This window comes from Streptomyces sp. NRRL F-525, from assembly GCF_000716605.1.
Lineage (GTDB): Bacteria > Actinomycetota > Actinomycetes > Streptomycetales > Streptomycetaceae > Streptomyces.
Genome location: NZ_JNXE01000013.1, coordinates 113,693 through 168,979, shown reverse-complemented (window position 1 = coordinate 168,979; position 55,287 = coordinate 113,693). Strand labels below are relative to the sequence as shown.

Annotated in this window: 56 protein-coding genes and 1 pseudogene (2 of these 57 only partly in view); 32 read left to right on the top strand and 25 right to left on the bottom strand. The window is 70.0% G+C overall.

Annotated features, from left to right (window positions below):
* Nucleotides 1–2,529 carry the 5' portion of a nitrate- and nitrite sensing domain-containing protein gene (locus OO69_RS20245; protein ID WP_234444485.1) on the bottom strand. 270 nt of this gene lie to the left of the window's left edge, so only the first 2,529 of its 2,799 coding nucleotides appear in the window; the start codon lies at nt 2,527–2,529; the stop codon falls past the left edge of the window.
* 341 nt (nt 2,530–2,870) lie between these two features.
* Here OO69_RS20245 and OO69_RS20240 point away from each other — a divergent pair, with 341 nt between their 5' ends.
* Complete coding sequence (locus tag OO69_RS20240; protein ID WP_033282121.1) at nt 2,871–3,659, top strand: protein phosphatase 2C domain-containing protein; 789 nt, start codon at nt 2,871–2,873, stop codon at nt 3,657–3,659.
* An 18-nt stretch (nt 3,660–3,677) separates the two neighbouring features.
* On the opposite strand, the gene OO69_RS20235 is transcribed toward OO69_RS20240, so the two are convergent.
* Nucleotides 3,678–4,223, bottom strand: coding sequence for a MarR family winged helix-turn-helix transcriptional regulator (locus OO69_RS20235; RefSeq protein WP_106971075.1), 546 nt, complete (start codon nt 4,221–4,223; stop codon nt 3,678–3,680).
* 237 nt (nt 4,224–4,460) lie between these two features.
* Between OO69_RS20235 and OO69_RS20230 the strand changes: the two genes are divergently transcribed.
* Nucleotides 4,461–5,279 carry a lysozyme gene (locus OO69_RS20230; RefSeq protein ID WP_033282159.1) on the top strand — a complete coding sequence of 273 codons (819 nt, stop codon included), beginning with the start codon at nt 4,461–4,463 and terminating at the stop codon, nt 5,277–5,279.
* A 72-nt stretch (nt 5,280–5,351) separates the two neighbouring features.
* On the opposite strand, the gene lon is transcribed toward OO69_RS20230, so the two are convergent.
* Complete coding sequence (gene lon / locus OO69_RS20225) at nt 5,352–7,769, bottom strand: endopeptidase La (RefSeq protein WP_033282120.1); 2,418 nt, start codon at nt 7,767–7,769, stop codon at nt 5,352–5,354.
* Between the two features lie 296 nt (nt 7,770–8,065).
* On the opposite strand from lon, the gene OO69_RS20220 reads away from it, so the two are divergent.
* Together OO69_RS20220 and OO69_RS20215 are read left to right on the top strand one after the other, a co-directional pair.
* Complete coding sequence (locus tag OO69_RS20220) at nt 8,066–8,542, top strand: DUF4259 domain-containing protein (RefSeq protein ID WP_051801126.1); 477 nt, start codon at nt 8,066–8,068, stop codon at nt 8,540–8,542.
* Entirely contained in the window at nt 8,539–8,949 is a 411-nt protein-coding gene (locus tag OO69_RS20215) for a hypothetical protein (protein ID WP_033282119.1), read from the top strand. The genes OO69_RS20220 and OO69_RS20215 overlap by 4 nt, the downstream gene beginning before the upstream one ends.
* Before the next feature lie 145 nt (nt 8,950–9,094).
* Here the strand turns inward: OO69_RS20215 and OO69_RS20210 are convergent, their stop codons facing one another.
* The gene (locus OO69_RS20210; protein ID WP_033282118.1) at nt 9,095–9,526 is read right to left on the bottom strand and encodes an ATP-binding protein; all 432 of its coding nucleotides are present in this window, start codon (nt 9,524–9,526) and stop codon (nt 9,095–9,097) included.
* A gap of 148 nt (nt 9,527–9,674) precedes the next feature.
* Here OO69_RS20210 and OO69_RS20205 point away from each other — a divergent pair, with 148 nt between their 5' ends.
* Genes OO69_RS20205 through OO69_RS20190 form a run of 4 tightly spaced genes read left to right on the top strand, consistent with a single transcriptional unit; the run spans nt 9,675 to nt 11,830 of the window.
* Nucleotides 9,675–10,526 (top strand): helix-turn-helix domain-containing protein, encoded by an 852-nt coding sequence (locus tag OO69_RS20205; RefSeq protein WP_033282117.1) that lies wholly within the window; start codon nt 9,675–9,677, stop codon nt 10,524–10,526.
* 10 nt (nt 10,527–10,536) lie between these two features.
* Complete coding sequence (locus tag OO69_RS20200; RefSeq protein ID WP_033282116.1) at nt 10,537–10,734, top strand: DUF397 domain-containing protein; 198 nt, start codon at nt 10,537–10,539, stop codon at nt 10,732–10,734.
* 14 nt (nt 10,735–10,748) lie between these two features.
* On the top strand, nt 10,749–10,937 hold the full coding sequence (locus OO69_RS20195; RefSeq protein ID WP_033282115.1) for a DUF397 domain-containing protein: 189 nt from the start codon (nt 10,749–10,751) through the stop codon (nt 10,935–10,937).
* Nucleotides 10,938–10,978: 41 nt separating this feature from the next.
* Nucleotides 10,979–11,830 carry an acetyltransferase gene (locus tag OO69_RS20190; RefSeq protein WP_033282114.1) on the top strand — a complete coding sequence of 284 codons (852 nt, stop codon included), beginning with the start codon at nt 10,979–10,981 and terminating at the stop codon, nt 11,828–11,830.
* Nucleotides 11,831–11,852: 22 nt separating this feature from the next.
* Here the strand turns inward: OO69_RS20190 and OO69_RS20185 are convergent, their stop codons facing one another.
* Nucleotides 11,853–12,743 carry a rhomboid-like protein gene (locus OO69_RS20185; RefSeq protein WP_033282157.1) on the bottom strand — a complete coding sequence of 297 codons (891 nt, stop codon included), beginning with the start codon at nt 12,741–12,743 and terminating at the stop codon, nt 11,853–11,855.
* Nucleotides 12,744–12,938: 195 nt separating this feature from the next.
* On the opposite strand from OO69_RS20185, the gene OO69_RS20180 reads away from it, so the two are divergent.
* The 5 genes from OO69_RS20180 to OO69_RS20160 all read left to right on the top strand — a co-directional run bounded on the left by OO69_RS20180 (nt 12,939) and on the right by OO69_RS20160 (nt 19,947).
* On the top strand, nt 12,939–13,616 hold the full coding sequence (locus tag OO69_RS20180) for a spermidine synthase (RefSeq protein WP_033282113.1): 678 nt from the start codon (nt 12,939–12,941) through the stop codon (nt 13,614–13,616).
* 113 nt (nt 13,617–13,729) lie between these two features.
* Nucleotides 13,730–14,470 carry a response regulator transcription factor gene (locus OO69_RS20175; RefSeq protein WP_033282112.1) on the top strand — a complete coding sequence of 247 codons (741 nt, stop codon included), beginning with the start codon at nt 13,730–13,732 and terminating at the stop codon, nt 14,468–14,470.
* The gene (locus OO69_RS20170; RefSeq protein ID WP_033282111.1) at nt 14,467–15,573 is read left to right on the top strand and encodes a sensor histidine kinase; all 1,107 of its coding nucleotides are present in this window, start codon (nt 14,467–14,469) and stop codon (nt 15,571–15,573) included. The genes OO69_RS20175 and OO69_RS20170 overlap by 4 nt, the downstream gene beginning before the upstream one ends.
* Before the next feature lie 281 nt (nt 15,574–15,854).
* The gene (locus OO69_RS20165) at nt 15,855–19,679 is read left to right on the top strand and encodes a multifunctional oxoglutarate decarboxylase/oxoglutarate dehydrogenase thiamine pyrophosphate-binding subunit/dihydrolipoyllysine-residue succinyltransferase subunit (protein ID WP_033282110.1); all 3,825 of its coding nucleotides are present in this window, start codon (nt 15,855–15,857) and stop codon (nt 19,677–19,679) included.
* 85 nt (nt 19,680–19,764) lie between these two features.
* Nucleotides 19,765–19,947: a DUF6104 family protein gene (locus OO69_RS20160; RefSeq protein ID WP_019075209.1), complete on the top strand. Its 183-nt coding sequence runs from the start codon at nt 19,765–19,767 to the stop codon at nt 19,945–19,947.
* Nucleotides 19,948–19,974: 27 nt separating this feature from the next.
* Here the strand turns inward: OO69_RS20160 and OO69_RS20155 are convergent, their stop codons facing one another.
* On the bottom strand, nt 19,975–20,820 hold the full coding sequence (locus tag OO69_RS20155; RefSeq protein WP_033282156.1) for a hypothetical protein: 846 nt from the start codon (nt 20,818–20,820) through the stop codon (nt 19,975–19,977).
* A gap of 163 nt (nt 20,821–20,983) precedes the next feature.
* Between OO69_RS20155 and OO69_RS20150 the strand changes: the two are divergent.
* Nucleotides 20,984–21,821, top strand: a pseudogene (locus tag OO69_RS20150) (DUF4097 family beta strand repeat-containing protein); the annotation flags it as partial.
* A gap of 423 nt (nt 21,822–22,244) precedes the next feature.
* The gene (locus OO69_RS20145) at nt 22,245–23,366 is read left to right on the top strand and encodes a PadR family transcriptional regulator (protein WP_033282109.1); all 1,122 of its coding nucleotides are present in this window, start codon (nt 22,245–22,247) and stop codon (nt 23,364–23,366) included.
* A gap of 98 nt (nt 23,367–23,464) precedes the next feature.
* Here OO69_RS20145 and OO69_RS20140 read toward each other — a convergent pair whose 3' ends face one another.
* From OO69_RS20140 to OO69_RS20125, 4 genes are all read right to left on the bottom strand, one after another.
* Nucleotides 23,465–24,037 (bottom strand): Clp protease N-terminal domain-containing protein, encoded by a 573-nt coding sequence (locus OO69_RS20140; RefSeq protein ID WP_033282108.1) that lies wholly within the window; start codon nt 24,035–24,037, stop codon nt 23,465–23,467.
* Complete coding sequence (locus OO69_RS20135) at nt 24,037–24,246, bottom strand: helix-turn-helix domain-containing protein (RefSeq protein ID WP_033282107.1); 210 nt, start codon at nt 24,244–24,246, stop codon at nt 24,037–24,039. The genes OO69_RS20140 and OO69_RS20135 overlap by 1 nt, the downstream gene beginning before the upstream one ends.
* A gap of 137 nt (nt 24,247–24,383) precedes the next feature.
* Complete coding sequence (locus tag OO69_RS20130; RefSeq protein ID WP_033282106.1) at nt 24,384–25,349, bottom strand: zinc-binding dehydrogenase; 966 nt, start codon at nt 25,347–25,349, stop codon at nt 24,384–24,386.
* A gap of 390 nt (nt 25,350–25,739) precedes the next feature.
* On the bottom strand, nt 25,740–26,963 hold the full coding sequence (locus OO69_RS20125) for an NAD(P)-dependent malic enzyme (protein ID WP_033282105.1): 1,224 nt from the start codon (nt 26,961–26,963) through the stop codon (nt 25,740–25,742).
* A gap of 501 nt (nt 26,964–27,464) precedes the next feature.
* On the opposite strand from OO69_RS20125, the gene OO69_RS20120 reads away from it, so the two are divergent.
* Genes OO69_RS20120 through OO69_RS20110 form a run of 3 tightly spaced genes read left to right on the top strand, consistent with a single transcriptional unit; the run spans nt 27,465 to nt 30,193 of the window.
* On the top strand, nt 27,465–28,415 hold the full coding sequence (locus OO69_RS20120) for an ABC transporter substrate-binding protein (protein WP_033282104.1): 951 nt from the start codon (nt 27,465–27,467) through the stop codon (nt 28,413–28,415).
* A gap of 33 nt (nt 28,416–28,448) precedes the next feature.
* Nucleotides 28,449–29,387 carry an amino acid ABC transporter permease gene (locus OO69_RS20115; protein WP_033282103.1) on the top strand — a complete coding sequence of 313 codons (939 nt, stop codon included), beginning with the start codon at nt 28,449–28,451 and terminating at the stop codon, nt 29,385–29,387.
* A 53-nt stretch (nt 29,388–29,440) separates the two neighbouring features.
* The gene (locus OO69_RS20110; RefSeq protein WP_033282154.1) at nt 29,441–30,193 is read left to right on the top strand and encodes an amino acid ABC transporter ATP-binding protein; all 753 of its coding nucleotides are present in this window, start codon (nt 29,441–29,443) and stop codon (nt 30,191–30,193) included.
* 62 nt (nt 30,194–30,255) lie between these two features.
* Here OO69_RS20110 and OO69_RS20105 read toward each other — a convergent pair whose 3' ends face one another.
* The gene (locus OO69_RS20105) at nt 30,256–30,654 is read right to left on the bottom strand and encodes a hypothetical protein (protein ID WP_158713406.1); all 399 of its coding nucleotides are present in this window, start codon (nt 30,652–30,654) and stop codon (nt 30,256–30,258) included.
* 176 nt (nt 30,655–30,830) lie between these two features.
* Nucleotides 30,831–31,589, bottom strand: coding sequence for a class I SAM-dependent methyltransferase (locus OO69_RS20100; protein ID WP_033282101.1), 759 nt, complete (start codon nt 31,587–31,589; stop codon nt 30,831–30,833).
* Between the two features lie 100 nt (nt 31,590–31,689).
* Between OO69_RS20100 and OO69_RS20095 the strand changes: the two genes are divergently transcribed.
* On the top strand, nt 31,690–32,319 hold the full coding sequence (locus tag OO69_RS20095) for a CGNR zinc finger domain-containing protein (RefSeq protein ID WP_033282100.1): 630 nt from the start codon (nt 31,690–31,692) through the stop codon (nt 32,317–32,319).
* Here OO69_RS20095 and sodX read toward each other — a convergent pair.
* Nucleotides 32,223–32,657, bottom strand: coding sequence for a nickel-type superoxide dismutase maturation protease (sodX, locus tag OO69_RS20090; RefSeq protein WP_033282099.1), 435 nt, complete (start codon nt 32,655–32,657; stop codon nt 32,223–32,225). The two genes, OO69_RS20095 and sodX, sit on opposite strands and share 97 nt — an antisense overlap.
* A 145-nt stretch (nt 32,658–32,802) precedes the next feature.
* Here sodX and sodN point away from each other — a divergent pair, with 145 nt between their 5' ends.
* The 4 genes from sodN (at nt 32,803) to OO69_RS20070 (ending at nt 34,976) form a co-directional block, all read left to right on the top strand.
* Nucleotides 32,803–33,198: a superoxide dismutase, Ni gene (gene sodN, locus OO69_RS20085; protein ID WP_019058247.1), complete on the top strand. Its 396-nt coding sequence runs from the start codon at nt 32,803–32,805 to the stop codon at nt 33,196–33,198.
* A gap of 147 nt (nt 33,199–33,345) precedes the next feature.
* The gene (locus OO69_RS20080; protein ID WP_033282098.1) at nt 33,346–33,756 is read left to right on the top strand and encodes a helix-turn-helix transcriptional regulator; all 411 of its coding nucleotides are present in this window, start codon (nt 33,346–33,348) and stop codon (nt 33,754–33,756) included.
* Between the two features lie 10 nt (nt 33,757–33,766).
* On the top strand, nt 33,767–34,183 hold the full coding sequence (locus OO69_RS20075; RefSeq protein ID WP_019072193.1) for a VOC family protein: 417 nt from the start codon (nt 33,767–33,769) through the stop codon (nt 34,181–34,183).
* 43 nt (nt 34,184–34,226) lie between these two features.
* Entirely contained in the window at nt 34,227–34,976 is a 750-nt protein-coding gene (locus OO69_RS20070; RefSeq protein ID WP_033282097.1) for a VOC family protein, read from the top strand.
* Between the two features lie 10 nt (nt 34,977–34,986).
* On the opposite strand, the gene OO69_RS20065 is transcribed toward OO69_RS20070, so the two are convergent.
* The 4 genes from OO69_RS20065 to OO69_RS20050 all read right to left on the bottom strand — a co-directional run bounded on the left by OO69_RS20065 (nt 34,987) and on the right by OO69_RS20050 (nt 38,913).
* The gene (locus OO69_RS20065) at nt 34,987–35,334 is read right to left on the bottom strand and encodes a DUF952 domain-containing protein (RefSeq protein ID WP_033282096.1); all 348 of its coding nucleotides are present in this window, start codon (nt 35,332–35,334) and stop codon (nt 34,987–34,989) included.
* Nucleotides 35,335–35,367: 33 nt separating this feature from the next.
* Nucleotides 35,368–35,964, bottom strand: coding sequence for a GNAT family N-acetyltransferase (locus OO69_RS20060; protein ID WP_033282095.1), 597 nt, complete (start codon nt 35,962–35,964; stop codon nt 35,368–35,370).
* A 292-nt stretch (nt 35,965–36,256) separates the two neighbouring features.
* Complete coding sequence (locus OO69_RS20055; RefSeq protein ID WP_033282153.1) at nt 36,257–37,369, bottom strand: family 2 encapsulin nanocompartment cargo protein polyprenyl transferase; 1,113 nt, start codon at nt 37,367–37,369, stop codon at nt 36,257–36,259.
* Nucleotides 37,370–37,506: 137 nt separating this feature from the next.
* On the bottom strand, nt 37,507–38,913 hold the full coding sequence (locus OO69_RS20050) for a family 2B encapsulin nanocompartment shell protein (RefSeq protein WP_033282094.1): 1,407 nt from the start codon (nt 38,911–38,913) through the stop codon (nt 37,507–37,509).
* Nucleotides 38,914–39,210: 297 nt separating this feature from the next.
* On the opposite strand from OO69_RS20050, the gene OO69_RS20045 reads away from it, so the two are divergent.
* Entirely contained in the window at nt 39,211–39,801 is a 591-nt protein-coding gene (locus OO69_RS20045; RefSeq protein ID WP_033282093.1) for an N-acetylmuramoyl-L-alanine amidase, read from the top strand.
* A gap of 39 nt (nt 39,802–39,840) precedes the next feature.
* Nucleotides 39,841–40,740 (top strand): 1-aminocyclopropane-1-carboxylate deaminase/D-cysteine desulfhydrase, encoded by a 900-nt coding sequence (locus OO69_RS20040; RefSeq protein WP_033282092.1) that lies wholly within the window; start codon nt 39,841–39,843, stop codon nt 40,738–40,740.
* 32 nt (nt 40,741–40,772) lie between these two features.
* Here OO69_RS20040 and OO69_RS20035 read toward each other — a convergent pair whose 3' ends face one another.
* On the bottom strand, nt 40,773–42,368 hold the full coding sequence (locus OO69_RS20035; protein ID WP_033282091.1) for a Na+/H+ antiporter: 1,596 nt from the start codon (nt 42,366–42,368) through the stop codon (nt 40,773–40,775).
* 62 nt (nt 42,369–42,430) lie between these two features.
* Here OO69_RS20035 and OO69_RS20030 point away from each other — a divergent pair, with 62 nt between their 5' ends.
* The 3 genes from OO69_RS20030 (at nt 42,431) to OO69_RS20020 (ending at nt 44,526) form a co-directional block, all read left to right on the top strand.
* Nucleotides 42,431–42,691: a UBP-type zinc finger domain-containing protein gene (locus OO69_RS20030; protein ID WP_033282090.1), complete on the top strand. Its 261-nt coding sequence runs from the start codon at nt 42,431–42,433 to the stop codon at nt 42,689–42,691.
* A gap of 291 nt (nt 42,692–42,982) precedes the next feature.
* On the top strand, nt 42,983–43,396 hold the full coding sequence (locus OO69_RS20025) for an anti-sigma regulatory factor (RefSeq protein ID WP_030784224.1): 414 nt from the start codon (nt 42,983–42,985) through the stop codon (nt 43,394–43,396).
* Between the two features lie 17 nt (nt 43,397–43,413).
* Entirely contained in the window at nt 43,414–44,526 is a 1,113-nt protein-coding gene (locus OO69_RS20020) for an RNA polymerase sigma factor SigF (protein ID WP_078652491.1), read from the top strand.
* A gap of 33 nt (nt 44,527–44,559) precedes the next feature.
* On the opposite strand, the gene OO69_RS20015 is transcribed toward OO69_RS20020, so the two are convergent.
* Complete coding sequence (locus tag OO69_RS20015; protein ID WP_033282089.1) at nt 44,560–45,018, bottom strand: hypothetical protein; 459 nt, start codon at nt 45,016–45,018, stop codon at nt 44,560–44,562.
* Between the two features lie 116 nt (nt 45,019–45,134).
* On the opposite strand from OO69_RS20015, the gene OO69_RS20010 reads away from it, so the two are divergent.
* Entirely contained in the window at nt 45,135–46,103 is a 969-nt protein-coding gene (locus OO69_RS20010; RefSeq protein WP_033282088.1) for a diacylglycerol/lipid kinase family protein, read from the top strand.
* A 320-nt stretch (nt 46,104–46,423) separates the two neighbouring features.
* A complete protein-coding gene (locus OO69_RS20005; protein ID WP_006142322.1) occupies nt 46,424–46,681 on the top strand; it encodes a WhiB family transcriptional regulator in 258 nt (85 codons plus the stop codon).
* A 245-nt stretch (nt 46,682–46,926) separates the two neighbouring features.
* On the opposite strand, the gene OO69_RS20000 is transcribed toward OO69_RS20005, so the two are convergent.
* Complete coding sequence (locus OO69_RS20000; RefSeq protein WP_033282087.1) at nt 46,927–48,393, bottom strand: sensor histidine kinase; 1,467 nt, start codon at nt 48,391–48,393, stop codon at nt 46,927–46,929.
* A 370-nt stretch (nt 48,394–48,763) separates the two neighbouring features.
* A complete protein-coding gene (locus OO69_RS19995) occupies nt 48,764–49,393 on the bottom strand; it encodes a TetR/AcrR family transcriptional regulator (protein WP_033282086.1) in 630 nt (209 codons plus the stop codon).
* 96 nt (nt 49,394–49,489) lie between these two features.
* Here OO69_RS19995 and OO69_RS19990 point away from each other — a divergent pair, with 96 nt between their 5' ends.
* Nucleotides 49,490–50,254 carry an SDR family oxidoreductase gene (locus OO69_RS19990; RefSeq protein WP_033282151.1) on the top strand — a complete coding sequence of 255 codons (765 nt, stop codon included), beginning with the start codon at nt 49,490–49,492 and terminating at the stop codon, nt 50,252–50,254.
* A 105-nt stretch (nt 50,255–50,359) separates the two neighbouring features.
* On the opposite strand, the gene OO69_RS19985 is transcribed toward OO69_RS19990, so the two are convergent.
* On the bottom strand, nt 50,360–51,430 hold the full coding sequence (locus OO69_RS19985) for an SIS domain-containing protein (protein WP_033282085.1): 1,071 nt from the start codon (nt 51,428–51,430) through the stop codon (nt 50,360–50,362).
* 214 nt (nt 51,431–51,644) lie between these two features.
* Here OO69_RS19985 and nagB point away from each other — a divergent pair, with 214 nt between their 5' ends.
* Nucleotides 51,645–52,430: a glucosamine-6-phosphate deaminase gene (gene nagB, locus OO69_RS19980; protein WP_033282084.1), complete on the top strand. Its 786-nt coding sequence runs from the start codon at nt 51,645–51,647 to the stop codon at nt 52,428–52,430.
* A gap of 187 nt (nt 52,431–52,617) precedes the next feature.
* On the opposite strand, the gene OO69_RS19975 is transcribed toward nagB, so the two are convergent.
* The 3 genes in view from OO69_RS19975 to OO69_RS19965 are tightly spaced (at most 8 nt apart) and all read right to left on the bottom strand, a layout consistent with a single transcriptional unit that may run on beyond the window.
* On the bottom strand, nt 52,618–54,114 hold the full coding sequence (locus OO69_RS19975; RefSeq protein WP_033282083.1) for a glycoside hydrolase family 3 protein: 1,497 nt from the start codon (nt 54,112–54,114) through the stop codon (nt 52,618–52,620).
* An 8-nt stretch (nt 54,115–54,122) separates the two neighbouring features.
* The gene (locus OO69_RS19970; RefSeq protein WP_033282082.1) at nt 54,123–54,986 is read right to left on the bottom strand and encodes a carbohydrate ABC transporter permease; all 864 of its coding nucleotides are present in this window, start codon (nt 54,984–54,986) and stop codon (nt 54,123–54,125) included.
* Nucleotides 54,983–55,287, bottom strand: the final stretch of a protein-coding gene (locus OO69_RS19965; protein WP_033282081.1) for a carbohydrate ABC transporter permease. It continues 679 nt past the right edge of the window; the window shows 305 of its 984 coding nt (coding positions 680–984); its start codon lies off the right edge, out of view; the stop codon is at nt 54,983–54,985. Before OO69_RS19965 ends, OO69_RS19970 begins: the two co-directional genes overlap by 4 nt.

The following is a 55,287-nucleotide window of genomic DNA, read 5'->3' as shown; positions in this document are numbered from 1 at the left end:
GTCCTGGGCTCGTTCGTGTTCTACGGCTTCGGCTTCGCCTTCAGCCGTGAATCTGTTCCCACCCGCACCGCCCGTGCGGCCATCGTTGTCGGGTGCGGGTGGCCCCTGTGGGGCGAACTCGCCGTCGGCGGCCGGCCGTTCGTCCGTGGCGGCCCGTGCGTCTGCTGCCCGCGGAAATTCCGTGGCTCCTCGGTCCTCCTGCGTCAGCGGCAGCAGGAGTTCCATCGTCATCTCCGCCGGGGATTCCGCGGGGGTTGCCGACGGAGTCTCCCGTACCGCCTGCTCCGCCAGGGCGACCAGCGGGTCCGTGTGGTCCGAACGGCCGTGCAGGACGTTGGAGTTGGCCTCTGCTGAGGCGCCGGGGAGGGAGTAGGAGTGGGTGTCGCCGGGCTGCGGGGTGGCGGAGGGGACCGCCGACGCGGGGGCCGGTGCCAGCAGCGGGCTGGGGAGGACCACCACCGCCGCGATGCCGCCCTGTTTCTGGTCGCGGAGCTGGACTCGGACGCCGTGGCGGTGGGCCAGGCGGGCCACGACGTACAGGCCGAGGCCGAGGCCCTCCTCGCCCTCCTGGTCGTAGGGGGACTCCGGGTCGAACTCGGTGAGGCGGAGGTTGAGGCGGGCCATGCGGTCGTCGGTCATGCCGATGCCCTCGTCCTGGACGGAGAGCATGACCTCGCCGTTCTCCAGGAGCCAGCCGGAGATCTCCACGGGGGCGTCCGGCGGGGAGAACGAGCTCGCGTTCTCCATCAGTTCGGCCAGGAGGTGGCTCAGGTCGTCGGCCGCGAAGCCTGCCACGTGCGCGTGCGGGGGGAGTGCCGAGATGCGGACGCGTTCGTAGCGCTCGATCTCGCTGACCGCCGCGCGGACCACGTCGACCAACGGGACGGGTCCGGCGTGCTGTTGGACGTGTTCGGTGCCGGCGAGGACGAGGAGGTTCTCGTTGTGGCGGCGCATGACCGTGGCGAAGTGGTCGAGCTTGAAGAGGGTGGCGAGGCGGTCGGGGTCCTGCTCGCGCTCCTCCAGGCCTTCGATGACGGCGAGTTGGCGCTCGACGAGGCCCAGGCTGCGCAGCGCGAGGTTGACGAAGGTGCCGCCGATGCTGGTGCGCAGGCGCTCCAACTGCGTTGCGGAGTCGGTGACTTCGGCGCGGAGTTCCTCGCGGGCGTCGGCCATCTTCTGGCGCTGGCCGACGAGGTGCTTGCGGTCGGCCTCCAGGGTGGCGATGCGCTCGTGGAGGGCGGCGGCGTGCGCGTGCAGGGCGTTGACCGAGCGGACGACCTGGGCGAACTCGTCGTTGCGGCCGGTGAACTTGATGGGCTCCTCGGCCCCCGGGTCCTCCGCCTCGGCCAGGCGCGTCGAGCCGCGGCGCAGGACGGAGAGCGGGCGGGTGAGGGTGCGGGCCATGGCGGTCGCGATGCCCACGGCGAGCAGCATGAGGGCGCCGAGGATCGCGACGCGGAGTTCCAGCGCCTTGACGTCGTCGTCGCGGAGCTGGGCGAGGTCCTTGCCTCGGTCGACGTAGAGCGCGGACTCCTCGCCGCGCATCAGGTCGACGCGGGCGGAGAGCGCCGCGTCCAGCTTCTTCGTGCTGGTGTCCAACTGGTCGTCGGACAGCGTGGGTTGGGCGGTGAGGGAGGTGAGGTACTTCTCGGCGGAGTTGACCTCGGACCCGGTGACCGTGGAGTCGTAACCCGCGACGGCGTCCTTCGTCGCGCTGTCGCGGAAGTCGGCGAGGGCCGCGTCGGAGCGCAGCCGGGCCTGCTGGGCGGCGGCGCTGAGGGCGTCGCGCTCCTTCGTCTGGGCCTTCGTGGAGGTGGTCTCGGTGACGGCGAGACCGGTGATGGGGCTGATGACCGTCTGGGTGGTCGTCGGCACGTTCAGGGCGGCGAGGAGCAGTCCCCTTGTGGCGGCGGCCTGTTGGACGGCCGCGTCGAGTTCGGCGAGCGCGTAGGCGCCGGAACCGGCCCGCGGCGGCATCTTCTCCGCCAACTGCTCGGCCAGCCGGTGCAGTTCGGTGATGGCACCGGAGTACGCGTCGTGCGCCTCCAGCGCGCTGCTCTTACCGGTGAGCGCGGCCCGTCGTACGGCGGCGACGTCGTCGAGGTCCGAGCGGAGCGCGGCGGGGATGTCGGTGTCGGCGCGGAGTTCCTCGACCTGCCGGTCCACGCGGGCGCTGCGGTCCTCGTCCGGGGCCTGGGACTTGGGGCGTCCGGCGGCGATGTACGAGGTGACCGCGTCCCGCTCGTCGGCGAGGGAGTGGGCCAGCGACAGCGCGTCCTGGGTCTGCCCGGAGAGCGTCACCAGGTCCTGGGAGTCGCTCAGTTGGCCCGAGGCGGTGATGAGGGAGGGGACACCGGCCGCGGCGATGGCGGCGGCCACGACGGCCACCGCGATGATCAGCCGGTTGCGGACGTGGGTACGGCGTCCCCTGCCCGCGGGGTCGGGCACGGCGGCACCGGTGGCGCCCCCCTGAGGGGCCGTCTGCTTGCCTGTGCGCCGCGGCCGCTTCTTCTGCACCGGTGCTCGCATTCCTGACTCGTGATACCCATGGGCCCGGGTGACGCTCCGTCATCCCGGTACGGCGACCCTCCCAGTGCCGGTAGGCAGTGGCCGCGCATCGTCCGGCCCGCCACCCGAAGGAGTGAACCCCGGACGGGAGTTGGCGGGCAAGTTCCGGCGGCCGCTCCAAAGGGCCCGCGCGCCGCGCCGGTTGGACGTGAGCGGCGTGCTTTGGCAGGATTCGCCGCCACGCATTCCCGGAGTGATCCATTCCAGCCCAAACCAGGCGTCTGACCTGCACGACTGCGCCCATTCGGCCATGAGTGCCAACGTTTTGCGGAGCCTGTGAAGAGGTCGTGCAGACTGGCCGTATGCGTACGGAACTTGTGTCGGAACCCGGCGACCCGGACCGCCCCAACGAGGACTTCGCGAGCGTCGGCCTTCCGGCCTCGGGACAGGGCGGTTCGCTGATCGTCCTGGACGGTGTGACACCGCCGAGAGGCGAGACGGGGTGTCTGCATTCGGTCCCCTGGTACACCGCGCGCCTGGGCGGCGCGCTGACCGAACTGACCGTTTCCTGCCGGGATCTGGCCCTGGCGGAGATTCTCTCCCGGGCGATCCTCCGAACAGCTGAGGCCCACGCCACCACCTGTGACCTTTCTCACCCACGCACCCCACAGGCAACCGTGGTGCTGGCCCGCTGGTCCCCCCAGGACGTCGAATACCTGGTCCTCTCGGACTCCGCGCTGCTGGCCGAATCCCCGTCCGGCGAACTGACCGTCGTCCTGGACGACCGCCTCTCCCGCCTCCCCCGCTCCGCCCTCGCGACGGACGCCATGATCGACACCACGCTCCGTAACAAGGAGGGCGGTTTCTTCACGGCCGCCGCCGATCCCTCGGTCGCGGCCCGGGCGGTCACGGGCTCACTCCCCCGCACCGACGTCCGCACCCTCGTCGCCCTGACGGACGGGGCGACGCGGTGGGTGGAGAAGTTCGACCAGGGCGACTGGGCGGACTGCTTCGCTTTCGTACGGAAGGAGGGGGCAGCGGAGTTGGTGTCCCGGGTCCGGGCGCTGGAGCGGGCCGACGCGGAGGAGCGGACGTATCTGCGGCGGAGCAAGACGCACGACGACGCGACGGTCGTGTACGCCGAGCTCTGAACGGCCGCTACGGCACTGTCACTTCTCCATGACCCCGTTCAACTGGTGGATCAGCCGGGCCAGTTCGGCGACCTCGCGGCGGTCCCAGTGGGAGAGCTGGGTGACGTAGCGGGCGCGCCGGGCCTCGCGGACGTGGGCGACGCGGCGGCGGCCCTCGTCGGTGAGGTCGACCAGCCAGGCGCGGCCGTCCGCCGGGTCGGGCTCGCGGGCGATCAGGCCGAGGTCCTCCAGGGCGCGCAGCTGGCGGGACATCGTGGCCTTGCCGACGCCGATGTAGGCGGCCAGCTCCGTGGCGCGCTGCCTGCCGTACTCGTCCAGCCGGACCAGCAGGCCGTACGCGGCGGACTCCAGGTCGGGGTGGACCTCGCGGGCCATCTCGCCCTGGTTGGCCCGGGCCCGGCGGAAGAGGAACGTCAACTCGCGCTCCAGGGACAGGTATTCGTGATCGACGGCGAGCCCGTCGGGGCCCACGGGCAGCGCGTCGCCGTCTTCGGAGAGGCCGCCGCCGTCCACGGGAAGCCCACCGCCGTTCCTGTCCTCACCCTTGTGCACGTCAGCACCCATTGGTCCGCTTTCCCGATCGTGAAAGTTTCCGCCAAACACCGTCATCGCCGCAGCTCCGCCAGTATTTCGCAGGGCTAGACCAACGGCGTCGTCCGGACCCCCTTCCCACGCGGTCTTCTCGGTGCGTAGCTTCCTTACCAGGCACTTACTGGCATGGCCACGCCATCATCACCGCACCTTCCCCCACTCCCCCACCGCGCTCGACCGCGCCCTCGGAGGCACGCCATGCCCGCGCCCATGCCTGTGCGCAGACCCCGAACACCACGCCTGCGACACCTCTCGCTCGCCCTCGCCCTCTCCGGACTCCTCCTGGCTGGCCTCACCCACCCGGCCGGCGCCGCCACGGTCCCCGCCCGCGGCTCCGCCTACCTCGGCATCGGCGTCCTGGCGCACGACGGCCAGGACGGCACCCCGACCGGCGGTGACGCCACCCAGACGGAGGGCGTCGACGTCAGCGCCTATCAGGGCAACGCCGCCTGGTCGACCCTGTGGAGCAGCGGGGTCAAGTGGGCCTACACGAAGGCGACCGAGGGGACGTACTACACGAACCCGTACTTCGCCCAGCAGTACAACGGCTCCTACGGCGTCGGCATGATCCGCGGCGCCTACCACTTCGCGACCCCGGACACCACGAGCGGCGCCACCCAGGCCAACTACTTCGTCGACCACGGCGGCGGCTGGTCCAAGGACGGCCGCACCCTCCCCGGTGTCCTCGACATCGAGTGGAACCCGTACGGCGCGTCCTGCTACGGCAAGTCGGCCGCGGCGATGGTGAGTTGGATCGCCGACTTCCTGTCCACGTACAAGTCGCGTACGGGCCGGGACGCGGTGATCTACACGGCGACGAGCTGGTGGAGCGACTGCACCGGCAACTCCAGCGCCTTCGCTTCGGCCAACCCCCTGTGGATCGCGCGGTACGCCTCGGATCCGGGGACGCTGCCGGCGGGATGGGGCTTCTACACGATGTGGCAGTACACCTCGTCCGGGACGACGGTCGGGGACCACGACAAGTTCAACGGCGCGCTGGACCGCGTGGTCGCGCTCGCCAACGGGTGAGGACCGGCTGAACGGCGAAGGCCCGGGCCCCCCTTGAAGGGACCCGGGCCTTCACCTACCGGTGGACGTCCGTCACGCCGCCACCGGAACCTCCGACGTCGCGCCGTTCGTCGCCGGCGCCAGCGCCAGTTCCAGGACCTGGCGGACGTCCGTCACCGCGTGGACGTCGAGCTTGTCCAGAACCTCGGCCGGGACGTCGTCCAGGTCGGGCTCGTTGCGCTTCGGGATGATGACGGTGGTGACCCCGGCCTGGTGCGCGGCGAGCAGCTTCTGCTTCACGCCGCCGATCGGGAGGACCCGACCGGTCAGGGAGACCTCACCCGTCATCGCCACGTCCGTGCGGACCAGGCGGCCGCTGAGCAGCGACGCCAGGGCCGTCGTCATCGTGACACCCGCGCTCGGGCCGTCCTTCGGCACCGAACCCGCCGGGAAGTGGATGTGCACGCCCCGGTCCTTCAAGTCGCCCACGGGCAGCTCCAGTTCGGCGCCGTGCGAGCGGAGGAAGGACAGGGCGATCTGCGCGCTCTCCTTCATCACGTCACCGAGCTGACCGGTCAGGGTCAGACCCGCCGCGCCCGTCTCCGGGTCGGCCAGCGACGCCTCGACGTAGAGGACGTCACCGCCCGCGCCGGTGACCGCGAGGCCGGTGGCGACACCGGGTACGGCCGTACGGCGCTCGGCCGGGTCCTGGGCGGACTCGGGCACGTGGTGCGGCCGTCCGATCAGCGCGCGCAGGTCGGCGTCGGTCACCGTGAACGGCAGCTCCCGCTGGCCCAGTTCGTGCTGGGCCGCGATCTTGCGCAGCAGCCGGGCGACGGACCGCTCCAGGGTACGGACGCCCGCCTCGCGGGTGTACTCACCGGCGAGCTTGCGCAGCGCGCTCTCGTCGATGACGACCTCGTCGTCCTTGAGCCCCGCCCGCTCCAGCTGACGCGGGAGCAGGTGGTCACGGGCGATGACGACCTTCTCGTCCTCGGTGTAACCGTCCAGCCGGACCAGTTCCATACGGTCGAGCAGTGCCTCCGGGATGGCTTCGAGCACGTTGGCCGTCGCAAGGAACACCACGTCGCTCAGGTCGAGTTCGACCTCCAGGTAGTGGTCGCGGAAGGTGTGGTTCTGCGCGGGGTCGAGCACTTCGAGGAGCGCGGCGGCCGGGTCACCCCGGTAGTCGGACCCCACCTTGTCGATCTCGTCCAGCAGGACCACCGGGTTCATGGACCCGGCTTCCTTGATCGCGCGGACGATACGACCGGGCAGCGCGCCGACGTACGTACGCCGGTGACCGCGGATCTCGGCCTCGTCCCGGACCCCGCCGAGCGCGACCCGGACGAACTTCCGCCCCATCGCGTGCGCGACGGACTCACCGAGGGAGGTCTTACCGACGCCGGGCGGCCCGACGAGGGCGAGCACGGCACCACCGCGCCGTCCACCCACAACTCCCAGTCCCCGCTCCGCGCGCCGCTTGCGCACGGCCAGGTACTCGGTGATGCGCTCCTTCACGTCGTTCAGACCGGCGTGCTCGGCATCGAGGATCGCCTTGGCACCCTGGATGTCGTACTCGTCCTGAGTCCGTTCGTTCCAAGGCAGTTCAAGAACGGTGTCCAGCCACGTCCGGATCCACGACCCCTCGGGCGACTGGTCGGAGGAGCGCTCCAGCTTCTCGACTTCCTTGAGCGCGGCCTCGCGAACCTTCTCAGGCAGATCGGCGGCCTCGACGCGGGCGCGGTAGTCATCGGACTCCTCGCCGTCGCTCGTGTCGCCGTTGAGCTCACGCAGTTCCTTACGGACGGCTTCGAGCTGGCGCCGCAGCAGGAACTCGCGCTGCTGCTTGTCGACGCCTTCCTGCACGTCCTTGGCGATGGTCTCGGCAACGTCCTGCTCGGCGAGGTGGTCGCGCAGGTGCTGGGTGGCGAGCTTCAGCCGGGCGATCGGGTCGGCGGTCTCCAGCAGCTCGATCTTCTGTTCGGTGGTGAGGAAAGGCGAGTAGCCAGAGTTATCGGCAAGCGTGGACACATCATCGATGGCCTGCACGCGGTCGACGACCTGCCAGGCCCCCCGCTTGCGCAGCCACGCGGTGGCCAACGCCTTGTATTCCTTGACCAGTTCAGCAACGGACCCGGGCAAAGGCTCGGGCAGGCTCTCGTCGAGAGCGGTGCCCTCGACCCAGAGCGCGGCACCGGGCCCGGTGGTCCCGGCCCCGATCTTCACGCGGCTACGGCCGCGGATCAGTGCACCCGGGTCACCGTCGGCCAGCCGGCCGACCTGCTCGATGGTGCCGAGCACCCCGGTGCTGGCGTAAGTCCCGTCGATGCGTGGTACCAGCAGGACCTTGGGCTTTCCGGGCTCGGACCGCGCGGCGGCCTGGGCGGCCTCCACGGCGGCGCGTACATCGGTGTCGTTCAGGTCCAGCGGAACCACCATTCCGGGCAGCACGACCTCGTCGTCGAGCGGCAGCACGGGCAGGGTGAGCGGTGTGGACGTCGAAGCCATGATCTCCCCTTAGGCAGTCAAGTTGAGCTATGCCGACTCAATGCTTGGGCGTCTTCGATTGTTCCCCACCGGGTGTTCGCCGTGAGCGATCAGGCATCGCGCCCCGGGCCCTGTGCAGGTCAACACGGAAATGGGGCGGGGGCTTCCCGGGGAACGGGGTGCGTTGGAGGGGTGCGCTGACGGGGTGGCCGGGGCTTGACGCCCGATCTCGCCGGTCGCCCTCGGCGGCCGATGTCAGTGGCGCCTGCCACGATCCCCTGACGCGACGCCATAACGATCACGATCAGGAGAGACGCATGGGCACCTGGGACACAGGCCCCTTCGACAACGACACCGCTGCGGACTGGTGCGGCGACCTCGACGACGCGTCACCGGAGGAGCGTCAGGGCTTGGCGCGGGACACGCTCACCCGGGCTGCCGACACCGTCGACCTCCTCGACGCGCGCGTCGGCGACGAAGCCGTCGCGGCAGCGGCCCTGGTCGCCGCACAATGCCCCGGCGGCGAGCCCGCCCACCCCGTCTACGGACCGGACGAGCCGCTCCCCGACCTCACCGGTCTACGTGCCCTCGCCCTCCAGGCCCTCGACCGCGTCATGACCGAGCCGTCCGAACTTCTGGAGCTCTGGGACGGACCGGACGGCACCCCCTGGCGGGCGGCCGTCAGCCGACTCCGCGGCACGCTCACACCCCAGCCGCCAGGAGAACAACTCACCCTCACCCGAACCCCCACCGACAGCGCAACCGCCCGTTCCTCATCCGGAAGGTCCACATGAGCTGGGACGTTCTCCTCCTCAACCTGCCCGACGACATCACCTCGGCGCAGGACATACCCGACGACTACTCCCCGCGCCCACTCGGCCCACGGCACGAAGTCCTCGCGGCCGTGAGCAGCGCCGAGCCCTCAGCGGACCTCACGGATCCCACCTGGGGCGATCTCACCGGACCCACCTGGTCCATCGAACTCAACATCGGCTCGGATGATCCGGTGAACTCGATCATGCTCCACGTCCGCGGCTCCGGCGACGGCGCGCTCGCCTCCGTCTTCCGTCTCGGGGACGCCTTCGGCTGCAAGGTGCTGGACTGCTCCTCAGGAGAGCTGATCACTCCGGGAGGGCCATCGGGCTGGCACGCGTTCCAGGAGTATCGCGACCGCATGTTCGACCCCTCCGAAAAGGGCTGATCATCCTCGCCGGGTCGCCAGGCGACCGATGTCTTCGCGGAGCGGTACGAAGGCTCTGCCGTGGGTGAGGCGTGAAAGTGTGACACTTTGGGGCGATGTGTAACGCTTCTACGGGGAGGGTCTCCTCCGGCGGGGGGCGGCGATCTCACGCGGCAACGCGCCCCGGCACACCTGACATCAGCTCGAACCACACGACCTTGCCCTGCGCCGGCCCCATCGCGAAGCTCCCCCAGGCATCAGCACAGAGCTCCACGAGGGCGAGCCCACGACCACCTTCGGCATACGGCTCCGGACAGCCCGTCGGGTACGGCACCAGAAAACCCGTGTCCCAGACGCTGGCCCGCAGCCGCTTGTCGGCCCACTTGAGGCTGAGGGAGGCGGGGCCGGGTGCGTGGCGCCACGTGTTGGTGAGGAGTTCGGAGGTCAACAGGACGGCGGTGTCGGCGAGTTCGGGGAGGGCGTGACGGGCGAGGACGGAGCGGACGGTGTCGCGGGCGATGGCGGGGGCGAGGGGGTCGTGGGGGACGCGGAGGGTGTAGCGCCACTCGGAGGGGGGTTCGGGCAGGCGTTCGTCCATGGCAACTCCTGGGCTACAGACGGAGATTGACGGCCCTGTGATCGGCCAGGCACTCACCGTAGGGCAGGGCGGGAAACATCTGCTACCACTTCGCGCTATTTCGTCTACGACTAGACCCGATCGTGTGGCGCGGGCAAGACTGTCGCCCATGCCACCGAGGACATCGCCGACCCTGCGACAGCTGCGACTGGGTACCGAACTGCGGCGCATGCGTGAGCAGTCGGGGCTCAGCATCAACGAAGCGGCCACCGCACTCGGCGTCAGCCGCACGCACATCACCAACGTGGAGCTGGCCCGCTTCGGAGTGAGCGAGCAGCGGGTGCGTACCCTCGCCGGGATCTATCGCACACCGGACGAGTCGTACGTCGACGCCCTGGTCGGCATGGCCCAGGACCGCAGACCCGGATGGTGGGAGGAGTATCGCGGCACCCTCGCCACGGGGGCACTGGATCTCGCCGAGCTGGAATTCCACGCGGTGAACCTGCGCATGTTCGCTCTGGTGCACGTGCCGGGCCTGCTCCAGACCGAGGAGTACGCCCGTGCCGTACTGGCAGAGCGGGTGCCGCCCTGGCCCGGCGCCGAGCTGCGCCGACGGCTCTCGTACCGGATGAAGCGGCGCGACATCCTCGACCGGGACGATCCGCCCGCGTGCACGTTCTTCCTCCACGAGGCGGCGCTACGGCTGCACTTCGGCAGCCCCGACATCATGCGCGCGCAGTTGAAGGAGCTGGTCGAAGCCTCACGCCGACGGAACGTCACCGTACGAGTCATCCCGTTCAGCGCGGGCGGCTTTCCGGTGCCCGGACTCACCATGTCGTACCTGTCCGGCCCTGTGCCCCAGCTCGACAGCGTGCAGCTCGACACCGCGATCGGCGCCGAATTCCTCGATGCGCCCACCCAGTTGGCGAACTACCGTGTGCTCGTGGAGCGCATCACCAAGGCCGCGCTTCCACAGAAGGAGTCACGCGAGTTCATCCACTCCGTGGCACAGAGCATCTGAAGGCGGGAACATGCCCAGGTTCACTTGGCAGAAGTCGTCCTACTCCGGTTCGGCGGACAACAACTGCGTCGAACTCGCGGCATCGGACACCACCCTCGCCCTCCGCGAAAGCGACAATCCCACGGTCGTGCTCCGCACCCACCGCCCCCAACTCACCGCCCTCCTTGGGCACATCAGGACCACCACGGCCCGTACCGACTCTGCGTGAAAGAGGTTGGGGACATGTCCGAGATCGCCTGGCAGAAGTCGTCCTACTCCGGCTCGGGAGAGACGAACTGCGTTGAAATCGGCGCCACTCCACACACCCTCGCCCTCCGCGAAAGCGACGCCCCCACCACCGTGCTCCACACCGACCACCCCCAACTCACCGCCCTCCTAAGGCACATCAAGACCACCACCCCCCGCCGATAACCAGTTGCCCCAGCTCGCACACCTCCCCGTACCGTCACCCCGTGACAGAACCGGAAACCGAGACGCAGACCCTCCTCTCCGCCTACGACAACCAGCTGCGCGCCACCCCACCCACCCCGCCCGCCGGAGTGACGTACGAGAAGGACGGGCCTCTGCTACGGATCGTCGGGCAGTTCCGGGGGTTCGTGAGCGGCCCGCACGACCTGGGGGTGGAGGGACCGGAACTGGACGAACTCATCGCCAGGCAGCGGGAGTTCTTCGCGGCGCGCGGGGAGGGCGTGGAGTGGAAGACCCGCTCCCATGACGTACCCGCCGACCTCACCGACCGGCTGCGCGCCGCGGGGTTCGTGCCCGAGGAACAGGAGACCGTGCTGATCGGGCTGGCCGAGGAGATGGCCGTACGGGAGCCGGTGCTGCCGGACGGGGTCACGATCCGTCGGGTCACCGCCGTGGCGGATCTGCGGCGGATCGGTGCCCTGCAGTCGGCCATCTGGGACATGGACCTGAACTGGCTGGCCACCGACCTGCTCGGCCGGATCGCCGCCGCTCCGGAGGAGATGGCCGTGTACGCCGTGGAGGCGGAGGGCGAGATGGTCTCCGCGGCCTGGCTCGCCTTCCGGCCGGGGACGGAGTTCGCGAACATGCTGGGCGGCTCGACGGTCGCCGAGTGGCGCGGCAAGGGCATCTACCGCGCCCTCGTCGCCGTACGGGCCGCTCTCGCCGTCGCCCGCGGAGTGCCGTATCTGCAGGTGGACGCCTCGGACGACAGCGCGCCGATCCTGCGTCGGCTGGGGTTCCGGGCGATCACGACGACCACGCCGTACGTGTGGTCACCCGAGCAACCGACCGGCCAGAGCGCCGACTTGGCATCCGGGGATCAGACGAGGACCTGAACGCGGGGAGCCGGCTGGGGAGTCAGGCCTCCGCGGCCTCAACCCGAGCCGCCACAGGCACCCGTGCCGTCCGGTTCACCCGCGCCGTCCGCGCCCAGCGCCGTATCAGCGGCCAGGTCGCGACGCCTATCGTCAGGGAGATCAGGTGGCCCCAGTTCGTCATGGGGTCGGTGAACGCGATCAGGTCGGTGACCAGTGACCAGCCGAACAGGGTGATCAGCGGGAGGCCGAGCCACGGTCGGAGCAGGCCGGACAGCGCTCCTATGCTCGTCGCCACGCCGAAGCTGATGCCGTAGTCGAGGCGGTGGAGGGAGCTGTCGGGGAGGTGGCCCACCAACACCGCGATTCCCACGGTCCCTTCGGTCGCCAGCGTGGCCACTATGTGCCCGAAGAGGAAGACGCCGGCCGCCCGTACCCCGCCGATCCTGCGTTCCAGCGCGGTCAGCACCAGCAGGAACAGGAACGCGTACGGCGACACCATCCCGCCGACGATCCACAGCGCGGACGCGACCAGCACGAGGAACGGGTCGCGGAGGAGGTGGGTGACGTCCGTGCTGGACGCCTGGTGCAGCTCGTTCACGAAGGTGGGATCGGCGTACTGCGCGACGAGTGAGGTGACGACGAGCAGCACGCCGTAGCAGAAGGTGAACGGTGTCCCGGTGGGTGTCGGCAGGAGGCGCCAGGGGCGGACGCGGCGCAGCGCGGTCACAACGTACGGCTCGCCAGGAACGGCGGGGGTGGACGCCGAGACGGAGACCGCCGCCGGGGTCGGAGTGCCGAACCTCAACTCCCCGGCCCCGTCCAGCACTTCCCGCTGTCTCGGCATCGCGTCCAGCAGACCGGGGTCGTCGACCAAGGGGCCGCCCGAAGGCGTGGCGGAGGCCTGGGTGTCGGCCGTCGCGATCCGTTCCACGGTGAGGCGCTCCTTCCGGTTCACACCCCACCCTTCGCCGTCCCACCAGCCGCTGTCTATGACCGACGCCACGCGAGAGCCGATTCACAGCAACCTGAAAGCCTTCTTGCGCGTCCGCAGGTACCTTGCACCCGGACGTGTTCACCCTGGGTTAATTCGGCTGCACGATCCGGTGAAACTGCCAGGATGTCGTGCATGACCACCGCGTACGACGCCCCTGTTGTCCTGGACCGTCGCGAGGGCCCTTACGGCGAGGTCGTGCTGCGCCGGCACGGGGAGTTGCTCCAGATCATCGCCAACGGGTGCTTCCTGATGGACACTTCGGACGGGCGGTCGGAGCGGCTGCTGGTCGACGCCGCACGCGACGCCCTCGACTCGCGCCCCGAACCGCACGTGTTGATCGGCGGACTCGGCGTCGGCTTCTCGCTCGCGCATGCCGCCGCCGACTCCCGCTGGGGCCACATCACGGTCGTCGAACGGGAACCCGCGATCGTCGAATGGCACCGTTCAGGGCCCCTGTCGGCGCTCTCCGCGGCCGCTCTCGCCGATCCGCGGACCGAAATTGTGAAAACGGATCTAGTCGCATTCGTCCATGAGACTTGCGCCACTTTCGACGCGCTCTGTCTCGACATCGACAACGGCCCCGGCTGGACCGTCACCGAGGGCAACGACAGCCTCTACTCACCGGCCGGACTGGCAAGCTGCGCAAGGGTGTTGAGACCGGGTGGGGTACTCGCCGTATGGTCGGCGCGGCCCTCTCCGGAATTTGAGCGAACCTTATGGAATGCCGGGTTCCAACAGGTGCGTACCGAAGAGATCCCGGTTGCCCGAGGAGTTCCCGACGTCGTGCACCTCGCCGTACGACCTGGATAGCAAAGGCGACGTCACTCCCCGTACTCTGCTTCCCTGACGCCGATCATTCAAGCGTCAAGCGCAGTCATGGGATCACCCCACTGGTTCCGGAAAGCACACTTCAGGGGCGGGCGATGGAGCAGACACACACCTCCCACAACGGTACGGCCACGGCCACGCCGGGCGCGCAGCGCCGGGTGCTGGTGGTCGAGGACGACCCGACGATCGTCGACGCCATCGCGGCCCGTCTGCGCGCCGAGGGATTTCTCGTGCAGACCGCGGGCGACGGGCCGTCGGCCGTCGACACCGCCGAGGCCTGGCAGCCCGATCTGCTGATCCTCGACATCATGCTGCCCGGCTTCGACGGACTGGAGGTCTGCCGCCGTGTGCAGGCCGCCCGTCCGGTGCCGGTGCTGATGCTCACCGCGCGCGACGACGAGACCGACATGCTGGTCGGGCTCGGGGTCGGCGCCGACGACTACATGACCAAGCCGTTCTCGATGCGGGAGCTGGCGGCGCGCGTGCACGTCCTGCTGCGCCGGGTGGAGCGTGCCGTGGTGGCCGCGTCCACCCCGCGCTCGGGCATCCTGCGCCTCGGCGAGCTGGAGATCGACCACGCGCAGCGCCGGGTACGGGTGCGCAGCGAGGACGTCCATCTCACGCCCACCGAGTTCGACCTGCTGGTCTGCCTGGCGAACACCCCGCGTGCCGTGCTCTCGCGCGAGCAGCTGCTCGCCGAGGTGTGGGACTGGGCGGACGCCTCCGGCACCCGCACGGTCGACAGCCACATCAAGGCGCTGCGCCGGAAGATCGGCGCCGAGCGGATCCGCACGGTGCACGGCGTGGGCTACGCGCTGGAGACTCCGACGCCATGAGCGACGGGCCGACGTCACGGAGGAGCCCCGGGGAGCCCTGGGGCGGCGTACGCCCGTTCTCGATCAAGACCAAGCTGGGCGCGCTGGTCGTCATCGCGGTGCTCATCACCACCGGTCTGATGATGATCGCCATGCGCACGGCGACGGAGCTGCGCTTCATCACGGTCTTCTCGATGATCGCCACACTGCTGATAACGCAGTTCGTGGCGCATTCGCTCACCGCGCCGCTGGACGAGATGAACACGGTGGCCCGGTCGATCTCGCACGGTGACTACACGCGCCGGGTGCGCGAGAACCGCCGTGACGAACTGGGCGACCTGGCCGCGACGATCAACGTCATGGCTGACGAGCTGGAGGCCCAGGAGCGCCAGCGCAAGGAACTCGTCGCGAACGTCTCGCACGAGCTGCGCACCCCCATCGCGGGCCTGCGCGCCGTCCTGGAGAACGTCGTCGACGGCGTCTCGGCCGCCGACCCGGAGACCATGCGGACGGCGCTGAAGCAGACGGAGCGGCTCGGGCGGCTCGTCGAGACGCTGCTGGACCTCTCCCGGCTGGACAACGGCGTCGTACCGCTGAAGACCCGCCGCTTCGAGGTGTGGCCGTATCTCTCGGGCGTGCTCAAGGAGGCCAACATGGTCGCCTCCGCGCGCGCGGGCATCGCGTCGGGCTCGGGGAGTCACACGCGCACCGACGTCCATCTGCACCTGGACGTGTCCCCGCCGGAGCTGACCGCGCTCGCCGACCCGGAGCGCATCCACCAGGTCGTCGCCAACCTGATCGACAACGCGGTCAAGCACAGCCCCGCGCACGGCCGGGTGACGGTGAAGGCGCGGCGCGGGTCGCTGCCGGAGTCGCTGGAGCTGGAGGTCCTGGACGAGGGGCCCGGCATCCCGAAGGCGCAGTGGGCGCACATCTTCGAGCGGTTCAACCGGGGAGCGGTCAGCTCGCCGCACGGACCGGGCAGCGACGGCGGTACGGGCCTCGGCCTGGCGATCGCCCGCTGGGCGGTGGATCTGCACGGCGGCCGGATCGGTGTGGCCGAATCCGACCGTGGCTGCCGGATCATCGTCACCCTCCCAGGACTGTCTTCCGTGCCAAGTTGACGTAAAGTTCGAACCGGAGCCCCAAGATCCACGAATGCCCGCGCTGACGGACACGTGTGATCAGGCACAGGCCCGCGCCATCGGCGCGTCCGGCCCGCATCGACGCGCCCCTTCCGTAGCGGAACCACGCTTGTTTCCCGCCATTTCAGCGCTCGAAACACACTTTCCGATGTGACTTACGCGACGATGGACCGGCCCGACCTGACCTTGGCCGTCATGGGGGCGTAGCCTTAATTCCCGCTGTCCATCACCTTGTGAAGCGGAAGAGGGCGGTTGCCGCCGTGTCGTCACAGTCCCCCAGTAACTCGACCATCTCGACCGAGTCCGACCAAGCCGCGGGTAAGAATCCCGCGGCGGCGTTCGGGCCCAACGAGTGGCTCGTCGACGAGATCTATCAGCAGTACCTCCAGGATCCGAACTCGGTAGACCGAGCCTGGTGGGACTTCTTCGCCGACTACAAGCCGGGCGCGGCTGCCGCCCCGACCTCGACTTCGGCGGGTACTGCGGCCGCGGGGGCCGTAGGAACCACCCCGGCCCCGGCGGCACCCGCCGCCCCGGCCCCGGCTCCGGCCGCTCCTGCCGCACCCGCGCCCACCGCTCCGGCGGTCCCCGCGCCGGCGCCCGCAGCCGCCGCTCCGGCGCCGGTGAAGGCCGTAGCCCCGGCTCCGGCCCCTGCGAAGGCGGCGGCCCCGGCCGCTCAGCCGAAGAAGGCGGAGCCCGCGGCCGAGGCCTCCGGTGGCCCGGAGTTCATCACGCTGCGCGGTCCCGCCGCCGCGGTCGCGAAGAACATGAACGCGTCGATCGAGGTCCCCACCGCCACGTCGGTGCGCGCGGTCCCGGTCAAGCTGCTCTTCGACAACCGCATCGTCATCAACAACCACCTGAAGCGTGCCCGGGGCGGGAAGATCTCCTTCACCCACCTCATCGGCTACGCGATGGTGCAGGCCATCAAGGCCATGCCGTCGATGAACTACTCCTTCCAGGAGAAGGACGGCAAGCCGACCCTGGTCAAGCCGGAGCACGTCAACTTCGGTCTCGCCATCGACCTGGTGAAGCCGAACGGCGACCGCCAGCTCGTCGTCGCCGGCATCAAGAAGGCCGAGACGCTGAACTTCTTCGAGTTCTGGCAGGCCTACGAGGACATCGTCCGCCGCGCCCGCGACGGCAAGTTGACGATGGATGACTTCACGGGCGTCACCGTGTCGTTGACCAACCCCGGCGGCCTCGGCACCGTCCACTCCGTGCCGCGCCTGATGCCCGGTCAGTCGGTCATCATGGGCGTCGGCTCGATGGACTACCCGGCCGAGTTCCAGGGCACGAGCCAGGACACCCTCAACAAGCTCGGCATCTCGAAGGTCATGACGCTCACGTCGACCTACGACCACCGGGTCATCCAGGGCGCCGCCTCCGGCGAGTTCCTGCGGATCGTCGCGAACCTCCTGCTCGGCGAGAGCGGCTTCTACGACGAGATCTTCGAGGCGCTGCGCATCCCGTACGAGCCGGTCCGCTGGCTCAAGGACATCGACGCGTCGCACGACAACGACGTGACGAAGGCCGCCCGCGTCTTCGAGCTGATCCACTCCTACCGGGTCCGCGGCCACGTCATGGCCGACACCGACCCGCTGGAGTACCGCCAGCGCAAGCACCCCGACCTGGACATCACCGAGCACGGCCTCACCCTGTGGGACCTGGAGCGGGAGTTCGCGGTCGGCGGCTTCGCCGGCAAGTCCCTGATGAAGCTGCGCGACATCCTCGGCGTGCTGCGCGACTCCTACTGCCGCACCACCGGCATCGAGTTCATGCACATCCAGGACCCGAAGCAGCGCAAGTGGATCCAGGACCGCATCGAGCGCTCGCACTCCAAGCCGGAGCGCGAGGAGCAGCTGCGCATCCTGCGCCGCCTGAACGCGGCGGAGGCCTTCGAGACCTTCCTGCAGACGAAGTACGTCGGCCAGAAGCGCTTCTCGCTCGAAGGCGGCGAGTCGGTCATCCCGCTGCTCGACGCGGTCATCGACAGCGCGGCCGAGTCGCGCCTCGACGAGGTCGTCATCGGCATGGCCCACCGCGGCCGCCTGAACGTGCTCGCGAACATCGTCGGCAAGTCGTACGCCCAGATCTTCCGGGAGTTCGAGGGCAACCTCGACCCGAAGTCGATGCACGGCTCCGGCGACGTGAAGTACCACCTGGGCGCCCAGGGCACCTTCACCGGCCTGGACGGCGAGCAGATCAAGGTCACCCTCGCGGCGAACCCGTCCCACCTGGAGACGGTCGACCCGATCATCGAGGGCATCGTCCGTGCCCGCCAGGACATCATCAACAAGGGCGGCACGGACTTCACGGTCCTCCCGCTCGCCCTGCACGGTGACGCGGCCTTCGCGGGCCAGGGCGTGGTCGCCGAGACGCTCAACATGTCGCAGCTGCGCGGCTACCGCACCGGCGGCACGATCCACATCGTCATCAACAACCAGGTCGGCTTCACGGCGGCTCCCGAGTCGTCGCGTTCCTCGATGTACGCCACGGACGTGGCCCGCATGATCGAGGCCCCGATCTTCCACGTGAACGGCGACGACCCCGAGGCCGTCGTCCGCGTCGCGCGCCTGGCCTTCGAGTTCCGCCAGGCGTTCAACAAGGACGTGGTGATCGACCTCATCTGCTACCGCCGCCGCGGTCACAACGAGTCGGACAACCCGGCCTTCACCCAGCCCCTGATGTACGACCTGATCGACAAGAAGCGCTCGGTGCGCAAGCTGTACACCGAGTCGCTGATCGGTCGCGGCGACATCACCCTTGAGGAAGCCGAGCAGGCGCTCCAGGACTACCAGGGCCAGCTGGAGAAGGTCTTCACGGAGGTCCGCGAGGCCACCGCGCAGCCCGGCGCCGCCCCGATGTCGGACCCGCAGGCCGAGTTCCCGGTCGCGGTCAACACGGCGATCTCCTCCGAGGTCGTCAAGCGCATCGCCGAGTCCCAGGTCAACATCCCGGACAACTTCCACGTCCACCCGCGTCTGCTGCCCCAGCTGCAGCGCCGGGCGACGATGGTCGAGGACGGGACGATCGACTGGGGCATGGGCGAGACGCTGGCGATCGGTTCGCTGCTGCTCGAAGGCACGCCTGTCAGGTTGTCCGGCCAGGACTCCCGCCGAGGCACGTTCGGCCAGCGCCACGCGGTCCTCATCGACCGGCAGACGGGCGAGGACTACACCCCGCTCCAGTACCTCTCCGAGGAGCAGGCGCGCTACAACGTCTACGACTCGCTCCTCTCCGAGTACGCGGTCATGGGCTTCGAGTACGGCTACTCGCTGGCCCGCCCCGACGCGCTCGTGATGTGGGAGGCGCAGTTCGGCGACTTCGTCAACGGCGCGCAGTCCGTGGTCGACGAGTACATCTCGGCGGCGGAGCAGAAGTGGGGCCAGACGTCCGGCGTCACGCTCCTGCTCCCGCACGGCTACGAGGGCCAGGGCCCGGACCACTCCTCCGCGAGGGTCGAGCGCTTCCTCCAGCTCTGCGCGCAGAACAACATGACGGTCGCGATGCCGACCCTCCCGTCGAACTACTTCCACCTCCTGCGGTGGCAGGTGCACAACCCGCACCACAAGCCGCTGGTGGTCTTCACCCCGAAGTCGATGCTGCGCCTCAAGGCCGCCGCGTCGAAGACGGAGGAGTTCACGACGGGCGCGTTCCGCCCGGTCATCGGCGACGCGACGGTGACGGACCCCGCGGCCGTCCGCAAGGTCGTCTTCGTCACCGGCAAGCTGTACTACGACCTCGAGGCCGAGCGCACCAAGCGCGGCACCACGGACGTGGCGATCATCCGCGTCGAGCGCCTGTACCCGCTGCCGGGTGCGGAGCTCCAGGCGGAGGTCAACAAGTACCCGAACGTCGAGAAGTACCTGTGGGCCCAGGAGGAGCCGGCGAACCAGGGCGCGTGGCCCTTCATCGCCCTCAACCTGATCGACCACCTGGACCTGGCGGTCGGCGCGGATGTTCCTCACGGGGAGCGGCTGCGGCGGATCTCGCGTCCGCACTCGTCGTCTCCGGCGGTGGGTTCGGCGAAGCGGCACCAGGCCGAGCAGGAGCAGTTGGTGCGTGAGGTGTTCGAGGCGTAAGCGCCCCGAACTGTCGTACGCGGCCGGGCCGCACCCCCACTCCAGGGGTGCGGCCCGGCCGTTTGCGCGCACTTATCCTTGACCCATGTACTTCACGGACCGTGGCATCGAGGAACTGGAGAAGCGACGCGGCGAGGAAGAGGTCACCTTCGAGTGGCTGGCCGAGCAGCTCCGCACCTTCGTCGACCTGAACCCGGACTTCGAGGTCCCGGTCGAACGCCTGGCGACCTGGCTGGCCCGCCTGGACGACGAGGACGACGACGAGTAGTTCCTACGACGGTCCCGCCGGGGCGTGTCAGTCGCGCGGGCGGGCGAAGTCGTAGGCGAGGCCCAGCGCCCCGTGGGCCAGGAGCAGCGCCCCCGCGACGATCCAGCCTCCGCTACGGCGTCGTAGGCCCCAGGTCGTGAGCGGGAGGCCAGCCGCCATCTGGGTCAGGGCCAGGGCGCGTGCTCTGGGGGTGCCGGACCAGGGCATCCAGGGACCGAGGCGGCTGCTGTCGACGGCGTCGAGTTCCGCGCGGACGGCCTCGCGCCAGCCCGCCCATTCGACCTGTCGGGCGTCGGGGCGGACGCGGGCGATCTCCCGGAGGCGGTCGGCGGGTTCGCCCGGGGTGAGGCCGGTGGGCAGGGCTACTCCCGCGCGCGTGAGGACCGCCAGGAGGCCCCGGAGGCGGGCGCGGGCGTCGGCTTCGGGGTCCGGTTTCGTGAGCTCGTCCAGGGACTGCAGGTCCAGTACGGGGTCCAGGCCGAGGCGGGCCGCGAAGGTGCGCATCGCCTCGTCCTCGCCTGCCGGGGTGCCGTCGGTGAGCCAGACGTAGCCGACGGGGCGGCGGAAACCCGAGGCCAGGGTGTAGCCCGCGCGGTCGGCGTCCCACCACAGGGCGAGTACCGGCCAGGGGGCGCCGACGGCGAGCGCGGTGGCCCAGCCGGTGAGGACGCGGTCGACCGGTTCCTCGCCATGCAGCCAGGGTTTGCCCTCGGGGACGAGCACGCTCCAGTCGTCGCCCGCGCCGGTCAGCAGCATGCGTTCGCGGAGCGGGTGGGCCGCCTGGGCGACGGAGTCGGGGTCGGCCCGGCAGAGCAGCAGGGCGCCCGGGGTGGCACCGGTCCAGTGTCTGGCCTGCGGCTTCTCCGTCGACATGGTCACACGTTAGGGCAATGCGCCCATTTCCGCCGTTTGTTCGAAGTCCCGTGATCACCTAAACGAGTGTCTTGACTTTCCCCATCCACGATATATCGTGTTTCACGGAAGACGCGATATGGCGCGTCATGTTCCGTCCGGTTCGGCCGAGGAGGTCTGCATCATGTCCGAGTGGTCCGTCGCAGAGCCCAGGAAGCTCACGTTCGACGCGCCCGTGAGCGATCTCCGTGTGCGCATCGTCAACGGAACGGTGAACGTCGTGGGGACGGACGAGGGTTCCGCCCGTCTGGAGATCTCCGAGATCGACGGGCCGCCACTGGTGGTGACCCAGGAGCACGGCACGCTGACGGTGGCGTACGAGGACCTCCCCTGGAAGGGCTTCCTCAAGTGGCTCGACCGGAAGGGCTGGCGGCGCAGCGCGGTGGTCTCCCTGGCCGTCCCCGCGAGCACCCGGGTCGAGGTCGGGGTGGTCGGCGCGGCTGCCGTCGTCTCCGGGATCAGCGGGCCTTCGGTGGTGAGGGGGGTCACCGGCGACACGACCCTCGTCAGCCTCTCCGGATCGGTCCGCGCCGAGACGGTCTCCGGGAACCTGGAGGCACAGGCCGTCACCGGCGACCTCCGCTTCAACTCCGTCTCCGGCGACCTCACCGTCGTCGAGGGCTCGGGCCCGTCCGTGCGTGCCGAGTCGGTGAGCGGCTCGATGATCGTGGACCTCGACCCGGACGGCCCGACCGACGTCCGGCTGACGAACGTCTCGGGCGAGATCGCCATCCGGCTGCCGCACCCGGCGGACGCGGACGTCGAGGCCAACACGGCGAGCGGTTCGATCTCCAACGCCTTCGACGGACTGCGGGTGCACGGCCAGTGGGGTGCCCACAAGATCACCGGTCGGCTGGGCGCGGGCACCGGGAAGCTGCGCGCGACGACCGTCTCCGGTTCGATCGCGCTGCTGCGGCGCCCGGCGACGGAGGACGAGGGCGACGGGCCGTGGGACGGGGACACGGAGGCGACCGCCACCGCGACGCGGGCCGACAAGACACCTCGGCCCGACATGAGGAAGGTGCCCGACGTTACGGCAGTGCCCGACGCTACGGCGGTGCCCGACGCTACGGCGGTCCCCGATGTGGCGACGGAGCCCGAGGACAGCGCGCCGGGCGACACGGCTGAGGATGCGGGGCCCGAGGTGAAGGGGCGGCCGGACTCGTCGGGCGCCCCTGCGGACGCGCCCGCGCCTGGCGCTGCGGACGACATCGCCGGGGAGCCGGGCCCCTGGGAGACCAGGGCTCCGGATGCTTCGGACGGCGCTTCCGGTGCCCCTGTGGACGGGGCTCAGGGCGACTCGGGGGACAATTCCGTTTCCGGCCCGGGCGGTGCTTCCGGCACCGACGCGGCCGACGGCACGACCGACAAGAAGGTGCTCTGACATGCCTCCCGTCTTCGCCCACGGCCGCCTCCGCCTCTACCTGCTGAAGCTGCTGGACGAGGCCCCCCGACACGGCTACGAGGTCATCCGCCTCCTGGAGGAGCGCTTCCAGGGGCTGTACGCACCGTCGGCGGGCACGGTCTACCCGCGGCTCTCCAAGCTGGAGGCCGAGGGCCTGGTCACCCACACCACCGAGGGCGGCCGCAAGGTGTACGCCATCACGGACGCCGGCCGCGCCGAACTGGCCGACCGCAGCGGCGAGTTGGCCGACCTGGAGCTGGAGATCCGCGAGTCGGTCGCCGAACTCGCCGCCGAGATCCGAGCCGACGTCCGGGGCGCGGCGGGCGACCTGCGCCGCGAGATGCGCGCGGCGGCCACGGAGGCCCGGCAGGGCGCCAGGACCGGGCGCGGCCGGACGGGCGAACACGACTCCCCCGCCGGGGACTTCACGGACTTCGGTGACAAGGAGTCGTGGCGCGCCGCCAAGGAGGAGATGCGCCGCGCCAAGCAGGAGTGGAAGGAACAGGCCCGCCGCGCCAAGGACGAGAGCCGACGAGCCCGCGAGGAGGCCCAGCAGGCCCGGCGCCAGGCCAAGGAGGCACAGGCGCGGGCATGGGCGCAGGCCCAGGAGGAGATGCAGCGCATCGGCCGCCAGGTCCAGGAGCACGCGCAGGACCACTTCGCACGCGGCGACTGGCCCACGGGGGTACGGGAGAGCCTGACCGAACTGGCCAAGGAATTCGGCGACTTCGGGAAGGAGTTCGGCAAGGACTTCGGGTTCGGACGACCGGGCACGGGTGCGGGTTCCGGTGCGGGGGCAGGTGCCGGTGCCGGTGCCGGTGCCGGCAAGTCGGCCTCGGGACCGGCCGCTCCGTCGGCACCCGAGTACAGCCAGACCCCGGAGGACTTCCCCGCCGAGTACGAACCGACGTGGGCCCACGAGGACTCCACCGGTGAACCGGCCCGCGATCTGGACCGGCTCCTCGACCGCTTCCGGGACGACATCCGTGACGCGGCCCGCGACCACGGCGTCACCGAGGACCAACTCCGCGACACCCGCCGCCACTTGTCCGCGGCGGCGGCACACATCGGGGCGGTACTGCGCGGCGGCCGCAAGGCCTGACCCGACGCCACGAACCGCAGGTGGTGCGCCCAGGAATCAAACCCCAGGCGCACCACCCCGCCGCGCGGGTCTCCGGACCCGGCAGGTCTCCAGACCTCTCAGCCCGCCGCCCTCGCCTCTCCCCCGCCGTACAGCACGCGCGTCACCGCCTCGTGGGTCACCCCGTGGTCGGCGAGCACCTCGCCCGGCACCCCGGGGAGGATGGTCAGGGCGAGGAGAAGGTGCTCGTCGCCGATGTGCCGGTCGCGGTGGGCGACGGCGATGCGCAGGGACTTCTCCAGGACGTTCTTGGCACCACGGCTGAAGGCACGGCGGCCCGACCACGACTCCTTGAACTTCCCGTCGCCTGACATCGCCCCGACGCCGTGCACCTCCTCGACCCGGGCGACGATCTCCGAGACGTCGATACCCAGCCCGGCGAGCGCGTCGGCCTCGGCCTGCGAGAGCCCCGCACGCCGACGCGCGTCGCCGAGAGCCTGTCGTACGGACTCCTTGCGTTCCTCGGGAGCGAGACCGAGGGCGGTCAGGGCGAAGGAGGCGCGGCTGCCCCGGCGGTCGAGGAGGGCCAGCAGCAGGTGCTCGGGGTCGACGGAACCGGGCCCCGACCGCTCGCGGTGCTCCACCGCGCCCCGCACCACGGCGCGGGCGTCCTTCGTGAACCGTTCGAACATCACTGCCTCCCGTACTTCTTGTGCACGGCCTGCCTGCTGACACCGAGTTCCGCGGCGATCTCCTGCCACGACCAGCCCTGGTTGCGCGCACTGCGCACCTGCACCGCCTCCAACTGCTCCACCAGCCTGCGCAGCGCGGAGACGGCACGCAGGCCGATCCGTGGATCACGGTCACCCGCGCGCTCGGCGAGATCCGTTGCTTCGGTCATGATGTCAACCTACGTTGACACGCCTCGCATGTCAACCAAAGTTGACAACCGGTACCGGCGAACGCGGTACCGAGGAACGCCAACGGCCGGCCCGGAGAACCGGACCGGCCGTCGAACCGAGTAACGGGAGGAAAGGGCTAGCCGTTGGTTAGGACGATCTTGCCGAACTGCCCGCCGGAGTCGAGCCGTTCGAAGCCCTCGCGGGCGCGGTCCATGGGCAGCACCTCGTCGATGACCGGCCGGACACCGGTGGTGGCGCAGAAGGCGAGCAGATCCTCCAGCTCGTCCTTGGTGCCCATGGTCGAGCCGACGACCTTGAGCTCGAGGAAGAAGATGCGGGTCAGTTCGGCGTGCGCGGGCCTGTCGCCGCTGGTGGCGCCGGAGATGACGATCGTGCCGCCGGGCTTCAGCGACTTGACCGAGTGGGACCAGGTGGCGGCGCCGACGGTCTCGATGACTGCGTCGACGCGCTGCGGCAGCCGCGCCCCCGGTTCCACCGCCTCCAGGGCACCGAGTTCCAGCGCCCGCTTCCGCTTGGCCTCGTCCCGGCTGGTCGCGAAGACGCGCAGGCCCGCCGCCTTGGCAAGCACGATGGCGGCCGTGGCGACGCCCCCGCCGGCACCCTGCACGAGCACCGAATCCCCGGGCCGTACACCGGAGTTGGTGAAGAGCATGCGGTACGCGGTGAGCCAGGCGGTGGGCAGACAGGCGGCTTCGGCGAAGGACAGTTCCTTGGGCTTAGGCAGGATGTTCCACGTCGGTACGGCGACCCGCTCGGCGAAGGTGCCCTGGTAGTGCTCGGTGAGGATGGAACGGGGTTCCTTGGGGCCGACGCCGTGACCGGTCTGGCCGATGACGGAGTGCAGGACGACCTCGTTGCCGTCCTCGTCGACACCGGCGGCGTCGCAGCCGAGGATCATCGGCAGCTTGTCCTCCGCGAGGCCGACGCCGCGCAGGGACCAGAGGTCGTGGTGGTTGAGGGAGGCGGCCCTGACGTCGACGACACTCCAGCCCGGCCGGGCCTCGGGGGCGGGACGCTCCCCCAACTCAAGGCCGGAGAGCGGCTGGTCGCGGTCGATTCGGGCGGCGTAGACGGCGAACATGCCCCCGACGATAGGCTCCGCCGGTTGACCAGGGAACTACCTCACGGTGTGACAGACGCCCTCTTGCCATCGGGTGCGGGGCATGGGGCCGCACCTCTGGGGGCTGCGCCCCCAGACCCCCGCTTCGGCCTGAACGGCCTCGTCCTCAATCGCCGGACGGGCTAGAGGACGGCAGGCACTCGCGGCCGCCGACCGACCCCACCCCCCACGGGCAACGTCCACCCCTCAGCCCCCCGCACGGGCGGGCGGGCGGGAAAGCTGTTCCCCCCACGGCCCGAGGCCGCCGACCGGCACAAGCCACCCACGGCAAACGCCCACCCTCCGAGTCACCCGAACGGGCGGGCGGGTGGGCAAAAAGCGGCCCCGCCCAAACGGACGGGGCCACCAGGGTCACCGACGGGCAACACCCTCCGCCCGCGCCGCCGCAGCAACCGCCGCCGTGACCGCAGGCGCCACCCGCTCGTCGAAGGGCGACGGGATGACATAGTCCGCGGCGAGGTCGTCCCCCACGACCCCGGCCAACGCCTCCGCCGCCGCGATCTTCATCCCCTCCGTGATCCGAGACGCCCGCACCTGCAACGCCCCCGCGAAGATCCCCGGAAACGCCAGCACGTTGTTGATCTGGTTCGGGAAGTCCGACCGCCCGGTGGCGACGACCGCCGCGTACTTGTGCGCCACATCCGGGTGCACCTCGGGATCCGGGTTGGCCATCGCGAAGACGAACGCGCCTTCGGCCATGGAAGCCACGGCGGGCTCCGGCACCGTACCCCCGGAAACCCCGATGAAGACGTCAGCACCTTCCAGCGCCGCCTCCAACGACCCCGAGATACCCGCCTTGTTGGTGAGCTCGGCGAGTTCCCGCTTGACCGGCGTGAGGTCGTCCCGGTCGCGCGAGACGACACCCTTGCGGTCGGCGACGGCGACATCGCCGAGCCCCGCCTCCAGCAGGAACTTGGCGATGGCCACGCCGGCCGCACCCGCGCCGGAGATGACGGCCCGCAGGTCGCCCAGCTCCCGCCCGGTCAGCTTCGCCGCGTTCCGCAGAGCGGCCAGCGTCACGATCGCCGTACCGTGCTGGTCGTCGTGGAAGACCGGGATGTCCAGCCGCTCCTGGAGCCGGCGCTCGATCTCGAAGCAGCGCGGCGCCGAGATGTCCTCCAGGTTGACACCCCCGAAGGAGGGCGCGAGCCGCACCACGGTCTCGATGATCTCGTCGACGCCGGTGCAAGCCAGCGCGATCGGCACCGCGTCCACGCCGCCGAACTGCTTGAACAGGATCGCCTTGCCCTCCATGACCGGGAGGGAGGCCTCGGGACCGATGTCGCCGAGTCCGAGCACGGCCGTACCGTCCGTCACGACGGCGACCACGGACGACTTCCACGTGTAGTCGTGGACGAGCTCCGGCTGCTCCGCGATCGCGGTGCACACACGCGCGACGCCGGGTGTGTACGCGAGGGACAGGTCGTCCTTGTCGCGGATCGGCACGGTGGCCTGCACGGCCATCTTGCCGCCGCGGTGCAGCGCGAACGCAGGATCGAAGGAATCGAGGGGCTCGGCCCCGCCGTCCTGATCCGTACTGCTGTCGCTGCGAGGATTGACGATCTCCGCTGCCACTTTGTCTTACCCCTTAAGTCTTCATTGATTTTGAGGGTGGCCACTCCCTGGTGAGGGGTGGGCGGGCACCGCGCAGGGCCCAGAAATTTGATGCGTACGAGCACCTGCGCGACGGGCGCGCCGCACACGCGCCCTGAGCCCCGGATGAGGGGTGTAAAGAACCTTCTTACCGGACGGACACCGCCGAGGACGAGTCCAATAGGCGCAAGGTCACATCTCGCCCGCCGAGGACGGAACGATGATCGATCACATCGTGAGACATGCCGAAGATCTTCCGGCCGGAACGAGTGATTCCAGCAGATGGTCCGTGATCAGGGCGTCTCGATGTACCGACCTGATGCGATTCGGGGTTCACCCGTTATCCGATTTTGACATGGCTACTCCCCTGAATGGTTCAGTCCGAATGGCAAGATGCCCTAATCACACGAGGTCGCGACACCCGAAGGTGTGTGTTCTCGTCGACCCGTCGGCACCGCCATCCATCCGCCGGAGGAACCCACCATGACCGCAAGATTCACCCGTCGTACGACCGCCGCGCACACCCGGCTCACCGCGGTCGGTGCGATCGCGGTCGCCGGCACCCTGCTGCTCACCGGCTGTGGTGACCAGACCAAGAAGGACGACTCCAGCTCGTCCGCCAGCTCGGCCCCGCTGGCGAGCAAGCTGCCCTCCGCGATCCGCGACAAGGGCGTCATCACGGTCGGCTCGGACATCGCGTACGCGCCGGTCGAGTTCAAGGACAACTCCGGCAAGGTCGTCGGTCTCGACCCGGACCTCGGCGCCGCGATGGGCAAGCAGCTCGGGGTGAAGTTCGAGTTCCAGAACGGCACCTTCGACGCGCTGCTCACCGGCCTGCGGTCCAACCGCTACGACATCGCGATGTCGGCGATGACGGACAACAAGAACCGCCAGGACGGCGTCGACCCCGACACGGGCAAGAAGGTCGGCGAGGGCGTCGACTTCGTCGACTACCTGACCGCCGGTGTCTCGATCTACACCCGCAAGGGCCAGACCGAGAACATCGCCTCGTGGTCCGACCTGTGCGGCAAGAAGCTCGCGGTCGAGCGCGGCACGGTCTCCGAGGACCTCGCCAAGACCGAGACGAAGAAGTGTACGGGCGGCAAGAAGATCACCGTCGAGGCCTTCGACGACGACCAGCAGGCCCAGACCCGGCTGCGCTCGGGCGGCGCGGACGCGGCCTCCTCCGACTTCCCGGTCGCGGCCTACGCGGTCAAGACCTCGGGCGGCGGCAAGGACTTCCAGCTCGTCGGCGACCAGGTCGAGGCGGCGCCGTACGGTATCGCGGTCGCCAAGAGCGACACGCAGCTGCGGGACGCGCTGAAGGCCGCGATGGACGCCGTGATCAAGAGCGGTGAGTACCAGAAGATCCTGACGAAGTGGGGCGCCGAGGACGGTGCCGTCAAGTCGTCCGTGATCAACGGCGGCAAGTGACCGCGGGACCGCCGTCGCTGAGAGGCAACATCCGTGACTACTGACATCGACGGGGCGCCGGGGCCGCAGGACACACCCCCGGCCCCTCCGAAGCCCATCAAGGCCATCCCGGTCCGGCACTACGGCCGCTACGTCTCCGCCGTGATCGCGATCGGCATCCTGGTCTCGATCATCTACGCGTTCGGCCAGGGCAAGATCAACTGGCATGCCGTACCGGACTACTTCTTCGACCACCGGATCATGACCGGTGTCTACAAGACCCTCCTCCTGACGGTCCTGTCGATGGTCATCGGCATCGTCGGCGGCATCGGCCTCGCGGTGATGCGGCTGTCGAAGAACCCGGTGACCTCGTCGATCGCCTGGTTCTACATCTGGTTCTTCCGCGGCACCCCGGTCCTGGTCCAGCTGTTCCTCTGGTTCAACCTGGGCCTGGTCTTCGAGTACATCAACCTCGGTCCGATCTACAAGAACTACTGGTCGGACTTCATGACGCCGCTGCTGACGGCGCTGCTCGGCCTCGGCCTCAACGAGGCCGCGTACATGGCGGAGATCTGCCGCGCCGGTCTGCTCGCCGTCGACGAGGGCCAGACCGAGGCCTCGCACGCGCTGGGCATGAGCCACGCCAAGACCCTGCGCCGGATCGTGATCCCGCAGGCGATGCGCGTGATCGTGCCGCCCACGGGCAACGAAGTGATCAACATGCTGAAGACGACCTCGCTCGTGGCGGCCGTCCAGTATCCGGAACTCTTCCGCTACGCCCAGGACATCGGCCAGAACTCCGGCGCCCCGGTGGAGATGTACTTCCTCGCCGCCGCCTGGTACCTGATCATGACGTCGGTCCTGAGCGTCGGGCAGTACTACGTCGAGCGCTACTACGCCCGCGGCTCCAGCCGCGCGCTGCCGGCGACGCCGTACCAGAAGATCAAGGCGAACATGCTGTCCATCGGCCGTCCGAAGGGAGGCGCGGCATGAGTCCCGAACTCAGCAAGACCGACGACGCCGCTACGACCGACCCGTCGGTCCCGATGGTCAAGTCCGAGGGCGTGCACAAGTCGTTCGGCCCGGTCGAGGTCCTCAAGGGCATCGACCTGGAGGTGAAGTCCGGCGAGGTGTTCTGCCTCATCGGCCCCTCCGGCTCCGGCAAGTCGACCTTCCTGCGGTGCATCAACCACCTGGAGAAGATCAACGCGGGCCGGCTGTACGTCGACGGCGAGCTGGTCGGCTACCGCCAACAGGGCGACAAACTCTACGAGTTGCGCGATCGCGAGGTCTCGGTGAAGCGCCGGGACATCGGCATGGTCTTCCAGCGCTTCAACCTGTTCCCGCACATGACGGCCGTGGAGAACATCATCGAGGCGCCCGTGCAGGTCAGGGGCGTCAACAAGGGCCAGGCCAGGGAGCGCGCGATGCAGCTCCTGGAGCGGGTGGGGCTGTCCGACAAGGCACAGAACTACCCCTCGCAGCTCTCCGGCGGCCAGCAGCAACGGGTCGCGATCGCACGGGCGTTGGCGATGGACCCGAAGCTGATGCTCTTCGACGAGCCGACCTCGGCCCTCGACCCGGAGCTGGTCGGTGACGTCCTCGACGTCATGCGCGACCTCGCCGAGTCCGGCATGACGATGATCGTCGTCACCCACGAGATGGGCTTCGCCCGCGAGGTCGGCGACAGCCTCGTCTTCATGGACGGCGGCGTGGTGGTCGAATCCGGCCACCCACGCGACGTCCTGACGAACCCTCAGCACGAGCGCACGCAGGGCTTCTTGTCCAAGGTGCTCTGAACGATTCCGAACGGCGGATGCCGCCCACCCCGGCAGGGGCGGGCGGCATCCGCCGTTTCACGTCAGCGCAGGTTGAGCCAGGGGCTGCGCGGTGACAGGTTGCCCTCCGTGGTCACGTTGTACATGTGCACGAAGGTCTCGAACTGTCCCTTGCCGTGGAAGTCCTTGCCGTTGTAACGCTTGTTGACCACCTTCCCCGTCGGGCAGGTGTAGACCTTCTTGGAGACGATCTTCTCGCCGGTGGTGACGGCGGTGACGAGGATCTTGCACTTCGGGTGCTTCTTCCCCATCGAGACGATCGCGTAGGGGTGTCCCACTCGCGTGGCCTTCTTGCTGATGCAGGACTTCCAGGTGATCAGGGTGCTGTCGTTGGGGTAGGTGTCCACGTCCGAGTACGAGTAGCACCCGCCGTTCCCTTCGGCGAAGGCCGCCGGCGCCGCGGTCCATCCCGCGACCGACACGACCCCACACATCACGACCGCCCCAGCGGCCTTCTTGAGCTGCAACACAGACTCGCCCTCTTCCGTTCTCGGGCGGCACACCAGCCGCCCGGCCGCGGAAGATCATCCCAAACACTTGCCCGTTTGCGCAAAGAAGCAACGGCACCGCCACCGCCACAACGGCCGCGAATCGGGGCCTACTTCAGCGCGAGCAGCACCGTGTCCGACGGCGAGCACCACACCGCCCGGGCCTCCCCGAACCCCTGCTCGCGCAGCACGCGCGCGTGCCACGCCGGTGAGGGCATGTCGCCGTCGGCGTGCTCGCCGTAGATCTCGTAGCGGCGGGCCGTCGGTCCGGCGAGGACGGGGTCCTGGGCGGCGAGTCGCCACCACTCGGCCCAGTCGAGGGCGCCGTTCCGCTTGGCCTGATCCATCTGTGTGTGCCGGTGCGCGCGCTCCGCCGCGTTGATCCTGGGCGTCGACTCGTCGATCATGTGGTCCGCGTTCATGAAGACACCGCCGTCGCGGACGAGTCCCGCGACCTGACCGTAGAGGGCCGCGAGGGGTTCGCTGTGCAGCCAGTGGAGGGCCGTGGCGGTCAGCACGGCGTCGTACGAGTCGTACGGCAGCCTCGTCGTCCACTCCGGGTCCTTGAGGTCGGCCGTCACGAAGGTGACCCGCTCGTCGTCCGCGAAGGTGCCCTCGGCGATGGCGAGGAGGGCCGGGTCCAGGTCGACTCCGGTACTGGTGGCCTCGGGGAGGCGGGCGAGCAGCCGGGCGGTGATGCTGCCGGTGCCGCAGGCGAGGTCGAGCACGCGGGGTGCGGGGCCGGTGAGGGCCTCCACCATGTCGAGCATGATCCGGAAGCGGTCCTCCCGGTCGGGCATGTACCACTCCTGCTGCCGGTCCCAGCTCTCCTGCCAGGCCTGCCAGTCGATTCCGACACCGGTCGTCATGAGGACCCCCTGTCCACTCGCTGTCGTAATACCCTGGAAGCACGATCAGCTGTTACCCGACCGCATCCACGACCATAGAGCGCCTCCGTAAGGACTACAAGTGGAACTGGCCTATTACTCGGACTACGCCGTACGCCTCGTGAACACCGAGGAACCGGCGCGGGGCAAGGACGCCCTCACCTCGGTCGAGGCCGTGCGGGACCTGTTCGGCACCAACCAGGAGGCGGCCCGCCGCGCCGCCGAGGCCGACGTCACCCGCTTCCGCTCGGTCCGGGCCCGGCTGCGGGCGGTCTTCGAGGCGGCCGACGGCGGCGACGAGACCCTCTCCGTGAACCTGCTGAACTCACTGCTCCTGGAGTTCCCGGTCAGCCCGCAGATCTCGGGCCACAACTTCCGCGACGACGACGGCCGCCCGCTGTGGCACATGCACCTCGCGGACCACCCGTCGAACGCGACGGCCGGCTACGCGGCGATCGCGGCGATGGGCCTGGCCTTCCACCTCACCGAGTACGGAGTCGACCGCCTGGGCCTGTGCGAGGCGGCCCCGTGCCGCAACGCCTACCTGGACACCTCGACGAACCGCTCCCGGCGCTACTGCTCGGACCGCTGCGCGACCCGCGCCAACGTGGCCGCCTACCGGGCCCGGAAGCGCCTGGAGGCCGACCGGTCCGGGAGCACGGGCCTGGCCGCCGAGAGCGCCCAGCGGACGAGCGCGAGCGGCGAACGCTGACCGGCCTTCGGCGGCCGGTACCGGAAACGCACCTTGCCCAGCACCAGTTCCTCGGGCACGGCGCCGTAGTCCGTGCTGTCCCCACCGGCGAACGCGTTGTCCCCCAGCACCCACCACCCCCCGTCCCGCCGCTCCGCCGCCCGCTTCACGACCAGCAGATCCTGCTGGAACGGATGCCGCAGCACGACGATGTCCCCCGGCCTGACCCTGGCGCCGTACTGCACCACGAGCAGATCCCCGTGCAGCAGCGTCGGCACCATCGACGGGCCCGTCACCTCGGCCGTCCCGAAGGGCAGTGCGGCCCTCCCGCGCTCGGTCTCCTGCGACAGCTCCGGCATCCCCGGCACCTCCCCGGTCCTATCCTCCACCAGTCTGAGTCCGACCCTGGACTTTTGTCCTAAGCCCATGGGGGCACTCGCGAAATCAGCTTCTCCAGGGAGTAATGTCCCACCTGAGAAGACGATCACGAGGAAGGAACGCTCCATGCTTTCCCGCCTGTTTGCCCCCAAGGTGAAGGTCAGCGCGCACTGCGACCTGCCCTGCGGTGTGTACGACCCGGCCCAGGCCCGCATCGAGGCGGAGTCGGTGAAGGCCGTGCAGGACAAGATGGCCGCCAACGACGACCCGCACTTCCAGGCGCGCGCCATCGTCATCAAGGAGCAGCGCGCCGAGCTCGCGAAGCACCACGTCTCGGTGCTCTGGAGCGACTACTTCAAGCCCCCGCACTTCGAGAAGTACCCGGAGCTGCACCAGCTGGTCAACGACACCCTGAAGGCCCTCTCGGCCGCCAAGGCGTCCACCGACCCGGCGACGGGCCAGAAGGCGCTCGACTACATCGCCCAGATCGACAAGATCTTCTGGGAGACCAAGAAGGCCTGACACCCAGTCGGCCTGTCCCGACCGACCGGCGATCGGTGCACCATCGCAGGTCAGTGGGTTTGAGGAAGGGGCTCTGCCGGTTCATCGGCGGGGCCCCTTCCCCGTACCCGGCCCGGCAGCAGCGGCCCCCGTGCCATCCTGGACGACGTGAACCGCGACGACCTCGTACGGCTGCGCCAGGCCCGTGACCGCATGAACCGCGAGTACGCCGAACCGCTCGACATGGCCTCGATCGCGCGGACCGCGCTGATGTCACCGGGCCACTTCCAGCGCAGCTTCCGCGCCGCGTACGGGGAGACGCCGTACAGCTATCTCATGACCCGTCGGATAGAGCGCGCGAAGGCCCTCCTCCGACGCGGCGACCTGAGCGTGACCGAGGTCTGCATGGCCGTCGGCTGTACGTCCCTCGGTTCCTTCAGCTCCCGCTTCACCGAGCTGGTCGGCGAGACCCCCAGCGCCTACCGCGCCCGCTCCCACGAGGCCGGCGCCGTGATCCCGTCCTGCGTGGCCCGCACTTTTACCCGGCCCAACCGGGCGGGACCGCCCCTCCAGCCCTAGCCTGTCCTGCATGGACCTGAAACTCCGCCAGTGCTTCATCGCCGTCGACGACCACGACAAGGCGCTCGCCTTCTACTGCGACGTCCTGGAGCTGGAAATCCGTAACGACGTCGGTTTCGAGGGCATGCGGTGGGTGACCGTGGGGTCGCCGTTGCAGCCGGACGTGGAGATCGTCCTGGAGCCGCCGGCCGCGAACCCGGACGCCTCCCCCGCCGACAAGCAGGCCATGGCCGAACTGCTCGCCAAGGGCACCCTGCGCGGGGTCAACTTCACCACGGCCGACTGCGACGCCCTCTACGCCCGCGTCCAGGAGTCCGGCGCCGAGGTCGTCCAGGAGCCGACGGACCAGCCGTACGGCGTCCGCGACTGCGCGTTCCGCGACCCGGCCGGGAACATGCTGCGGTTCATGCAGCGGAGCGGGGACTGAAAACACACAGGGCAGTCGCGGGCCCCGCGCCTACGATCACGCCATGAGCGCACCCACCGTCCGCTGGACCTACGCCTTCGTCGACCGCCCGCACAGCCGCCTCGGCCCCGCCCACGACTTCTGGACGGCGGTCACGGACACCCGGCTGTCCGAACTCCGTGGTGACGAGGGCGAGTTCGTCACCCTGCTGCCCGACGGCACCGACGCCTGCGTGAAGGTCCAGGGCGTCGAGGCCGGTCCCGGTGGCGCTCATCTCGACTTCGGCGTAGAGGGCGTACCGGAGTTCGTGGAGTCCGCGCTGCAACTCGGCGCCGACACCGTCGCCGAGCACGACGGCTGGGCCGTACTCCGGTCCCCCGCAGGGCAGTTGTTCTGCGCGGTCCCCTGGCACGGCGAGTCCGTACGGCCGCCCGTCGTGGCCGGCACCCGCCTCGACCAGGTGTCGATCGACATCGGCCCCGGCTCCTACGACACCGAACTCGCCTTCTGGGCCGCCCTGTTGCCCGACTGGGCCTCGCTGTCGGGCGCGCTCCCCGAGTTCCACGTGCTCAAGCCCCCGCCCGGCCAGCCGATCCGCATCCTGCTCCAACGCCTCGGCGAGGACCGCCCCGCCGCCGCCCATCTCGACCTGGCCTGCGCGGACATCGACACGGCCGTCGTGGTGCACGAGCACCTCGGCGCGACCGTCGTAGCCCACGGCAAGCACTGGACCGTGATGCGGGACCCGGCCGGCGGCACCTACTGCCTCACCGGTCGCGACCCGGAGACCGGCGGGCTGCCCAACCGCCCCTGAGGCAACGGGCTCAGCCCGTCCACACCTCCACATCCACCACCGCGCCCACCGGAATCGCCCCGTACACATGCGGGAACTCCTCCCCGCCCGGCTCCGGCGCCTCGTACTTCAGCGGCGCGTCGAGCCGTGCCGGGTCCACGACCAGGACCACCAGTTCATCCGGGCCGTCGTAGGAACCGTACAAAAAGGCTGCCACGCGCGGGAGTTGGGCACGCGTCGAGCAGTGGATGAAGCCCTCCTCCTGGAGGGTGCGGCCACGGGTCGACCACGCGTAGCTCCCCCGCGCACGGGCCTCGTCCCAGAGGGCGCGCTCGGTGATGTGGAGGATGGGGATGGTGGTGAGTTCCTGTTCAGGCATAAGCCCACGCTACGACCCCCGCACCCGCCCTCGCTACGGCCTCGGCTCGCGCCACATCGGGTACATGCTCGGGCCGTCGGGCAGGTCGAGGGTGTGGTCGGTGAAGGTGTAGCCGAGGCGCTCGTAGAGCTTGGTGCTGCGTTCGCTGCTCGCCTCCAGGTACGCGGGCAGGCCCTCGCGGTCGCAGCGGTCCAGGACGTGCCGGATGAGCGCGGCCCCGAGGCCCTCGCCCTGCCGGCCCGGGGCCACGGCGATCATCCACAGGTACTCGTGAGCCTGGCCGGCCGGATGCGAATCCGACATCAGCCGGGCGATCGTCTCGACCCGCTCGTTGTCGGGATCGACCAACTCCCGTAGCCCTACGGCCTCGTCCTCGCCGTCCGCCGGATGCGCCTCGGCCGGTACCGACAGCCACAGCGCGCACGCCGCGCCGTCCTCCGCGAGGTCGATACGGCCGTCGGCGAACACCGCGTCGGTGAAGGCGGCCATCAGCCGGTGGTGGGCCGTACGGCGGTACTCGGCGTCGGGGAAGACCCAGCCGCTGACCGGATCGTCCTGGAAGGCCTCGTCCAGCAGCCGGACGACCAGCTCTCTGTCACCCTCGCCCGCCGCGCGTATCGCCACGCCCATGTTCCGCCCCTTAGTCCTCAACCACCGCTACCTGAAAGGGTGTTGAGCCTAACGGGACTTCCCGGCGAGTGAGCCGAAGGGGCGCGTCGGTGTCGAGAGGTCGAGCGCGCGGAGGCCCGCAGGGTCGAGCACGGTCGGCCTCTCGACACCGACTTCGGCGCCCCGGAGGCGAACCGAGCCTTAAAAAAAGGGGGGCCCCGCGCACCGTGGGGATGCGCGGGACCCGGTTGTCCGGGGCCTCCGGTGGCCGTGCGGGGTCAGGACCGCCCGGTTCCGGAAGGCTCCGGAGTCATCAACTGCTGCGCCGGGTAACGAACTCGGCCAGCGCGAGCAGACCGCCCGCGTCCTGCGGGTCCGGGATCGCCCGGGCCAGCTCCTGCACGGCCCGCGCCATCCGGTCGGCCGCCTGGTCCTGCGCCCAGTCCCGGCCGCCCGCCCGCTCCACGGCGAGCGCGGTGCGCTCCAACTCCCCTTCCTCGTACGGCAGTCCGTACAGTTCCGCGAGTTCCACGGCCGCCGGTGTGCCCGAGGTGAGGGCGGCGACCACGGGCAGGGACTTCTTGCGGACGGCGAGGTCGGCGCCGGCCGGTTTGCCCGTGCGGCCGGGGTCGCCCCATATGCCGATGACGTCGTCGATCAGCTGGAAGGCGAGCCCGGCCTGGCGGCCGAACGCGTCCAGCGCCTCGACGTCCTCGGCGGACGCCCCCGCGTACAGCGCCCCCACCGCGCAGGCGCAGCCGAGCAGCGCGCCGGTCTTGGCCTCGGCCATGGTGAGCACCTCGTCGAGGGTGACCTCGGCGGGGGCCCGCTTCTCCATGGCGGTGTCCGCGTGCTGGCCCTCGCACAGTTCGACGACGCAGTCCGCGAGCCGGGCGGCGGCGGCCGAGGACGCCGGGTGCGGGTCCTCGGCGAGCAGCCGGAGGGCCAGCGCCTGGAGGGCGTCCCCGGCGAGGATCGCGTCGGCGTCGCCGAACACGGTCCACGCGGTGGGCCGGTGCCGGCGGGTGGTGTCCCGGTCCATCACGTCGTCGTGCAGCAACGTGAAGTTGTGGACCAGCTCCACCGCCGCCGCGGCCCGCAGCGCGCTCGCCCGCGCCTGCTCGCCGCCGAGCGCGGTGGCGGCGGCGAGGACGAGGGCGGGGCGGATCGCCTTGCCCGCGTTGCCCGCCGCCGGTGTGCCGTCCGCGTGCTCCCACCCGAAGTGGTAGAGCGCGACCCTGCGCATCGAGCCGGGCAAGGAGTCGATCGCCGCGCGCAGTTCGGGGTCGACGGACGTCCTGGCCCCCTCCAGGATCACTGCCGCCTCGTGCCCGTCGGGGTGCTGCGCCCTGTCGGGGTGCTGCGTCCCGTCGGGCTGCTGCGTCCCGTCGGGGTGCTGTTTCGTCTCCGTCCTGAACTCGGCCATGGACTCCCCCCTCGGCTCGGCCACGGGGTCCCCCTCGGAGAGTCCGCGGACGGTGACGCCCGCGCCGCGGCCGGTCGCGTTCGACCGGGGTGTACCCGCCCTTCCGGGCGGGAACACCGCGTCCAGCTGCTGAAACGTCACCTCCAGCGGCCGATCTCGACGTTCTCCAGGACGCCGAGGGCGTCCGGCACGAGCACGGCCGCCGAGTAGTAGGCCGTCACGAGGTAGTTGATGACCGCCTGTTCGTTGATGCCCATGAAGCGCACCGACAGGCTCGGCTCGATCTCGTCCGGGATGCCGGCCTGCTGGAGGCCGATGACGCCCTGGTCGGCCTCGCCGGTACGCATGGCGATGATCGAGGTCGTCCGCCGGTCGCTGACCGGGATCTTGTTGCACGGGTAGATCGGCACCCCGCGCCAGGTCGGGATGCGGTTGCCGCCGACGTCGATGGACTCCGGGACCAGTCCGCGCTTGTTGAGCTCGCGGCCGAACGCGGAGATCGCGCGCGGGTGGGCGAGGAGCATCCTGGTGCCGCGCCGCCTGCTGAGCAGCTCGTCCAGGTCGTCCGGGCTCGGGACGCCGTCGTGGGGCTGGAGCCGCTGGTCGTACTCGCAGTTGTTGAGCAGGCCGAACTCGCGGTTGTTGATGAGTTCGTGCTCCTGGCGCTCCTTCAACGCCTCGACGGTGAGCCGGAGTTGCTGCTCCGTCTGGTTCATCGGCTGGTTGTAGAGATCGGCCACGCGCGAGTGGATGCGCAGGACGGTCTGGGCGACGCTCAGCTCGTACTCGCGCGGCCGGGCGTCGTAGTCGACGAATGTGTGCGGGATGTCCGGCTCGCCGGAGTGGCCCGCGGCGAGGTCGATGGCCTTCTCGCCGTACTTGTTGGTGCGCTGCTCCGGGATCGCGCGCAGCTGCGTGAGGTGCTCGCGCAGGGTCTCGGAGCGCTCCGCGACCTGCTCGACGTCTCCGCGGGCCAGGATCAGCACCGTGCACGCGGTGTCCGCGCGGGCCGTGTACTCCCAGATGGCGTCCGGGTCGAGCAGTGCCTGGTCGCCGAAGTAGGCACCGTCGGCGAGGACCCCGAGGACCGTGTCGTCGCCGTACGGGCCCGTGCCGACCTTCTCCACCCTGCCGTGCGCCAGCAGGTAGACCTCGTCGGCCTGGCCGCCGAACGACGCGATCGCCTCCCCCGGGGCGTACTCGCGCTGCCGGCAGCGGGTGGCCAGCTCCGAGAGCACCTCCTCGTCCTCGTAGTCCCGCAGCGCGGGCAGTTCGCCGAGCTCCGCGGGGATGACCTCGACGCGGTCGCCGGTCTTCACGAATGTCACCCGGCCGTCGCCCACGGAGTAACTCAGCCGTCGGTTCACCCGGTATGTGCCACCCTGCACGTTCACCCACGGCAGTGTGCGCAGCAGCCAGCGCGAGCTGATCTCCTGCATCTGCGGCGCGGACTTCGTGGTCGTGGCCAGGTTCCGCGCAGCCGCAGTACCAAGACTCTGCTGCGGCTTGTTCTGCTCCGCGCGGACCTCTTCGCCTACCGACATAGAGAAATGCCCTCCCCATTCATGCCCGGCACCTGTGCGCCCGGCATCGTTCTCGCGCACCAGCCTTCCTCACGGAGCGTGCCGGTGGTATTACCCGAAAGAGCGGGAATGGATCTTCAACTGCTGGGCACAGGGACTGTTTACGTCGAATGTTGTTCGAGTGACTGCCGGGTCGGCCGGTGTCCGGATCGGCTCGCACGCCGTACGAACAAGTCGTCCGTACCGCGCTTTTTCGGTACAAGCAGCGATACGAGACGGCCGTGCACGTCGGCCGTCGCACAGCACGAAGGAGGCGTCATGGCCTCACCCATGTCCGCGGGCGGTTTCCTGGCCGGTCTGAAAGCGGAGGGCGTCACCGTCGTCGAGGTCGGCGACTGGGAGCACCACAACCGCAACCACAAGGGCCCATGGGGACCCGTCCACGGCGTGATGATCCACCACACGGTCACCAAGGGCAGCGCGGCCACGGTCGAGCTGTGCCGCGAGGGCCGCCCCGACCTCCCCGGCCCGCTCTGCCACGGCGTCATCACCAAGGACGGCCACGTCCACCTCGTCGGCTACGGCCGCGCCAACCACGCGGGCCTCGGCGACGACGACGTCCTCCGCGCGGTGATCGCCGAGAAGGCCCTGCCGCACGACAACGAGGCCGACACCGACGGCAACCGGCACTTCTACGGCTTCGAGTGCGAGAACCTCGGCGACGGCGAGGACCCCTGGCCCGAGGCCCAGTTGGCGACGATCGAGAAGGTCTGCGCGGCGATCTGCCGCCACCACGGCTGGTCGGAACGATCGGTGATCGGCCACCTGGAGTGGCAGCCCGGAAAGGTGGACCCGCGCGGCTTCACGATGACGTGGCTGCGGGACCGGGTCCGTGACCGGTTGAAGTGATCGCCAGGGGGTGTGCGGGCTCCGGGTGACAATGGTGCCGTGACCAGCCCCGACCTCGCCGCGCTGCGGCCCCGGCTCCCGTCGCCGTTGGAGGAGATCACGGACGGGCGGTTCGGCCGGCACGGTGTCCGGTTGCTGCTCAAGCGGGACGACCTGATCCACCCGGATCTGGTCGGCAACAAGTGGCGCAAGCTCGCGCCGAATCTGACAGCGGCGGCCGGACGTACGGTCGTGACGTTCGGCGGCGCCTACTCCAACCACCTGCGCGCCACCGCCGCCGCGGGCCGCCTCCTGGGTCTGCCCACGGTCGGCGTGGTCCGCGGCCAGGAGCTGGCCGGCCGACCGCTCAACACCTCCCTGGCCCGGTGCGCGGCCGACGGGATGCGCCTCCACTTCGTCGACAGGTCGACGTACCGGCGCAAGTCCGAACCGGAGACCCTGGCCGCGATCCTGCGCGGGGCGGGTGCGGAGGACGCGTACGTCGTACCCGAGGGCGGCAGCAACTCCCTTGCGGTACGCGGCTGCCGGGCCCTGGGCGAGGAGCTACGCGCGCGTGCCGATGCCGTCGCCCTGGCGTGCGGGACCGGCGGCACGTTGGCCGGGCTCGCCGCCGGTCTCGGTCCTGACCAGCGTGCTTTGGGGATACCGGTTCTCAAGGGCGGCTTCCTGAGCGCTGACATAAAGGAGCTGCAGGAGCGTGCCTTCGGTGGCCGGCGGGGCGACTGGTCGCTCGACGACCGCTTCCATTTCGGGGGCTACGCGCGCGTGCCGGCCGAACTCGACGCCTTCGCCGGGGACTTCGAGCAGCGGCACGGGGTGGCCGTAGAGCGTCTCTATGTCGCCAAGTTGCTGTACGGACTTGTCACCCTGGTTGACGAAGGGGCCTTTCCGCGCGGGAGTACGGTCGCCGCGGTGATCACCGGGCGACCGTTCCCGTGAGCCCACTCCAGGTGCCGTAGGGACCGGGACCGCTAGGCCGCCTCCCGGTAGGCCGCCGCCTCCTCCAGGTCGAGGCGGCGCAGCAACGTGCGGAGCATCTCGTCGTCGATGTAGCGGCCGTCGCGGAGGCGGACGAACATCGAGCGTTCGGCGCTGATCATCTCGCGGGAGAGGCGGCGGTAGGTGTCGTCGACCGTCTCGCCGGTGACGGGGTTGGTGGCGCCGAGGCGCTCCCAGACGGCGTTGCGGCGGCGCTCCAGGACCTCGCGGAGGCGGTCGGCGAGGGGAGGCGGCAGGGCGTTGCGTTCGTCCTCCAGAAGGGCCTCCAGGCGTTTTTCGGCGACCCGGGAGGCCTGTGCCTGGGCGTTGGCCTCGGCGAGGGTCTCGGCCTGCTGGTCGCGGCCGGGGAATTTCAGCAGCCGGATGATCGGGGGCAGGCTCAGGCCCTGCACCACCAGCGTGCCGATGACCGTCGTGAAGGTCAGGAACAGGATGAGGTTGCGCTGCGGGAAGGGACCGCCGCCGTGCACCGTGAGCGGGATCGAGAAGGCGATGGCCAGGGAGACCACGCCTCTCATGCCGGCCCACGCGGTGGTCATCGCCCCCTTCCAGGTGGGGCTGTCCTCGCGCTCCCTGATCCGCGCCGACAGGATGCGGGGGATGAAGGCCGCCGGGTACACCCACACGAACCGGGTCGCGACGACGACCAGGAAGAGCGCGATCGCGTACCAGGCGGCGTCCAGGCCCCGGTACTCCCCAAGGCCCTTGAGAACCACCGGCAGTTGGAGCCCGATCAGGGCGAACACCGCCGACTCCAGGACGAAGGCGACCATCTTCCAGACGGCCTCCTCCTGGAGGCGGGTCGCGAAATCGACCTCCCACGCGCGGTGGCCCAGATAGAGCGCCACGACCACGACGGCGAGCACCCCGGAGGCGTGCACCTGCTCGGCCACCCCGTAGGCGACGAACGGGATCAGCAGGGAGAGCGTGTTCTGCAGCAGCGCCTCCTTGAGGTGCGTGCGCAGCCAGTGGATCGGCACCATCATCAGGAGCCCGACCCCGACCCCGCCGACGGCCGCGAGCAGGAACTCCCAGATCCCGCCGGCCCAGGTCGCGCCCTCGCCGATCGCGGCCGCGAGAGCCACCTTGTAGGCGGTGATCGCGGTGGCGTCGTTCAGCAGGGACTCGCCCTGGAGGATCGTCGTGATCCGGGACGGCAGCCCGACCCGGCGGGCCACCGCCGTCGCCGCGACCGCGTCCGGCGGCGCCACCACCGCGCCCAGCACCAGGGCGGCGGTCAGCGGCAGCCCCGGCACGATCACGTACGCGGCCCAGCCGACGACGAAGGTCGCGAAGAGCACGTAGCCGACCGACAGCAGTGCCACGGGCCGCACTTGGGCCCGCAGATCGAGGTACGAGCTGTCGGTGGCCGAGGTGTACAGCAGCGGGGGCAGCAGCAGCGGCAGCACGACCTCCGGGTCGAGGGTGTAGTCGGGCACCCCCGGGACGTACGAGACGACCAGCCCGACCGCGACCAGCAGCAGCGGTGCCGGCACCGGGGTGCGCCGGGCCCCGGCGGCCACCACGGCGCTCCCCGCCACCAGCAACAGCAGTGGCATCACGTCCATCGTTCTCGCCCGCCCTCGTTTTTTCGCGCGGCCAACCGCACACCCGTCGTAATCTGGCAATCATGAAACAGTGCACGCACGCCGACGCGCTGCCGCTTCCCGAACCGGGGCCCCAGAGCGAGACCTGTCTGGAGTGTCTGGCGGCAGGCACCCACCCGGTGCAGCTGAGACTGTGCCTCTTCTGCGGCCATGTCGCCTGCTGCGACTCCTCGCCCCTGCGCCATGCCACAGCACATCACAAGGACTCCGGACATCCGGTGATGCGGACCTTCGAGCACGGGGAGAGCTGGCGCTGGTGCTTCGTCGACCACGTCCTCCTGTGACGCCGTGAATCACGTACTCCCGTGACGCCGTAATCCGACCGCCGGTTTCGACGGTTCGACCGTCTGACGTCTGGGTACGTCAACCCGGCGCGCGCTCTTCCCAATTGGGCCCGCAGGACCCCTAGCCACGGAGCGTATCCGTAGGTTTACTATGAGTGACAGCATGGGGTTGGGGTCCCGGGGACAGAAAAGTTCGGAGCGCGGTAGCGTCACCGCTGAACCAAGTATCGCGTTACCCCGGGGGGCGACCCCTGGGCCCCCGAAAGAGCTTGTACCACCTTGGAGGTGAGGGTGTCCCAGATCGCAGGCGAGCCCGCGACCCAGGACTTCGTGGAAGTCCGGCTGCCGGCTGCGGGTGCCTACCTGTCGGTGCTGCGTACGGCCACGGCCGGCCTCGCGGCCCGTTTGGACTTCACCCTCGACGAGATCGAGGACCTTCGCATCGCGGTGGACGAGGCCTGCGCGATCCTGCTCCAGCAGGCCGTGCCGGGCTCGGTGCTCAGCTGTGTCTTCCGCCTCGTGGACGACTCGCTCGAAGTCACCGTCTCCGCCCCGACGACGGACGGTCACGCCCCGGCGCGCGACACCTTCGCGTGGACCGTGCTCTCGGCCCTCGCGGGCAAGGTCTCTTCGGCAGTCGACGACGACAAGACCGTTTCGATCAGCCTCTACAAACAGCGCGGCGCGGGACCCGGGCCGGCGTGAGGAACGGGGACGGGCCGGTGCGGGACGAAGAGCGCGGCACACGGGAGCTGCCGGCCGAGGGCGGCTCAGGCGGATCCCGCCGCACGGCGGACGACAGCGCCCTGGTGCCGCGCGGCGGAATCCCCGAGCAGGCCCGGCCGCACCCGGAGGACGAACCCTCGGAGGCCGGTGTGATGGACGACGGTCAACGTGAGCAGGACGGTGGCGTGCGTATTGGTGGGGTCTCCCCCGTTGCCGGGGGTTCCCCCGCTCCGACTGGGTCGAGCGCGGGGGAGGAGGCGAAAGCTCGGGAAGGGGCGACGGGCCAGGCGATGAGCGAGCACGAGCGGGACGACGTGGCGGGCACGCAGAGCGTGCAGGTCACACGGCACGACCCCCAGGACCGCAGCGGGGCGCGCGCACTCTTCATCGAGCTGCGCACGCTCAAGGACGGCAGCGTCGAGTACGCGGAGCTGCGCAACCGGCTGGTCCGTATGCACCTGCCGCTCGTCGAGCATCTCGCGCGCCGCTTCCGAAACCGCGGCGAGCCGCTGGACGACCTGACCCAGGTCGCCACCATCGGCCTGATCAAGTCGGTGGACCGCTTCGACCCGGAGCGCGGCGTCGAGTTCTCGACGTACGCGACCCCGACGGTCGTCGGCGAGATCAAGCGGCACTTCCGTGACAAGGGCTGGGCGGTGCGCGTCCCGCGCAGGCTCCAGGAGCTGCGTCTTTCGCTGACCACGGCGACGGCGGAGCTCTCGCAGCGGCACGGCCGCTCCCCCACGGTGCACGAGCTGGCCGAGAAGCTGGGCATCTCGGAGGAGGAGGTCCTGGAGGGCCTGGAGTCGGCCAACGCCTACTCCACGCTGTCCCTGGACGTCCCGGACACGGACGACGAGTCACCGGCGGTCGCGGACACGCTCGGCGCGTACGACGAGGCCCTGGAGGGCGTCGAGTACCGCGAGTCGCTCAAGCCGCTGCTGGAGGATCTGCCGCCCCGGGAGAAGCGCATCCTGCTGCTCCGGTTCTTCGGCAACATGACGCAGTCGCAGATCGCGCAGGAGGTCGGCATCTCGCAGATGCACGTGTCCCGGCTGCTCGCCCGGACACTGGCCCAGCTGCGGGAGAAGCTCCTCGTCGAGGAGTGAGACCGGAAGCCGAGGAGCGATCCCCCGCCGGGATCAGCCCTTCGGCTCTTCGGCTCCACGACCGGGCCCTCGGATTCCGAGGGCCTGTGTCGTCGCCGGGTTCACCAGCAGCACCAGCGCGGCGATGGCGACCACCGCGAGCGCGATGCCGGCCGGGATGGCCACACTGTCGGCCCGGAGCAGGTTGTAGGCCACGGGCAGCGCCATGACCTGGGTGATGACGGCCGGGCCCCGGCTCCAGCCGCGCCGCCCGATCAGTCCGCGCGCGGCCAGCAGCGGCAGCAGCGCGAGCACCACCAGGGTCACCCCGCCGGTCACGGCCTGCCGGCGGTCGTCCGGTTCGCCGGTGATCCCCAGGACGAGGATCCACACCCCGGCGACGGCGAGCGCGAGACCCTCCAGCGCGACGAGGACCGCCGCGTAGGTCAGCCGGCGCGGACGGGGTCCGTCGGGGCCGTCGGTCTCCGGGGCGGGGGTCTGCTCAGCACTCACCCCAGAAGGGTAGCCCTCGGGATCCGGCCCCAGGTGTTCAGGCTCACGCCGTCTCCTCTTACCCAACGCCTACCTCGGTATGGGCCGAGTACCCCCCAGTAGGTACGCTGCAACTCATGCGTGCACTTCTCGTGGTCAATCCGGCGGCAACCACCACAAGCGCACGTACGCGCGACGTCCTGCTCCACGCGCTCGCGAGCGAGATGAAGCTGGAAGCGGTCACCACCGAGTACAGAGGGCACGCGCGGGACCTCAGCCGGCAGGCCGCGGAGAGCGGGAACGTCGATCTGGTCGTGGCCCTCGGCGGCGACGGCACGGTCAACGAGGTGGTCAACGGCCTGCTGCACACCGGCCCCGACCCGGAGCGCCTGCCCGGCCTCGCCGTGGTCCCCGGCGGCTCCACCAACGTCTTCGCCCGCGCCCTGGGCCTGCCCAACGACGCCGTGGAGGCGACCGGCGCCATCCTGGACGCCCTGCGCGAGGGCCGCGAGCGCACGGTCGGCCTGGGGCTGACCTCCGGCACACCCGGCACCGAGGACGAGGCCGTGCCCTCGCGCTGGTTCACCTTCAACGCCGGACTCGGGTTCGACGCCGGAGTGGTCGGGCGGGTCGAGCAGCAGCGGGAGCAGGGCAAGAAATCCACGCATGCGCTCTACGTTCGTCAGGTCGTCCGGCAGTTCCTCGGCGAGCAGCACCGCCGGCACGGGACGATCACGCTGGAGCAGCCCGGTGAGGATCCGGTGACCGATCTGGTGGTGGCCATAGTCTCGAACACCTCGCCCTGGACGTATCTCGGCAATCGCCCGATGTACACGTCACCTAAGGCGTCGTTCGATAAAGGCCTCGACGTACTCGGTCTCAGCCGCCTGTCCAGCGCCGCGGTTGCCCGGTATGGCACCCAGTTGCTCACTTCGTCCCCCGAACGCGGGCCTCATGGCAAGCACGCTGCGGCTCTGCACGACCTGAGTGAGTTCACCTTGCATTCGAAGGTCCCCCTGCCCCTCCAGATGGACGGCGACCACCTCGGACTGCGTACGAGCGTGACGTTCACAGGCGTACGCCGTGCACTGCGTGTGATTGTGTGAGCAGAAAGGGCTGAAGTCCTTTCACTCGAACGTTTAGACCAGGGTCCACCCCATGGAAGTACGGCTGTGACCTAGTCGACACCGAGGAATCAAAAAAAACTTTCCGGAAGGGGTTGTATCCGCCGCTGAGGTTTGCGAGTCTCTACGTGGCGATCGAGACGGCCCGCAACACCGGCCTCCACGGATCACCGGAACCCCTCTTCAATCCACAGGACCTCCGCCAGTGAACCTGGCGTTCGGCCCTTCACTTGTTGAGGGATTCGTGAAAGCGTTCACATTCACAAGCAACCCGCACGTAATACCAAGGAGAGGTAGCAGCCATGGACTGGCGTCACAACGCCGTTTGCCGCGAGGAAGACCCCGAGCTCTTCTTCCCCATCGGCAACACCGGTCCTGCGCTGCTGCAGATCGAGGAAGCCAAGGCCGTCTGCCGTCGCTGTCCTGTTATGGACCAGTGTCTGCAGTGGGCGCTCGAGTCCGGCCAGGACTCCGGCGTCTGGGGTGGTCTCAGCGAGGACGAGCGCCGCGCCATGAAGCGCCGCGCCGCTCGCAACCGTGCCCGTCAGGCCTCCGCCTGACGCCCACCCTGCTAACAGCCTGAGCTTGGCGGCGCGTACAGCGAGTACGCATCTCCCGCCCCCGAGCCGCAGCGCGCAGTACCCCCGATGCGCATAGCAACGAGCGACTGGCCCCGGACCAGCAATTGGTCCGGGGCTCTTTGCTGTTCAGGCGCGGCTGCTCAAGTAGGCGCGCCAGACCGTTCAAACACCCGCGTGCGCACGGCAGTTCAGGCCCGCGCATGTGAAGGTCGTGTGCACATACGTCACTTGTGTGCCTCCACCGGCACGTCCAGGATCACCCGGGTCCCCCGCTCCGGCCCCGGCACCATGTCGAACGTGCCGCCCAACTCGCCCTCCACCAGCGTCCGTACGATCTGCAGGCCGAGGTTGCCGGAGCGGTGCGGGTCGAATCCCTCGGGGAGGCCTACGCCGTCGTCCTGCACGGTGACCAGGAGGCGGGCGTCCTTCGAGGTGCCGCCGCGGACCGCGGAGACCTCGACCGTGCCCGTCTCGCCCTCGCGGAAGCCGTGTTCGAGGGCGTTCTGCAGGATCTCGGTGAGGACCATGGAGAGCGGGGTCGCGACCTCGGCGTCCAGTATTCCGAAGCGTCCGCTGCGCCGGCCGGTGACCTTGCCCGGCGAGATCTCGGCGACCATCGCGAGCACCCGGTCGGCGATCTCGTCGAACTCAACGCGCTCGTCCAGGTTCTGGGACAGCGTCTCGTGCACGATCGCGATCGAGCCGACCCGGCGTACGGCCTCCTCCAGGGCCTCCCGGCCGCGCTCGGAGTCGATCCGGCGGGCCTGGAGGCGCAACAGGGCGGCGACCGTCTGGAGGTTGTTCTTCACCCGGTGGTGGATCTCCCGGATGGTCGCGTCCTTGGTGATCAACTCCCGCTCGCGGCGCCGCAGTTCGGTGACGTCCCGGAGCAGCACCAGTGAACCGATGCGGGTGCCCTTGGGTTTGAGGGGGATCGCCCGGAACTGGATCACCCCGTCCCGCGCCTCGATCTCGAACTCGCGCGGCGCCCATCCGCTGGCGAGCTTGGCGAGCGCCTCGTCCACCGGGCCCCGGGTGGGGGCGAGTTCGGCGGTGGTCGTGCCCAGGGGCTGGCCGACGAGGTCGGTGGCGAGGCCCATGCGGTGGTACGCGGACAGGGCGTTGGGCGAGGCGTACTGCACGATGCCGTCGCCGTCGAGGCGGATCAGTCCGTCGCCGACACGGGGCGAGGCGTCCATGTCGACCTGCTGGTTCGGGAACGGGAAGGAGCCAGCCGCGATCATCTGCGCGAGGTCCGACGCGCTCTGCAGATAGGTGAGTTCGAGGCGGCTCGGGGTGCGCACGGTGAGGAGATTGGTGTTGCGCGCGATGACACCCAGGACGCGCCCGTCCCGTCGTACCGGAATCGACTCGACCCGTACGGGGACCTCTTCGCGCCACTCGGGGTCGCCCTCGCGGACGATCCGGCCCTCGTCCAGGGCCGCGTCCAGCATGGGGCGGCGGCCGCGCGGGACGAGGTGGCCGACCATGTCGTCCTGGTACGAGGTGGGGCCCGTGTTCGGCCGCATCTGGGCGACGGAGACATAGCGGGTGCCGTCGCGCGTGGGGACCCACAGGACCAGGTCGGCGAAGGAGAGGTCGGAGAGCAGCTGCCACTCCGAGACCAGCAGGTGCAGCCACTCGAGATCGGAGTCGTCGAGTGCTGTGTGCTGGCGTACGAGTTCGTTCATGGAGGGCACGTCTGCGAGCGTACCCGCCGGTCTGTACCTGTCCTAAAAACACCCGCGGGCCGCGGCGCCTGAGAGGGACCCTCAGCCCTCTCGGCACCGCAGCCCGGAGCAGCAACGGCCACGGGGTGTGCGGTCCCGATCGGCCGATGGATGAGGAGCCGGGGCAGTCAGGGCAGAGAGCCTCGGTTCCTCGGTCCGTCCTCCTGTGCGGGGAGGACGGAGGCTTACGCCTTAACACATTGTGGACTAGACCACTATCCGTGTCCATGCGTTGAAGGATGTTTGATGGTGGCGCTTTTCCGCTGCGATCCGCTCGGTCCGCCACTCGTAGGACGTCCCAGCATCCACGGCGAAGCCTAACCGTGTTGAGTCATGTGCGGGGCCAGATGTTCATGGCAATTTCGGCGACCGCCGCCAACTCCTCGCGGCTCGCCCCGTCCCGCGCCTGCTGGGACATGCCCTGGATGACCGCCCCCGTGTGCCGGGCGAGCGCGCCGGCGTCGAGGCCAGGCGGCAGCTCCCCCGCGGCGATGTCCGCTTCGATACGCCGCTCCAGGGCGACGAGGTTGGCGTTGCGCCGCTCCCGGAGCGAGTCCTCCACCTCGGGTGTCGTGCAGTTCGTGGCCGCGTGGATGACGAGACAGCCGTGCGGCCGGCCGGGGGCGGTGTACTCGGAGGCCGCCTCGCGCAGCATCCGCGCCACGGCGGCCCCGGCGGTGGGTTCCTCGGCGAGCGCGCGGTCGGTGAAGGAGCCGTAGCGCGTGCCGTACTCCGTCACGACCTCGGCGAACAGGGCCCGCTTGTCGCCGAAGGCCGCGTAGAGGCTGGGGGCGCCGATGCCCATGACGCGGGTGAGATCGGAGACGGAGGTGGCTTCGTAGCCGTGCTCCCAGAAGGCGAGGACGGCCTGCTCCAGCGCGGTCGTACGGTCGAAGGAACGCGGCCGGCCTCGGGTCCTGGCGGGCTTGACCTGCGGTTTCGTCTCCTCGCTGCGCACCATGGAGTGAATTGTATAGCGAGCGCTAGAGAAATGTCGGCGGGCTGTTGTACGGTCTTTTCTGTAGCGATCGCTAGGGAAATGCGGAGGGGTGTGGACATGGGCGTCGGGACAGGTGTGCTCGCGGGCAGGACGGCACTGGTCACGGGTGCGGGCAGGGGCATCGGGCGGGGCATCGCCGAGCGGCTGGGGCGGGACGGGGCGCGGGTCGCGGTGCACTACGGCAGGAGCGAGGCGGCGGCGAAGGAGGTGGTCGCCGCGATCGAGGAAGCGGGCGGCTCGGCGTTCGCGCTCGGCGCGGAGCTGGGCGGGCCCGGGGACGTCGAAGGGCTCTGGGCGGAGTTCGACCGGCACGCGGACGGGCTGGACATCCTGGTGAACAACGCGGGGATCGGATCCTCCTCGCCGATCGAGGAGATAGGGCAGGAGGAGTACGCCCGTGTCTTCGCGGTGAATGTACGGGCGCCGTTCTTCCTCGTCAGGCACGGGCTGGGCCGGCTGCGGGACGGGGGCAGGATCATCAACATCTCGTCGGGGCTCGCCCGCACCGCGGCGATGCCGCACAACATCGCGTACGCCATGACGAAGGGCGCCCTGGACGTCTTCTCCCGGGACCTGTCCAAGATTCTCGGCCCCCGGGGCATCACGGTGAACTCGGTGGCGCCGGGCGTCATAGACACGGACAACACCGCCGAGCTGCTGCACGGGAGCGAGGACGGCTGGGCGCGGGTGGCGGCCTTCTCCGCGCTGGGGCGGGTGGGAGAGACCGCCGACGTGGCGGACGTGGTGGCGTTCCTCGCGTCGGACGGCGGGCGGTGGATCACCGGGAGCTGGGTGGATGTGACGGGAGGTTCGCTCACCTAGCGGTCCGGGGGCGTGCGGTCAGCGGGTCTCCGTCATCTCGATCAGCGGGTCTGCGTCACCTTGTTCGGCTTGCCCAGCGGGTCTCCGTCACCTTGTTCAGCCTGTTCAGCGGGTCTCCGTCACCTTGGCCAGGGCGCGGGGCGCGTCCGGGTCCTGGCCGCGGGCGATGGTGACCTCGTAGGCGAGGAGCTGGAGCGGGAGGATCTCCAGGACCGGCTGGAGTTCCTCGGGGACTTCCTCGACGGGCAGGACGAAACCGGCCGAGGCCTGCTCGACCTGGCCCGCCGGGCCGATGACGACGAGGTCGGCGCCCCGGCCGCGCAGCCGGTCGAGGACGGGCTGGAGGGCGGCGCCGCCCTTGCCGGCCGTCACGACCGCGATGACCGGGGAGACGTTGTCGACCATGGCGAGGGGGCCGTGCAGGAGGTCGGCGCCGGAGTAGGCGAGGGCGGGGATGTAGCTGGTCTCCATCAGCTTGAGGGCGGCTTCCTTGGCGGTGGGATAGCCGTAGCCGCGCGAGGTGATCACCATGCGTTCGGCGAAGCGGTAGCGGGAGGCCAGCGCGCGGACCTCGTCCTGGCGGGCGAGCAGCTGCTCGGCGAGGTCGGGCAGCGCCTTGGCGGCCGCGCCGTCGCCGCCGCGCAGGCCCTCGACGAAGAGGTAGAGCGCGAGGAGGGAGGCCGTGTACGTCTTGGTCGCGGGGAGCGCCTTCTCCGGGCCCGCCATGATGTCGACGTGGTACTCGGACACGGCGGCCAGCGGTGAGTCCGGGTTGTTGGTCACGGCGACCGTAATCGCGCCGGCCTCGCGGGCGGCCCGGGTCGAGGCGACCAGGTCCGGGGAGCCGCCGGACTGGCTGACGGTGACGACGAGGACGTCGGTCAGGTCGGGGCGGGCGCCGTAGGCCGTGGTCGTGGACATCGAGGTGAGGCCGCAGGGCAGGCCGAGGCGGATCTCCAGGAGGTACTTGGCGTAGAGGGCCGCGTTGTCGGAGGTGCCGCGGGCGGTGAGCAGCACGAAGCGGGGCTTGCGTACGGCCACCTCCTGGGCGACCTGGCGGATGCGCGGAGCGCCCTCGTCCAGGATGCGGCGCAGGACGGCGGGCTGCTCGGCCATCTCGCGGGCCATGATCCGGCCGGGGAGGTCGCTGTCGGGGGCCGGGTTCGTGGCGGTCATGCGGGGTCCTCCGGAGGTCGGTCGGGGCGGTGCTGCGGTGTCCATTTCACCCCCTCTGCGCGAGGTGCGCCTCCGTGGGGCGGTTACCGGTTTTCGGACAGGCGGCGAACTCTGGGAGGCAAGGGCCTCCTCTGTTAGATTGGTGCGCGGATTGGTCTAAACCACACAGCTCTTCCGGGCTCCTCGAAGCCCCTCTGCAGAACGGCAGGCCAGCGTGGAAGTTGTCATCGTTCCGGACGCCAAGTCGGGCGGCGAACTCATCGCCGAGGCCATGGCACAGCTGCTCCGGCGCACGCCGGACGCCCTTCTCGGCGTGGCCACCGGGTCGACGCCGCTGCCCATCTACGAAGCCCTCGCCGCCAAGGTCCGCGCCGGGGCCGTGGACACCTCACGGGCCCGGATCGCCCAGCTCGACGAGTACGTGGGGCTGCCCGCCGAGCATCCGGAGTCGTACCGCTCGGTCCTGCGGCGCGAGGTGCTGGAGCCGCTCGGGATCGGGATGGACGCCTTCTTCGGGCCGGACGGCACCGCCGAGGACGTGCTGGCGGCGTGCGATGCGTACGACCGGGCGCTCGGCGAAGCCGGCGGGGTGGACCTGCAGATACTGGGGATCGGGACCGACGGGCACATCGGGTTCAACGAGCCGTGCTCCTCGCTCGCCTCGCGGACCCGGATCAAGACGCTGACCGAGCAGACACGGGTGGACAACGCGCGGTTCTTCGACGGCGACATCGAGCAGGTGCCGCACCACGTCATCACGCAGGGCATCGGCACCATCCTGGAGGCCCGGCACCTCGTGCTGCTCGCGACCGGCGAGGGCAAGGCGGACGCGGTCGCCGCGACCGTGGAGGGACCGGTCGCCGCGGTGTGCCCGGCGTCGGCGCTCCAGTTGCACCGGCACGCGACGGTCGTCGTCGACGAGGGTGCCGCGTCCAAGCTGAAGCTCGCGGACTACTTCCGGCACACGTTCGTCAACAAGCCGGACTGGCAGGGCATCTGAGGACCGGTTCCTCAACAAGCCTGACCGGCACGGAATCTGAGGCACGGCTTCCTCAACAAGCTCGACCCGCAAGGAATCTGACGCGGTCTCATATCCGCACAAGCCGGTGCCGGGCCCGCTCGTGGAAGGCCCGGCACCGGTGTTTTCGGAGGTGCTCCCCTGGTCGGGGTCGCTCCCCCGGCTCACGTCACGCGCCCGCGATGACCTCCGCCGCCGCGTGGCCACAGACGCGGGCCGCGCCGTGAGTCGCGATGTGCAGGGCGCCTCGGGGCGGTGCCTGCGGTACACCCATCTCCACCACGACGGTGTCGGGGCGGGCGGCCAGCAGGGTGTCGAGGGCGGCCGCCATCCAGGGGTGCCGGTGTTCGTCCCGGACCACCGCCACGATGCGCCGCGTCCCCGCCGCCTGCAGGATCACACTCCCCGCGTCGTCCCCCGCGAAGCCGGCCGTCTCCGTGCCGGGCAGCAGCCGGGCCAGTTCCGCGGCCACGCCCCAGGGGGTCTCGTCGCCCACGGCGATGTTGGCGACCGGAGTGAGGAGAGCGACGTACGGCGGTGCGGTGAGCGGGGTGAAGTCCTCGGCGCCGGTGACCGTGAGGGCGCGGCGGGCGGCGACGAGGCCGATGTCGACGCGCGTCACATCCGGTGCGGGGTCGGGGGCCTCCTGCGAGGCGGAAGCCGCCCAGCGGGCCAACTCCCGTACCCGCTGCGCCGCTTCGGCCAGCCTCTCCTCCGGCAGGTCGCCCGACCGTACCGCTCCCACCAGCGCGTCCCGCAGCCGTCGTACCGTCTCGTCGTCCGCGAGGCCGCCGCCCACGCAGATCGCGTCGGCGCCGGCGGCGATCGCGAGGACGCTGCCGCGTTCGATGCCGTAGGTGGCGGCGATGGCCTGCATCTCCATGCCGTCGGTGACGATGAGGCCGTCGTAGCCGAGTTGGCCGCGGAGGAGGTCGGTGAGGATGCGGAGGGAGAGGGTGGCGGGGCGGTCCGGGTCCAGGGTGGGGACCAGGATGTGGGCGCTCATCACCGCGCGGGAGCCGGCGGCGATGGCCGCGCGGAACGGGAGCAGTTCGCGGTGTTCCAGGACCGTCGGCCCGGCGTCGATGCGCGGGAGCGCGTGGTGGGAGTCGACCGCCGTGTCGCCGTGGCCCGGGAAGTGCTTCGTGCAGGCGGCGACGCCCGCCGACTGGAGGCCGGTGACGTAGGCCGCCGTGTGCCGGGCGACCGACTCCGGGTCCGCGCCGAAGGACCGGACGCCGATGACCGGGTTGGAGGGGTTGGAGTTGACGTCCGCGGAGGGGGCCCAGTTCAGGTTCACGCCGCAGGCGGCGAGTCTGCGGCCCAGTTCGTGGGCCACCGCCCTGGTCAGTTCCACGTCGTCCACCGCGCCCAGGGCGTGGTTGCCCGGGAAGGAGGAGCCGGTGCGGGCCTCCAGGCGGGTGACGTCGCCGCCCTCCTCGTCGATCGCGACCAGCACGTCGTCCCGTTCCGACCTCAACTGGGCGGTGAGAGCGGCCAGTTGATCGGGGGAGGCGATGTTGCGGCCGAACAGACCCACCGAGGCCAGGCCTTCGCCGAGGCGCCGGAGCAGCCAGTCGGGGGCCGTGGTGCCGGGGAAGCCCGGTTGCAGGACGGTGAGGGCGTCGCGCGTCAGGGTGTCTGTACCGCTGGCGAGTGTCGTCATCGGTGGTGTTATCCCTTCACAGCGCCCGCGGTCAGCCCCGCGGCCATCTTGCGCTGGACGATGAGGAACAGGACGACGATCGGCACGGCCATCATCGTGGCGCCGGCCATCATCGGGGCGTACTCGGTGCCGTGCTTGGTGGTGAAGTTGCCGAGCCAGACGGTCGCCGTCTGGTGCTCCTGGCTGAGCAGCATGAGGGCGTACAGGTACTCGTTCCAGGCCTGGATGAAGCCGTAGACCGAGGTGGCGACCATGCCGGGGGCCAGCAGCGGGAAGACCACGCGGATGAAGGCGCCGGTGCGGGAGCAGCCGTCGACCATGGCCGCCTCCTCCAGTTCCTTCGGGATGTTGACGATGAAGCCGCGCAGCGTCCACACCGTGAACGGGAGGATGAAGGTCAGGTACGTGATGACCAGGCCCGAGAGCTTGTCGTACTGGTCGAGGTCGTTCAGCAGCAGGAAGACCGGGATGATCATCGAGACCAGCGGGACCATCTGGACCGCGAGGATGCCGACGATCACGATCTTGCGGCCCCGGAAGGCGAAGCGGGAGATGGCGAGCGCGGCCAGCAGGCCGACGACGACGCCGATCACGACGACCGACAGGGACACGATGAGGCTGCGGCCGACCGGGCCCCAGAAGTCGGCGATGTCCAGCGCCCGGCGGAAGTTGTCGAGCGTGATGCCGGTGGGCAGCAGGCTCGGGTCCGGGTCGATGGCGTCCTTGGCCGGCTTGAACGCCGTGTCGAGCATCCAGTAGAGGGGGAAGCCGACGACGACGAAGACGAGCAGGCCGAGGAGGTTCCAGCCCAGCTTCGGCCTACGGCGGCCCCCACCCGATGTCTTGGGCGCATCGGTCGTGAGCGCGCTCATTCGACCTCTCCGATCTGAAGCATCTGACGCATGTAGACGGCGACGACCCCGAGCAGCAGCACCACCGTGACGAGGGCTATCGCAGAACCCTGTCCGTAGTCGTTGACGACGAAGGCACGGTCGTAGGAATAGGTGCTGAGCAGTTGGAAGTCGGCCTCGGGGTGGCCGCCGCGCATCACGAACACCTGGGGGAAGACGCCCATGTCCCAGATCACCGAGAGGGTCGTGAGCATCACGATGATCGGCTTGAGGATGGGCAGGGTGACGTACCGGAAGACGCCCCAGGCGCCGGCGCCGTCGA

Coding starts and splice junctions, on each gene's coding strand:
- OO69_RS20240 (WP_033282121.1), top strand. CDS start 2,871: ATGCGTACGGAACTTGTGTCGGAACCCGGCGACCCGGACCGCCCCAAC.
- OO69_RS20235 (WP_106971075.1), bottom strand. CDS start 4,223: ATGGGTGCTGACGTGCACAAGGGTGAGGACAGGAACGGCGGTGGGCTT.
- OO69_RS20230 (WP_033282159.1), top strand. CDS start 4,461: ATGCCTGTGCGCAGACCCCGAACACCACGCCTGCGACACCTCTCGCTC.
- lon (WP_033282120.1), bottom strand. CDS start 7,769: ATGGCTTCGACGTCCACACCGCTCACCCTGCCCGTGCTGCCGCTCGAC.
- OO69_RS20220 (WP_051801126.1), top strand. CDS start 8,066: ATGGGCACCTGGGACACAGGCCCCTTCGACAACGACACCGCTGCGGAC.
- OO69_RS20215 (WP_033282119.1), top strand. CDS start 8,539: ATGAGCTGGGACGTTCTCCTCCTCAACCTGCCCGACGACATCACCTCG.
- OO69_RS20210 (WP_033282118.1), bottom strand. CDS start 9,526: ATGGACGAACGCCTGCCCGAACCCCCCTCCGAGTGGCGCTACACCCTC.
- OO69_RS20205 (WP_033282117.1), top strand. CDS start 9,675: ATGCCACCGAGGACATCGCCGACCCTGCGACAGCTGCGACTGGGTACC.
- OO69_RS20200 (WP_033282116.1), top strand. CDS start 10,537: ATGCCCAGGTTCACTTGGCAGAAGTCGTCCTACTCCGGTTCGGCGGAC.
- OO69_RS20195 (WP_033282115.1), top strand. CDS start 10,749: ATGTCCGAGATCGCCTGGCAGAAGTCGTCCTACTCCGGCTCGGGAGAG.
- OO69_RS20180 (WP_033282113.1), top strand. CDS start 12,939: ATGACCACCGCGTACGACGCCCCTGTTGTCCTGGACCGTCGCGAGGGC.
- OO69_RS20175 (WP_033282112.1), top strand. CDS start 13,730: ATGGAGCAGACACACACCTCCCACAACGGTACGGCCACGGCCACGCCG.
- OO69_RS20170 (WP_033282111.1), top strand. CDS start 14,467: ATGAGCGACGGGCCGACGTCACGGAGGAGCCCCGGGGAGCCCTGGGGC.
- OO69_RS20160 (WP_019075209.1), top strand. CDS start 19,765: ATGTACTTCACGGACCGTGGCATCGAGGAACTGGAGAAGCGACGCGGC.
- OO69_RS20155 (WP_033282156.1), bottom strand. CDS start 20,820: ATGTCGACGGAGAAGCCGCAGGCCAGACACTGGACCGGTGCCACCCCG.
- OO69_RS20145 (WP_033282109.1), top strand. CDS start 22,245: ATGCCTCCCGTCTTCGCCCACGGCCGCCTCCGCCTCTACCTGCTGAAG.
- OO69_RS20140 (WP_033282108.1), bottom strand. CDS start 24,037: ATGTTCGAACGGTTCACGAAGGACGCCCGCGCCGTGGTGCGGGGCGCG.
- OO69_RS20135 (WP_033282107.1), bottom strand. CDS start 24,246: ATGACCGAAGCAACGGATCTCGCCGAGCGCGCGGGTGACCGTGATCCA.
- OO69_RS20130 (WP_033282106.1), bottom strand. CDS start 25,349: ATGTTCGCCGTCTACGCCGCCCGAATCGACCGCGACCAGCCGCTCTCC.
- OO69_RS20120 (WP_033282104.1), top strand. CDS start 27,465: ATGACCGCAAGATTCACCCGTCGTACGACCGCCGCGCACACCCGGCTC.
- OO69_RS20110 (WP_033282154.1), top strand. CDS start 29,441: ATGGTCAAGTCCGAGGGCGTGCACAAGTCGTTCGGCCCGGTCGAGGTC.
- OO69_RS20100 (WP_033282101.1), bottom strand. CDS start 31,589: ATGACGACCGGTGTCGGAATCGACTGGCAGGCCTGGCAGGAGAGCTGG.
- sodX (WP_033282099.1), bottom strand. CDS start 32,657: ATGCCGGAGCTGTCGCAGGAGACCGAGCGCGGGAGGGCCGCACTGCCC.
- sodN (WP_019058247.1), top strand. CDS start 32,803: ATGCTTTCCCGCCTGTTTGCCCCCAAGGTGAAGGTCAGCGCGCACTGC.
- OO69_RS20075 (WP_019072193.1), top strand. CDS start 33,767: ATGGACCTGAAACTCCGCCAGTGCTTCATCGCCGTCGACGACCACGAC.
- OO69_RS20070 (WP_033282097.1), top strand. CDS start 34,227: ATGAGCGCACCCACCGTCCGCTGGACCTACGCCTTCGTCGACCGCCCG.
- OO69_RS20065 (WP_033282096.1), bottom strand. CDS start 35,334: ATGCCTGAACAGGAACTCACCACCATCCCCATCCTCCACATCACCGAG.
- OO69_RS20060 (WP_033282095.1), bottom strand. CDS start 35,964: ATGGGCGTGGCGATACGCGCGGCGGGCGAGGGTGACAGAGAGCTGGTC.
- OO69_RS20055 (WP_033282153.1), bottom strand. CDS start 37,369: ATGGCCGAGTTCAGGACGGAGACGAAACAGCACCCCGACGGGACGCAG.
- OO69_RS20050 (WP_033282094.1), bottom strand. CDS start 38,913: ATGTCGGTAGGCGAAGAGGTCCGCGCGGAGCAGAACAAGCCGCAGCAG.
- OO69_RS20045 (WP_033282093.1), top strand. CDS start 39,211: ATGGCCTCACCCATGTCCGCGGGCGGTTTCCTGGCCGGTCTGAAAGCG.
- OO69_RS20035 (WP_033282091.1), bottom strand. CDS start 42,368: ATGGACGTGATGCCACTGCTGTTGCTGGTGGCGGGGAGCGCCGTGGTG.
- OO69_RS20030 (WP_033282090.1), top strand. CDS start 42,431: ATGAAACAGTGCACGCACGCCGACGCGCTGCCGCTTCCCGAACCGGGG.
- OO69_RS20010 (WP_033282088.1), top strand. CDS start 45,135: ATGCGTGCACTTCTCGTGGTCAATCCGGCGGCAACCACCACAAGCGCA.
- OO69_RS20005 (WP_006142322.1), top strand. CDS start 46,424: ATGGACTGGCGTCACAACGCCGTTTGCCGCGAGGAAGACCCCGAGCTC.
- OO69_RS20000 (WP_033282087.1), bottom strand. CDS start 48,393: ATGAACGAACTCGTACGCCAGCACACAGCACTCGACGACTCCGATCTC.
- OO69_RS19995 (WP_033282086.1), bottom strand. CDS start 49,393: ATGGTGCGCAGCGAGGAGACGAAACCGCAGGTCAAGCCCGCCAGGACC.
- OO69_RS19990 (WP_033282151.1), top strand. CDS start 49,490: ATGGGCGTCGGGACAGGTGTGCTCGCGGGCAGGACGGCACTGGTCACG.
- OO69_RS19985 (WP_033282085.1), bottom strand. CDS start 51,430: ATGACCGCCACGAACCCGGCCCCCGACAGCGACCTCCCCGGCCGGATC.
- OO69_RS19975 (WP_033282083.1), bottom strand. CDS start 54,114: ATGACGACACTCGCCAGCGGTACAGACACCCTGACGCGCGACGCCCTC.
- OO69_RS19970 (WP_033282082.1), bottom strand. CDS start 54,986: ATGAGCGCGCTCACGACCGATGCGCCCAAGACATCGGGTGGGGGCCGC.